The 54,700-nt window shown below is 63.4% G+C and carries 61 protein-coding genes, 2 tRNA genes and 2 pseudogenes (1 of these 65 only partly in view); 36 read left to right on the forward strand and 29 right to left on the reverse strand.

Annotated elements, in window-relative coordinates:
- Positions 1 to 29: 29 nt before the first annotated feature.
- The 10 genes from HZR14_RS12750 to HZR14_RS12795 form a co-directional block, all read right to left on the reverse strand.
- Positions 30 to 1,103, reverse strand: a complete 1,074-nt coding sequence (locus tag HZR14_RS12750; RefSeq protein WP_181693259.1) for a tyrosine-type recombinase/integrase — start codon at positions 1,101 to 1,103, stop codon at positions 30 to 32.
- Positions 1,100 to 1,252 carry a hypothetical protein gene (locus HZR14_RS12755; protein WP_181693260.1) on the reverse strand — a complete coding sequence of 51 codons (153 nt, stop codon included), beginning with the start codon at positions 1,250 to 1,252 and terminating at the stop codon, positions 1,100 to 1,102. The genes HZR14_RS12750 and HZR14_RS12755 overlap by 4 nt, the downstream gene beginning before the upstream one ends.
- A complete protein-coding gene (locus HZR14_RS12760) occupies positions 1,252 to 1,437 on the reverse strand; it encodes a hypothetical protein (RefSeq protein WP_181693261.1) in 186 nt (61 codons plus the stop codon). Before HZR14_RS12760 ends, HZR14_RS12755 begins: the two co-directional genes overlap by 1 nt.
- Entirely contained in the window at positions 1,437 to 1,688 is a 252-nt protein-coding gene (locus HZR14_RS12765; protein WP_181693262.1) for a DUF7389 domain-containing protein, read from the reverse strand. Before HZR14_RS12765 ends, HZR14_RS12760 begins: the two co-directional genes overlap by 1 nt.
- Complete coding sequence (locus HZR14_RS12770; protein ID WP_181693263.1) at positions 1,685 to 2,110, reverse strand: hypothetical protein; 426 nt, start codon at positions 2,108 to 2,110, stop codon at positions 1,685 to 1,687. Before HZR14_RS12770 ends, HZR14_RS12765 begins: the two co-directional genes overlap by 4 nt.
- Complete coding sequence (locus HZR14_RS12775; protein WP_181693264.1) at positions 2,107 to 2,850, reverse strand: hypothetical protein; 744 nt, start codon at positions 2,848 to 2,850, stop codon at positions 2,107 to 2,109. Before HZR14_RS12775 ends, HZR14_RS12770 begins: the two co-directional genes overlap by 4 nt.
- A 189-nt stretch (positions 2,851 to 3,039) precedes the next feature.
- Positions 3,040 to 3,192: a hypothetical protein gene (locus tag HZR14_RS12780; RefSeq protein ID WP_181693265.1), complete on the reverse strand. Its 153-nt coding sequence runs from the start codon at positions 3,190 to 3,192 to the stop codon at positions 3,040 to 3,042.
- Positions 3,192 to 3,392 (reverse strand): hypothetical protein, encoded by a 201-nt coding sequence (locus HZR14_RS12785; RefSeq protein ID WP_181693266.1) that lies wholly within the window; start codon positions 3,390 to 3,392, stop codon positions 3,192 to 3,194. Before HZR14_RS12785 ends, HZR14_RS12780 begins: the two co-directional genes overlap by 1 nt.
- Complete coding sequence (locus HZR14_RS12790; RefSeq protein WP_181693267.1) at positions 3,389 to 3,553, reverse strand: hypothetical protein; 165 nt, start codon at positions 3,551 to 3,553, stop codon at positions 3,389 to 3,391. Before HZR14_RS12790 ends, HZR14_RS12785 begins: the two co-directional genes overlap by 4 nt.
- Positions 3,550 to 3,903 (reverse strand): hypothetical protein, encoded by a 354-nt coding sequence (locus HZR14_RS12795; RefSeq protein WP_181693268.1) that lies wholly within the window; start codon positions 3,901 to 3,903, stop codon positions 3,550 to 3,552. The genes HZR14_RS12790 and HZR14_RS12795 overlap by 4 nt, the downstream gene beginning before the upstream one ends.
- Positions 3,904 to 4,301: 398 nt before the next feature.
- Here HZR14_RS12795 and HZR14_RS12800 point away from each other — a divergent pair, with 398 nt between their 5' ends.
- On the forward strand, positions 4,302 to 4,601 hold the full coding sequence (locus tag HZR14_RS12800; protein WP_181693269.1) for an IclR family transcriptional regulator: 300 nt from the start codon (positions 4,302 to 4,304) through the stop codon (positions 4,599 to 4,601).
- A 2-nt stretch (positions 4,602 to 4,603) separates the two neighbouring features.
- Here HZR14_RS12800 and HZR14_RS12805 read toward each other — a convergent pair whose 3' ends face one another.
- From HZR14_RS12805 to HZR14_RS12820, 4 genes are read right to left on the reverse strand one after another with little or no spacing between them, the layout of a single operon-like run.
- Positions 4,604 to 4,852, reverse strand: coding sequence for a hypothetical protein (locus tag HZR14_RS12805; protein WP_181693270.1), 249 nt, complete (start codon positions 4,850 to 4,852; stop codon positions 4,604 to 4,606).
- Positions 4,852 to 5,184: a hypothetical protein gene (locus HZR14_RS12810; RefSeq protein ID WP_181693271.1), complete on the reverse strand. Its 333-nt coding sequence runs from the start codon at positions 5,182 to 5,184 to the stop codon at positions 4,852 to 4,854. Before HZR14_RS12810 ends, HZR14_RS12805 begins: the two co-directional genes overlap by 1 nt.
- Positions 5,184 to 5,549: a hypothetical protein gene (locus HZR14_RS12815; RefSeq protein ID WP_181693272.1), complete on the reverse strand. Its 366-nt coding sequence runs from the start codon at positions 5,547 to 5,549 to the stop codon at positions 5,184 to 5,186. Before HZR14_RS12815 ends, HZR14_RS12810 begins: the two co-directional genes overlap by 1 nt.
- A 60-nt stretch (positions 5,550 to 5,609) precedes the next feature.
- Positions 5,610 to 6,620 (reverse strand): Cdc6/Cdc18 family protein, encoded by a 1,011-nt coding sequence (locus tag HZR14_RS12820; protein ID WP_181693273.1) that lies wholly within the window; start codon positions 6,618 to 6,620, stop codon positions 5,610 to 5,612.
- A gap of 120 nt (positions 6,621 to 6,740) precedes the next feature.
- On the opposite strand from HZR14_RS12820, the gene HZR14_RS12825 reads away from it, so the two are divergent.
- The 6 genes from HZR14_RS12825 to HZR14_RS12850 all read left to right on the forward strand — a co-directional run bounded on the left by HZR14_RS12825 (position 6,741) and on the right by HZR14_RS12850 (position 9,778).
- The gene (locus HZR14_RS12825) at positions 6,741 to 7,082 is read left to right on the forward strand and encodes a hypothetical protein (RefSeq protein WP_181693274.1); all 342 of its coding nucleotides are present in this window, start codon (positions 6,741 to 6,743) and stop codon (positions 7,080 to 7,082) included.
- Entirely contained in the window at positions 7,079 to 7,402 is a 324-nt protein-coding gene (locus HZR14_RS12830) for a sigma factor-like helix-turn-helix DNA-binding protein (RefSeq protein WP_181693275.1), read from the forward strand. Before HZR14_RS12825 ends, HZR14_RS12830 begins: the two co-directional genes overlap by 4 nt.
- Entirely contained in the window at positions 7,383 to 7,607 is a 225-nt protein-coding gene (locus HZR14_RS12835; protein WP_181693276.1) for a helix-turn-helix transcriptional regulator, read from the forward strand. The genes HZR14_RS12830 and HZR14_RS12835 overlap by 20 nt, the downstream gene beginning before the upstream one ends.
- A gap of 82 nt (positions 7,608 to 7,689) precedes the next feature.
- The gene (locus HZR14_RS12840; RefSeq protein ID WP_181693277.1) at positions 7,690 to 8,745 is read left to right on the forward strand and encodes a restriction endonuclease; all 1,056 of its coding nucleotides are present in this window, start codon (positions 7,690 to 7,692) and stop codon (positions 8,743 to 8,745) included.
- Positions 8,746 to 8,837: 92 nt separating this feature from the next.
- Positions 8,838 to 9,506 (forward strand): recombinase family protein, encoded by a 669-nt coding sequence (locus tag HZR14_RS12845; RefSeq protein ID WP_181693278.1) that lies wholly within the window; start codon positions 8,838 to 8,840, stop codon positions 9,504 to 9,506.
- A gap of 2 nt (positions 9,507 to 9,508) precedes the next feature.
- Complete coding sequence (locus tag HZR14_RS12850; RefSeq protein WP_181693279.1) at positions 9,509 to 9,778, forward strand: hypothetical protein; 270 nt, start codon at positions 9,509 to 9,511, stop codon at positions 9,776 to 9,778.
- A gap of 27 nt (positions 9,779 to 9,805) precedes the next feature.
- On the opposite strand, the gene HZR14_RS12855 is transcribed toward HZR14_RS12850, so the two are convergent.
- A complete protein-coding gene (locus tag HZR14_RS12855; RefSeq protein WP_181693280.1) occupies positions 9,806 to 9,970 on the reverse strand; it encodes an AbrB/MazE/SpoVT family DNA-binding domain-containing protein in 165 nt (54 codons plus the stop codon).
- Between the two features lie 482 nt (positions 9,971 to 10,452).
- Here HZR14_RS12855 and HZR14_RS12860 point away from each other — a divergent pair, with 482 nt between their 5' ends.
- The 12 genes from HZR14_RS12860 to HZR14_RS12915 all read left to right on the forward strand — a co-directional run bounded on the left by HZR14_RS12860 (position 10,453) and on the right by HZR14_RS12915 (position 22,043).
- Complete coding sequence (locus tag HZR14_RS12860) at positions 10,453 to 11,946, forward strand: hypothetical protein (protein WP_181693281.1); 1,494 nt, start codon at positions 10,453 to 10,455, stop codon at positions 11,944 to 11,946.
- Positions 11,947 to 11,950: 4 nt separating this feature from the next.
- Positions 11,951 to 12,385, forward strand: coding sequence for a hypothetical protein (locus tag HZR14_RS12865; protein ID WP_181693282.1), 435 nt, complete (start codon positions 11,951 to 11,953; stop codon positions 12,383 to 12,385).
- A gap of 50 nt (positions 12,386 to 12,435) precedes the next feature.
- Positions 12,436 to 12,783, forward strand: a complete 348-nt coding sequence (locus HZR14_RS12870) for a hypothetical protein (protein ID WP_181693283.1) — start codon at positions 12,436 to 12,438, stop codon at positions 12,781 to 12,783.
- A complete protein-coding gene (locus tag HZR14_RS12875; protein ID WP_181693284.1) occupies positions 12,780 to 13,286 on the forward strand; it encodes a hypothetical protein in 507 nt (168 codons plus the stop codon). Before HZR14_RS12870 ends, HZR14_RS12875 begins: the two co-directional genes overlap by 4 nt.
- Positions 13,283 to 13,573 carry a hypothetical protein gene (locus HZR14_RS12880; protein WP_181693285.1) on the forward strand — a complete coding sequence of 97 codons (291 nt, stop codon included), beginning with the start codon at positions 13,283 to 13,285 and terminating at the stop codon, positions 13,571 to 13,573. The genes HZR14_RS12875 and HZR14_RS12880 overlap by 4 nt, the downstream gene beginning before the upstream one ends.
- Before the next feature lie 55 nt (positions 13,574 to 13,628).
- Complete coding sequence (locus HZR14_RS12885) at positions 13,629 to 14,033, forward strand: hypothetical protein (protein WP_181693286.1); 405 nt, start codon at positions 13,629 to 13,631, stop codon at positions 14,031 to 14,033.
- A 1-nt stretch (position 14,034) separates the two neighbouring features.
- Positions 14,035 to 15,690, forward strand: a complete 1,656-nt coding sequence (locus HZR14_RS12890) for a hypothetical protein (RefSeq protein WP_181693287.1) — start codon at positions 14,035 to 14,037, stop codon at positions 15,688 to 15,690.
- Positions 15,677 to 16,519 carry a hypothetical protein gene (locus tag HZR14_RS12895; RefSeq protein WP_181693288.1) on the forward strand — a complete coding sequence of 281 codons (843 nt, stop codon included), beginning with the start codon at positions 15,677 to 15,679 and terminating at the stop codon, positions 16,517 to 16,519. Before HZR14_RS12890 ends, HZR14_RS12895 begins: the two co-directional genes overlap by 14 nt.
- Before the next feature lie 2 nt (positions 16,520 to 16,521).
- Positions 16,522 to 17,847, forward strand: coding sequence for a hypothetical protein (locus HZR14_RS12900; protein ID WP_181693289.1), 1,326 nt, complete (start codon positions 16,522 to 16,524; stop codon positions 17,845 to 17,847).
- 227 nt (positions 17,848 to 18,074) lie between these two features.
- Positions 18,075 to 21,470, forward strand: coding sequence for a hypothetical protein (locus HZR14_RS12905; RefSeq protein ID WP_181693290.1), 3,396 nt, complete (start codon positions 18,075 to 18,077; stop codon positions 21,468 to 21,470).
- Positions 21,471 to 21,477: 7 nt separating this feature from the next.
- Positions 21,478 to 21,777, forward strand: coding sequence for a hypothetical protein (locus HZR14_RS12910; RefSeq protein ID WP_181693291.1), 300 nt, complete (start codon positions 21,478 to 21,480; stop codon positions 21,775 to 21,777).
- Positions 21,774 to 22,043 carry a hypothetical protein gene (locus HZR14_RS12915; RefSeq protein WP_181693292.1) on the forward strand — a complete coding sequence of 90 codons (270 nt, stop codon included), beginning with the start codon at positions 21,774 to 21,776 and terminating at the stop codon, positions 22,041 to 22,043. Before HZR14_RS12910 ends, HZR14_RS12915 begins: the two co-directional genes overlap by 4 nt.
- Before the next feature lie 267 nt (positions 22,044 to 22,310).
- Here HZR14_RS12915 and HZR14_RS12920 read toward each other — a convergent pair whose 3' ends face one another.
- From HZR14_RS12920 to HZR14_RS12950, 8 genes are all read right to left on the reverse strand, one after another.
- On the reverse strand, positions 22,311 to 24,011 hold the full coding sequence (locus HZR14_RS12920; protein ID WP_181693293.1) for a DUF7845 domain-containing protein: 1,701 nt from the start codon (positions 24,009 to 24,011) through the stop codon (positions 22,311 to 22,313).
- Positions 24,008 to 24,376, reverse strand: a complete 369-nt coding sequence (locus HZR14_RS12925) for a DUF8129 domain-containing protein (RefSeq protein ID WP_181693294.1) — start codon at positions 24,374 to 24,376, stop codon at positions 24,008 to 24,010. Before HZR14_RS12925 ends, HZR14_RS12920 begins: the two co-directional genes overlap by 4 nt.
- Positions 24,376 to 24,990, reverse strand: coding sequence for a DUF6884 domain-containing protein (locus HZR14_RS12930; RefSeq protein WP_181693295.1), 615 nt, complete (start codon positions 24,988 to 24,990; stop codon positions 24,376 to 24,378). Before HZR14_RS12930 ends, HZR14_RS12925 begins: the two co-directional genes overlap by 1 nt.
- On the reverse strand, positions 24,987 to 25,490 hold the full coding sequence (locus HZR14_RS12935) for a hypothetical protein (RefSeq protein ID WP_181693296.1): 504 nt from the start codon (positions 25,488 to 25,490) through the stop codon (positions 24,987 to 24,989). Before HZR14_RS12935 ends, HZR14_RS12930 begins: the two co-directional genes overlap by 4 nt.
- A complete protein-coding gene (locus HZR14_RS12940; protein ID WP_181693297.1) occupies positions 25,490 to 25,804 on the reverse strand; it encodes a hypothetical protein in 315 nt (104 codons plus the stop codon). The genes HZR14_RS12935 and HZR14_RS12940 overlap by 1 nt, the downstream gene beginning before the upstream one ends.
- On the reverse strand, positions 25,801 to 26,232 hold the full coding sequence (locus HZR14_RS12945) for a hypothetical protein (RefSeq protein WP_181693298.1): 432 nt from the start codon (positions 26,230 to 26,232) through the stop codon (positions 25,801 to 25,803). Before HZR14_RS12945 ends, HZR14_RS12940 begins: the two co-directional genes overlap by 4 nt.
- Complete coding sequence (locus HZR14_RS14505) at positions 26,229 to 26,357, reverse strand: hypothetical protein (RefSeq protein WP_255479269.1); 129 nt, start codon at positions 26,355 to 26,357, stop codon at positions 26,229 to 26,231. Before HZR14_RS14505 ends, HZR14_RS12945 begins: the two co-directional genes overlap by 4 nt.
- A 66-nt stretch (positions 26,358 to 26,423) precedes the next feature.
- Positions 26,424 to 26,498, reverse strand: a tRNA-Val gene (locus HZR14_RS12950).
- A gap of 204 nt (positions 26,499 to 26,702) precedes the next feature.
- On the opposite strand from HZR14_RS12950, the gene trpD reads away from it, so the two are divergent.
- The 8 genes and pseudogenes from trpD (at position 26,703) to HZR14_RS14510 (ending at position 36,552) form a co-directional block, all read left to right on the forward strand.
- The gene (gene trpD, locus HZR14_RS12955) at positions 26,703 to 27,704 is read left to right on the forward strand and encodes an anthranilate phosphoribosyltransferase (protein ID WP_181693299.1); all 1,002 of its coding nucleotides are present in this window, start codon (positions 26,703 to 26,705) and stop codon (positions 27,702 to 27,704) included.
- Positions 27,701 to 28,327, forward strand: coding sequence for a phosphoribosylanthranilate isomerase (locus HZR14_RS12960; RefSeq protein WP_181693300.1), 627 nt, complete (start codon positions 27,701 to 27,703; stop codon positions 28,325 to 28,327). Before trpD ends, HZR14_RS12960 begins: the two co-directional genes overlap by 4 nt.
- Positions 28,324 to 29,961 carry an anthranilate synthase component I gene (gene trpE / locus HZR14_RS12965; protein ID WP_181693301.1) on the forward strand — a complete coding sequence of 546 codons (1,638 nt, stop codon included), beginning with the start codon at positions 28,324 to 28,326 and terminating at the stop codon, positions 29,959 to 29,961. The genes HZR14_RS12960 and trpE overlap by 4 nt, the downstream gene beginning before the upstream one ends.
- On the forward strand, positions 29,958 to 30,545 hold the full coding sequence (trpG, locus tag HZR14_RS12970) for an anthranilate synthase component II (protein WP_181693302.1): 588 nt from the start codon (positions 29,958 to 29,960) through the stop codon (positions 30,543 to 30,545). The genes trpE and trpG overlap by 4 nt, the downstream gene beginning before the upstream one ends.
- Positions 30,546 to 31,337: 792 nt before the next feature.
- Positions 31,338 to 31,940: pseudogene (locus HZR14_RS14660) on the forward strand (ribonucleotide reductase N-terminal alpha domain-containing protein); the annotation flags it as partial.
- Positions 31,932 to 33,305, forward strand: a pseudogene (locus HZR14_RS14665) (LAGLIDADG family homing endonuclease); the annotation flags it as partial. The pseudogenes HZR14_RS14660 and HZR14_RS14665, both read left to right, overlap by 9 nt.
- A 39-nt stretch (positions 33,306 to 33,344) precedes the next feature.
- The gene (locus HZR14_RS14670) at positions 33,345 to 36,305 is read left to right on the forward strand and encodes a TSCPD domain-containing protein (protein WP_370464989.1); all 2,961 of its coding nucleotides are present in this window, start codon (positions 33,345 to 33,347) and stop codon (positions 36,303 to 36,305) included.
- A 121-nt stretch (positions 36,306 to 36,426) separates the two neighbouring features.
- Positions 36,427 to 36,552 (forward strand): HVO_2523 family zinc finger protein, encoded by a 126-nt coding sequence (locus tag HZR14_RS14510; RefSeq protein WP_255479270.1) that lies wholly within the window; start codon positions 36,427 to 36,429, stop codon positions 36,550 to 36,552.
- Between the two features lie 81 nt (positions 36,553 to 36,633).
- On the opposite strand, the gene HZR14_RS12980 is transcribed toward HZR14_RS14510, so the two are convergent.
- The gene (locus tag HZR14_RS12980; protein ID WP_181693304.1) at positions 36,634 to 37,290 is read right to left on the reverse strand and encodes a TVP38/TMEM64 family protein; all 657 of its coding nucleotides are present in this window, start codon (positions 37,288 to 37,290) and stop codon (positions 36,634 to 36,636) included.
- An 88-nt stretch (positions 37,291 to 37,378) separates the two neighbouring features.
- Between HZR14_RS12980 and HZR14_RS12985 the strand changes: the two genes are divergently transcribed.
- Positions 37,379 to 37,741, forward strand: coding sequence for a DUF5830 family protein (locus tag HZR14_RS12985; RefSeq protein ID WP_181693305.1), 363 nt, complete (start codon positions 37,379 to 37,381; stop codon positions 37,739 to 37,741).
- A 17-nt stretch (positions 37,742 to 37,758) separates the two neighbouring features.
- On the opposite strand, the gene HZR14_RS12990 is transcribed toward HZR14_RS12985, so the two are convergent.
- Positions 37,759 to 38,787, reverse strand: coding sequence for a DUF7115 domain-containing protein (locus tag HZR14_RS12990; RefSeq protein ID WP_181693306.1), 1,029 nt, complete (start codon positions 38,785 to 38,787; stop codon positions 37,759 to 37,761).
- A 118-nt stretch (positions 38,788 to 38,905) separates the two neighbouring features.
- Here HZR14_RS12990 and HZR14_RS12995 point away from each other — a divergent pair.
- A tRNA-Met gene (locus HZR14_RS12995) sits at positions 38,906 to 39,037 on the forward strand.
- Between the two features lie 146 nt (positions 39,038 to 39,183).
- Positions 39,184 to 40,230: a PAS domain-containing sensor histidine kinase gene (locus tag HZR14_RS13000; protein ID WP_181693307.1), complete on the forward strand. Its 1,047-nt coding sequence runs from the start codon at positions 39,184 to 39,186 to the stop codon at positions 40,228 to 40,230.
- A 141-nt stretch (positions 40,231 to 40,371) separates the two neighbouring features.
- Here HZR14_RS13000 and HZR14_RS13005 read toward each other — a convergent pair whose 3' ends face one another.
- Positions 40,372 to 42,048 carry a potassium channel family protein gene (locus HZR14_RS13005; protein WP_255479271.1) on the reverse strand — a complete coding sequence of 559 codons (1,677 nt, stop codon included), beginning with the start codon at positions 42,046 to 42,048 and terminating at the stop codon, positions 40,372 to 40,374.
- Positions 42,049 to 42,164: 116 nt separating this feature from the next.
- Positions 42,165 to 43,379, reverse strand: a complete 1,215-nt coding sequence (gene pan1, locus HZR14_RS13010) for a proteasome-activating nucleotidase Pan1 (RefSeq protein ID WP_181693308.1) — start codon at positions 43,377 to 43,379, stop codon at positions 42,165 to 42,167.
- A 241-nt stretch (positions 43,380 to 43,620) separates the two neighbouring features.
- Between pan1 and HZR14_RS13015 the strand changes: the two genes are divergently transcribed.
- From HZR14_RS13015 to rad50, 4 genes are all read left to right on the forward strand, one after another.
- Positions 43,621 to 43,887, forward strand: coding sequence for a MarR family transcriptional regulator (locus HZR14_RS13015; protein ID WP_181693309.1), 267 nt, complete (start codon positions 43,621 to 43,623; stop codon positions 43,885 to 43,887).
- Positions 43,888 to 44,024: 137 nt separating this feature from the next.
- Complete coding sequence (locus HZR14_RS13020) at positions 44,025 to 44,357, forward strand: DUF7966 family protein (RefSeq protein WP_181693310.1); 333 nt, start codon at positions 44,025 to 44,027, stop codon at positions 44,355 to 44,357.
- Positions 44,354 to 45,583, forward strand: coding sequence for a DNA double-strand break repair protein Mre11 (gene mre11 / locus HZR14_RS13025; protein WP_181693311.1), 1,230 nt, complete (start codon positions 44,354 to 44,356; stop codon positions 45,581 to 45,583). The genes HZR14_RS13020 and mre11 overlap by 4 nt, the downstream gene beginning before the upstream one ends.
- The gene (gene rad50 / locus HZR14_RS13030) at positions 45,580 to 48,243 is read left to right on the forward strand and encodes a DNA double-strand break repair ATPase Rad50 (RefSeq protein WP_181693312.1); all 2,664 of its coding nucleotides are present in this window, start codon (positions 45,580 to 45,582) and stop codon (positions 48,241 to 48,243) included. Before mre11 ends, rad50 begins: the two co-directional genes overlap by 4 nt.
- On the opposite strand, the gene HZR14_RS13035 is transcribed toward rad50, so the two are convergent.
- Both HZR14_RS13035 and HZR14_RS13040 read right to left on the reverse strand, forming a co-directional pair.
- Positions 48,235 to 48,648 (reverse strand): DUF7346 family protein, encoded by a 414-nt coding sequence (locus HZR14_RS13035; RefSeq protein ID WP_181693313.1) that lies wholly within the window; start codon positions 48,646 to 48,648, stop codon positions 48,235 to 48,237. The genes rad50 and HZR14_RS13035 overlap by 9 nt on opposite strands.
- On the reverse strand, positions 48,645 to 49,079 hold the full coding sequence (locus HZR14_RS13040; protein WP_181693314.1) for a DUF7322 domain-containing protein: 435 nt from the start codon (positions 49,077 to 49,079) through the stop codon (positions 48,645 to 48,647). The genes HZR14_RS13035 and HZR14_RS13040 overlap by 4 nt, the downstream gene beginning before the upstream one ends.
- Positions 49,080 to 49,333: 254 nt before the next feature.
- Between HZR14_RS13040 and HZR14_RS13045 the strand changes: the two genes are divergently transcribed.
- A complete protein-coding gene (locus tag HZR14_RS13045) occupies positions 49,334 to 54,433 on the forward strand; it encodes a DNA polymerase domain-containing protein (RefSeq protein ID WP_181693315.1) in 5,100 nt (1,699 codons plus the stop codon).
- 124 nt (positions 54,434 to 54,557) lie between these two features.
- A protein-coding gene (locus HZR14_RS13050; RefSeq protein ID WP_181693316.1) for an ABC transporter ATP-binding protein crosses the window boundary here: on the forward strand, positions 54,558 to 54,700 show its 5' portion. It continues 769 nt past the right edge of the window; 143 of the gene's 912 nt are visible here — the first part of the coding sequence; it begins with the start codon at positions 54,558 to 54,560; the stop codon falls past the right edge of the window.

Below are 54,700 nucleotides of genomic sequence, written 5' to 3' on the forward strand. Positions count from 1 at the left end.
CCTTGATCTGTCGCGCGATACAGCTGGTCTCAGTCGTGGTCTGAAGCATCATCGTCGAGTGAAAGTTTGTCGAGTTGCGGTCGGCGTCGATTCTCCATTTTCTGCCGGCGCTCGGCCTTGTCGTAGTGCTTCTCGATCGTCCGCATCGAGGCGTTGACCCGCTCGGAGGTATCCTGGGGATCGAAGCCGCGATCGCGATGGAAAGTGATCGCACCCGTCCGAACAGCGTGCGGCGGCCTCGAGGACGGACACTGGCTCGCGGACTCCGAGGACGTCCACCCGCAGGTCTCTCGACGCTTGTCGTGCGGGCAGGGCTCATCGGTGTGCCAGCAGGGCTGGGTGGCCTGGTACATCCACGAGCGGAACGTGCCCGGGGACGGACGGCCCTGCGTCGAGCGCGTCGTGAACAGCGGCGCACGCCCCTCCTCGTCGTGGCGGTCCCAACGATGCTCCTGGAGGTAGCGATCGAGCGCCTCGGCGACCTCCGGCAGGATCGCGACGTCTCGCTCCCCGTCGAGCTTGTTCTTGAGCGGCGTCCCCTGTCGCGGCCGATGCCTGAACTCGAGGATCTGAAACTCACTGTCGTAATCGCCGAGGTCGAGCGCACGAACGCCCCCGATTCGAGCGCCCGTATGCCAGATGACCTCGAGGACGGCGTGCCACTTCGTCCCGAAGAGGCCGTTCGACTCGTCGCGAAAGTGCAACAACAGGTCGGTCGCGGCCTCCGTCGTGAGCTTCTCATCGCGAGACTGCTCGTCGGGAGTCGCCCGCGGGACGTGGATCGTCTCGTGGAGGTCCTCGCGAACCGCCCCGATGTCCTCGCAGAACTCGATGAAGCGCTTGAGCAAGCCCATCTGGTTCTCGAGGCTGCTGGGGCTGATCTCCGCCGCCCGGTCGTCTTGGTACAGCTCGAAGTCGAGCCCGGAGAGCTCCGAAACCTGCTCGATCTCCTCGGCATCGCACCACTGGACGAACTGCCGGAGGTCGAGTCGGTAGGTCTGGACCGTCGAGTCGGCCCTGTCGCGGCGGATCCGCCGGAGGTAGCGTTTGACGGCGTCGGCGACGCTGAGGTCCTCCGCAGCGGAACGACGGTCATCGCTCACCGCTCACCTCCGTCGGTCGCGACCGCCGCCTGGTCGGCGACCGGCTCGATCGGCGCGCACTCCAGACACAGCCACTCGCCCTCGAACGGGCGCGTCGGTCGGAGGAAGCCGCACTCGGCGCAGCGCCGGACGGGCTGTCCCGGCGGCATCAGTCCTCTCCCTCCGGTTCGTAAAGTGTGATCTCGCGAACCTCTGCCCGGATTCTCGGGTAGTCGTCTCGCCACTCATCGCGAAGAGCCTCTGCATCGGCCTTGCGCTCGTAGGCGACCTGCGGCTGACCCGCTTCTCCCACGACGACGTAGATCTCTCCGGCAGGGCTGACGGAGTCGGCCATCAATCTTCAGCCTCCTGCTCGGCGAGGGTCGTCTGATCGTCCGTGAGCCGATCGACCGTCGTGTCGTCGGGCTGGATCGCCCGGATCTGCGCAGCCTGCTCCTCGAGGCGCTTCGTCATCGCTTCGCGGCGCGCGTCGAGAGTCTGCAGGTCGTCCGCCTGGACGGTCGCCTTCAGCGTGTCTCGGTCGTCGGTCCCGTTCCCGCGCTGGATCTTGACGTCCATCGAGAACGTCGGATCGTCCTCGGTCATCGCCCGATCAACTCCCGAGCGACATCGGGGCCGAACGTCTCTGTGCAACCGTCGTTCGAGCAGGTATAGCGCTCCCTGGGTTCGAGACAGCGAACGCCCGTCGAATAGCAGTCCTCGCCGGGACACTCCGGCGCGTCGTCGAAGTAGTCCTCGATCCAGGCGGCGACGCGGTCGACCGTTTGCCAGCGCCAGCGCCGGTAGGTCACGCCCGTCTCACAAACGGAGCGTTCACGCTCAACGCGATCGATCGCGCCGGCCTGATGCAGTTTCTGCAGTTCGCTCTTCGAGAGGTTGGTCTCCTGAAGCGCGAACGTCCGCTCGGCATCGGGCAACTTCATCGCCATCTCGCGGTTGTACCGGAGCATGTTCGCGAAGTCCTGCTCGATATGCCTGCCGGGCTCTGTGGAGGTCGTGCTGCTCATTCCGACTCCCCCCGCTTGACCGCGACGAGTTCCTCAAACGTTGCAGCGAGATCGGACGAGTAGACGTCGGTGAGCAGCTCTCGAAGCTCTGCCTCGAACTGGAAACTGAACGATGTGTCGTCTGCGACGCCCTCGGCGAGCTCATCGATGAACGCCGACCGGAGCCACATCTGGATGCCGCCCGCGTGCTCGGTCGCGTTCTCGACGGGGTACCGAAGCAGGCGGCTCTCGGGGTAGGCGTACGTCTTGGTCGGCGGCGTCAGCTTCTCGCCGTCGGGCAGGAACACGCACTGGTAGACCGGCTCGTCGGGCTCCGCGCCGAACATCTCCGCCGTCGCGTCCGAGCGCGTCTGTCGATGCTCGCCGACGGTCTTCGCGGACTTACCGACGACCTGGAGCGCCTTCCCACTGGAGAGGTCGACGACAATCGCGCCGGTGCAGATCTCGCCCTCGGCGGCCTCGAGGCGCGGGATCTCTTGGCCGCCATCTGTTTCGATACTGTCTCCGCGATCGGCACCCTCGGACCGTTCGGTATCCGGCTGTAGTTCGCAGTAGTCCAGCGGGTCCTCTTGGTGAATGAAAAGCACGTCGCCGGCTAGCGTTGTGTCCGTCCCGACGTACTCCTCGCCGCACTCAGGGCAGGTGTCGTGCTTCTCCTCCGCTTCAGCGGTCAACTTCAGGGACTCGGCGAGACTCCGAGTTGATGCGGGAGAGCGGCGCTCAGTACCGTCCTCAGGCATCGCGACCGCCTCCGTGCTCGCATCCGCTGATACCGCAGCCGGTCAGTCCACAGTCGGGGCACTCCCAACAGTCGTTTCCTGCCGGGATCGGCTCCCCTCCGCAGGTGATACACTCGTCGGGAATCTGGTCAGTGGCGCCCGTAGACTGATCAAAACCGCCGTCGGCGACGTGCGTGGAGCCATCGTCCGTCATCGTCGGAGCCTCCAGCCACAGCCGGGGCAGTGTGTCAGTTCGGCGTCGGTGTCGACGTGGAACTCGGCCTCTTGCTTCGCGCAGGTGATCGTGACCGGGTCGTCGCGCTCGGCGCCGTCGACCGTGATCGTCTCGGGGGCGGCGCTCATCACGAATCGGCCTCCTGGAGCTTCCTCGCGAGACACGGGTCTCGCTCGTAGAGGCCGACCTCTTCGGCCGCCCTGGCGGCGGTCGTCCAGCCGACGTCGAGCTCCCGTGCGCAAGCAGAGATGTTCCCATCAGTGCGATCGAAGACGTCGGCGAGCGCCTCGCGGTCGACGCCGCCTGGGAGGATCTTCTCGGCGCTCATCGGGAATCACCATCGGTTGGGATTTCGCCACTCTGAGCCAGATCGTCGAGGTAACTGATGTCCTCGAGGACGAGCACATCGCCGGGGTAGTGAGCCTCTTCGATGGCCTCGTCGAGCGTTTCGTAGAGATCGCTTCCGACAGCGTACCAGCGCTGGCTCATCGGAGCACCCCGCTGTCGGCGATCTCGAAGCCGACGTAGGCGATGATCGCGGGCATCCAGCCGGGGACGCACTGCGGTTGGTCATCGTCGTCCGGATCGAAGCGCGAGCGGACGACCTCCACGTAGGCGACCTCGGCGGTCTCGTGGGGATCGTCGACGAACTCGAAGCGGAACTGTCGGGTCGGCGTGCGGACGTGCAGTTCGACGGGGAGCCGCAGGTCGACGGCGACGCGCTCGGGCGCGTCGGCCATCGCGACGCCGAGCTCGCGCGGGTAGATCGCGAAGCTGGTCGCGTTCGAGGGGCTCGTGCCGATCGGGGCATCGGATCGACGGGTCGGTTGCGTTGCCATACTCGTGGCGTGTGCTGTTGCTGTCATAGGTCTCTGAGGGGTCTGTCCAGAATGTCCAGTTCTCGCGATTCGCGTCGCGAAGCCACTCTGGGGCTGTTCTTCGACCGAATCTGGGGTGTCCAGTTCGGTGTCCAGTTCCGCGGTCGCGTCCGGAGTCTTATGCCGGTGGGAGTCGTTCGGGTTCATGTCTGGCGCAACGACACCCGGCCGGTGTGCCACCACCGCGCCGGAACCTTTTCCGAAGCCCACGACGCCGAGAGGGCCGGGTGCTGTTGCATTTAGCACAGTTCTATGGAGAACACTTATAATTTTGTGTTGTATAGCACAGATATGAGCCGAATACTGCCAACACCGTGCAGCACCGTTGAAACTAACAAATTGGCCGTTAATTCGAGGGTATGCGCCCTCGGGTGTCGGGTATGAACGAAGTCGATAACATCGTCTTGGAGTTCTTCGAGAAGCAGGACGATGGGGTATTTTTTAGCCCGGCGCTTGTACACTGGAACCTCACGGAGGTTTACGAAGCAACCGATAAAAGCAAAGAAACGGTCGCTCGACGTATGAGGAGTGGTTTAGTCGATCGAGGCCTATTAAAAAAAGAGAGCGATGCGGGTTACTATCGGATCACTGAGAAGGGCCGAAAGTACCTCTCGGGCGATCTGGCCGCTGAGGATCTGAAGCTGCCGGACGACGAGTAGATCTACTCTTCGTCTTCCTTGCCGAGGGTGAAGTGTTCTGGCTCACCAGACTTCACCAACAGAATATCCCAATAGGTGTTGCCGCTCTCCTCTTCTTTTAGATGAACGTATAGGTACTTTTTGTTGAACGGAAGTCGGCTGATGACACGTTCGTTGATGTTACAGATCTCGAACTCAGAACGCTCGCTCTTGACTTTCTTCACTTCGCGCCGATAAGGAGACTCCCCGAGTGGAAAGTTGATATCGGCCATTACTCAACGACAACGTAGCTATTGAACCCGGTTTCCGTTCGCTCGATGATAAGCTCTGGAGAAACCTTGACGAGCTCACCCACAGAGAGGTCAAGATCAACTGGCTCGCTCTCAGCCATCAACTGCTCGGCTTCCTCTAATCGCTCTTCTTTCGCCAGAGGCCCACTGCGGTCTGGCTCAGACTCGCCAAGTTCTTCAAGTATCTCCTGTATTCGAGCTTCCTGATCTTTGCTGCGAGGCTCTGGTTGCTTCTGCTCCGATAGCCGATCAACGTCTATCTTTTGGACACTACTCTCGCCGTCTTTTTCCGGTGGTTTGCTGGTTTGACTCATTATTGTTCAGTCTCCTCAGCGAGTTGCGTAATCACATCATCGACGTCCTGCTGTGTAACATTTTCCCCCAGAATGCGTGTGAGTATCCACAGCGCAGTCTCGTAGGCCTCCCTCTGTTCCATCGTCACACCAACCTGATGCTCACGTTCTAAGTGACCATCCATTCGTATTTCGCTCAGCTTACCAGAATCTGGATTGTAGTACTCGGTGTTCGTCTTGTAGTTATGATCGTATGTGAACTCCATCTTTAGTTCACCCTGTGGCTGGATGCCACCGCTGACGCCGTTTGCAGGGATAAGACGGTAGTTATCCGATTTCGTGTGCTTCACTTCGATTTCTTCAGTCTCTGACGAAGCATCACTCATACTACTATCTTCTCGCTATCAGGTGTTTAAGCCTGTGGTCAGCACACCTACTTCACTAATTCACGTCTTCGCCCAGTACTCACGGCCGCGCGCCTCACCCTCGAAGCCGACGGCCTCGTAGTGGGCCATCTTCTTCAGGTAGCGTTTGACGGTCTTCTTGGTGCGCGGGTTGTCGACCTCGTCGGCGTAGACGTCGTGCAACTCGCTGATGGACCAGCGCTCCTGGTCGCCGTCGCGCATCGCGTAGTACAGCACGCGCTGGTGGCGGGTGAGCTTCGAGATGACGACCTGGAGCAGCGAGTCGAGCGCGTCGACGTTGGCCTGCTCGACGTCGTCGGATCGGATCTGCCGACTCTCCCGATCGGCGCACTTCGCCGCCTCCGCCAAAGTCCGGATCGCGACGCGGGCATCCCCGGCCGCTACTTCGGCGATCTCCTCGAGGACGCCCGCCTCCAGGGAGCCGCGTTCGAGGGCGATCTCCGCGCGGCGCTGGAGGATTTCGACGAGGACGTCGCGCGAGTAACTATCGAACTCGATGCGCTGGCAGCCCGACAGCCGGGAGACGACCCGGCGATCGAGGCCGTCCAGGAGGTCGCGCTCGCGATTGCAGATCAGGATCGTGTAGACGTGGTGCAGCCTGGTGAGCTCGTAGAGGATGTCCTCGCGACAGTCCAACTGGTCGGCCTCGTCGAGGATCACGACGTAGGGGCGGCCGTCGGCGTCACGGATCCGACGGAGGAGCTCGTCGTGCGGCGTCGAGTGCTGCTGGACGTCCATCGACTGGCCGATGCCTTCGACCAGCTTCAGCAGCGTCGCGAAGCGACTGGAGTGCTGCCAGCAGTCGATGTACTGGGTGCGGACGTCGACGAGCGACCGACGGAGCTGCCCGACGGCGTAGCGCGCGCAGGCGGTCTTGCCGGAGCCGGGCGGCCCGACGACCATCGCGTGATCGCCGCGATAGCCGTCGAGGAGTGGTTCGAGCCCGCTGGAGAGGGCGTTCAGTTCGTTGTTGCGACGGAGGATCTCGGAGGGGACGGCTTCGACGTCCAGCGCTCGCGCGTCGACGATCATCTACGGGGGCCGTCTCGGCGGGTGCTTAAGAAGGCCGGGAGCGCGTGGTGGAAGTGGAATCCCTCTTTTGCATACTATTCTATGCAAAGAGTTAAGTGCATAGCTTTCTATGCACTAAGTATGATGGAAGCAACTGAGTCCACCACGGCCGCCGCACAGTTCGAAACCCTCGACGAGCGCACGCAGGCCGACCTCGAACACGAGGCTTGGTCCGAGGCTGTCGAGGAACTCCGAGCCGAGCAGCCCGACGTCTACGAGCGCCTCGAGGCCGGCGACGCCTGGGACGACATGGAACTCGAGGTCTACGAAGACGAGCACGGTCGACGCTACTTCCACAAGGTCACGGGCGTCCACTACAGCCCCGGCGACGAGGCCGGCCAGCGACTCTCCGAGGCCGCTCACGAGTTCCTCAACCAGTTCCGCGACGAACTCGAGAGCCAGGTCCAGTCCCACGAGGAATGAGCGAGACAGATATCGTCCAGCGACTGATCGACCAGCGCGAGGGTGATCTCGATTCGGACCTGCTCGAGTACGACCTTCCGCTGTTGACGGATCGGCAGGCCGAGGTCCTGCTCCGGTATCATCTGACGACCGACTCGGTCTCGGAGATCGCCGAGAAGCTGGATATCTCGACGTCGCGCGTCTACAACGCGCGTCAGGACGCTGAAGCGAACCTGCGAGATGCGGACACGACGATCCGGTCGCTACGGACCGCGATGCAGGTCCTCGATGAGATCGAACTCGACGGGCAGGAGCGAGCCGATGGATCCGAACGAGCCTGACGTCCCGCTCGGTCGCGAGCTGAAGCGCGCTCGTGAACGCGCTGGGCTGACCCAAGCCGAGCTCGGCGAGCGGGTCGGCGTCTCGCAGGGGACGATTTGGGGCTGGGAACACGTCCACGTTCCGAATCGGGAGCGGCGACGCGACCTCCGGGAGACGCTCGACGACTTGGGCGTGCTCGAGGCGGATCGCGAAGACGGGCGTTGAGGGGTTCCGGGAATGGTCGAGTACGGTGCTTCCACGACCGGGAGAGGGGTTTTATTATTCAAAGCTCCGACCAGCCGTTCACATGAGCAAAGGAGCGACGGAGGACGAAATCCGTAGGAGGTTACAGAACATCGATCCTTACGATTTCGAGTACTTCGTTTCTGACCTATGGGAGTCTCAGGGGTGGGAAACGGAGGTTTCGCAGGCATCGAACGATATGGGTGTCGATATCATCGGTGAGAAATCCGACGGGCTTGTCGATCAGAAGGTTGCGATTCAGGCGAAGCGCTACACCGACGGGAATTCTATCGGACGACCGGATATCCAGCAGTATCTCTCGCTGAGGCAGCAGGATTCAAAGACTGACGCCGTCGTAGTCGTCACGACCTCGTCGTTCGCCAGTACCGCTGAGGAGTACGCCTCGAATCACAACGTGAATCTGGTTGATGGGGATGATCTCGTCGAGCTGATCCAGGAAGGCCGCGAGCACCTCCTGGATGAATACGCTCCAGTTCTTGGTGGGGGAGATACCACAGACGATACTATCGACACCAATGAACCGACATCGAACCAGATCGTCCCTGATACGAGACGCGATGCGGAAACAGAGTTACCGGGGCCGTTCAATGATGAAGAGAACCGACGGCGAGCTGCGATCGGGTCCAGCGCGATCGGGTTATTCCTGATCATCAACCCAACTAACATCGGTGGTCCGATCGGATCGCTCGGTACGATATTCTTAGTTCTTGGTGCGATCGTCTACTTTTATCCCGAGGAGGCGTGGGAAAAGATCTCCCCGACAGAAGTGCTGATAAAAGAGTTCAGAGAGGGGAAAGTGGTTGAGAAGGGTGGAACGGTGAAATACAAAGGCGATGATGGGGAGAAGGTATTCGACAATTTCGAGGATAATCAGCGCAATACACAACAGGCGGTGCTATATGGAGAACTGGTTCGGCAGAACGGTCGTCCGCCAGAGGTTGAGAAAGGAAGGCTGCCGACTAAAATCGTCTCGTCAGGAGAAACAGAAACGGCTGCCTATCGATTTGCGGTACAGAATGAGCCACCTGAAGAAATCGCTGCTGACATGGATATGAGCCAACAGGAGATCGTCAACCGGTTGTCCGGATATACTTCCTGAGCCAATTCGTAATTGCTTCACCTGTTCGGGAACGCCAGTTCTCGTACACCCTGTTCGTAAATGTTTTATTTATATACTTTGATCCCCTGTACGTGAGCGTAGCCAATTACGTCCGGGTCTCGACAGAGGACCAGTCCCTCAAGCGGCAGCTGCACGCGACAATCGAATACGCCGAAGACCTCGGCGTCGATCGATCAGCAATCGAAACGTTCCGCGACAAGTCGACAGGGACGGACACGAACCGTCAGGAGTTTACTGAATTGCTTGAGCGCGCTGAGGAGTTTGACGCGATCGTAGTCCATTCAGTTTCGAGAATCGCGCGATCTATCCGTGACTTTGAGGACACTGTCGACCGGGTCGTCGATGACGCTGGCACAGAGCTGCATATAATCAGCGAAGGATTCGAACTGATACCGGGTGAGAATGATCCATATCAAAAAGCAATGCTACAGATGCTTGCTGTCTTCGCGGAGCTCGAAGCCGAGATGGCACAAAATCGAACGCGTGAGGGGCTTCGGACGCGAATGCAAAATGACGAGTACCACCACGGCCCAGCACCGCTGGGCTTTGAGAAGAACGACGGCCGTTTAATAGAGGGAGCGAATTACGACCACGTAGTTGTGATCCTCCAGGAGGTCGTGTCCAACAACCTGAGTAAGCGGAAGGCTGCGAGCGAACTCGACTGCGCACGGGTGACGATTAATCGAGCTCTCGAGCGGGCAGAGCTGTATGGAATAGAAGCCGAGAGCACGGCCTCATAGATATGAAAAAGCCTGACCAAGACCAAATTGAAAAGGCGAAAAAGCAGGCAGACAAGACGTACAACATCCCTGACGGTTCGATGACAAAAGCGCAGGCGGAGGCTCAGTTGATTTTCACGCAACAGCTGATTGCAGATATCCAAGACAATACTGAAGCCGTCGCGGAATTAGAATCTACGATGGATCGGTACGCTACGTGGTCACGGGCGTTGACAATCATACTCGTGATTTTATCGGCTCTCACACTGATAGAAGCTGCCGGAATACTTTAACAGACTCTTACTTCTTTCCCGAACCGCTCAGAAATGGAACGTGACGGTTCGGTCTTCGCGATCGTACTCAGCGTCGGCCGTGTCGTTGCTGTCGATGTTGAGATCCTCTCGCCATTCGACGGGGATCACGACGCCTTCGCTGTTGCCGATCTCCTGTACTTCCATGCCGATCTTTCGCGCTCCCTCGAGCATATCGAGCAGTTACCGCGGGTCGGCATAAGTCATCGGTCAGTATTTGGTTAGTATCTCGTTAGAACGCCGTTGGTACATTCCGATCTGTTTTGCCGCGAGAGCCACGTTCGGAGCCAAGCCCTCGACGGCGGGATGTCGACGGGCTGGAGGTGACATGGAAGATCGAAACGCCCGTACGAACGCGGGATCGGACGCACGTACAGTCTTCACACAGCCGCTCGCACGCGAGTTCGGAGCGCGTCCGCGGGCAGGAGTGGCGGACGGCGGGGGTGGTCTGTTTTGACACAGTGGGATCCGGACGGCATCGAACTCTCCGAAACGTTTCGAGAGTACGTCGACGAGCTGCGCGAGACGGCATCGTTTTCTGATTTCGGGTATCGCCACGAGAGCGCGACTGATTCAGTTATGAGAGCACATCGAGCAGAGACGGCAGTAGCGTTGTTTGGTAAACGACCGTACACCCGCATCCGGGGGGGTCCGTGATGCGGTCGCGGTTGTTCGCAATCTTCGGCGTGGCGCTGTTGCTGTTGGCCGGGCTGACCGGGCCGGTGGCAGCCGCGCCGGACTTCAACGAAGACGCGGAGGCGGCACAGAATCCGTATATCACGGCGGACGTGACGGTCGACGGCTTCGATCGCGGCGAAATGTCGGTCGGCGAGTACGAGGACGATAGCGGCGAGATCGTGTCGCTGCCGGCCTCCGTGGTGAAAAGCGAGGACGTCGACGACATCGGGACGGGCGAGGTGAATCCGTACACGTTCGTCGCGAGCGACATCAACTTCAGCGACGCGGGGGCGTTCCCGCGGGACAAAGACTCCGTGAGCGCACTCGATGCGTCGGAGTGGTCGACGGACACGAGCTCGTCGGCGGGCTCGATGTCGGTGTCGGACAGCGAGACGGCGCCGGGCGTTGATGCGGTGTCGATCTCGACGTCGTCGCAGACGAGCGGCGACACGGCGGTCGCGACGTTCGGGAACTTCAGCGTGACGTCGGACGTCGAGAAGCGGTATCTGCAGGCGGTCATGGACGTGAACACGCTGGATTCGGGGACGACGCTCGAGCTTCGAGCGACGGACTCGGACGGCGACTACGTCGTGGCGACGCTGGACTCGGGGGCGACGGCCTCGGATGCCGACGTGATCGGCGCGACGACGGGCGAGGGCTTCGTCTTCCAGGAGCAGGTCGGCGGGCTGTCCGTCCAGGGCAGCGGTGACGGTGCGATGGGCGAGATTCAGTCGATCGACGTTCACGTTGTCGACGGGAACGCTGACATCGACGTGTCGGCGTTGAACGTCCAGAAGACGTCGGAGTGGTCATTCGGTGCGGAGCGGGTTGATTCGGACGACGACGACGAGTTCGAGACGAACACGATTCGGGACGTTTCCGAGCCGGGAGCGATCTCGATTCACGACGTCTCGACGATGAGCGGCGAGTTCGACAGCGCGGAGATCGCAGGGATCACGATGCCGATGGAGTTCGCGGCGTCGGATCTCGATAACGACAGCGATCTCGTGGACGTGACGTTCGACGAGGCGACGAACTACCCGAGCTTCGAGTGGCGGCAGGAGGCGAACTACCGACTGCAGCTGCCGGACGCCTACGATCTGTCGTACGCGAACGCAGCACTCGAGCAGGAAGTGTCGGTCCCGGAGAACCGATACAGCGTTGTCGAGATCGCTGAAGGTGCATCCGGGACGGACTTCGAGGACATCGACTCCTGGACGGATAAGAGCGGGTCGCTGTCGTCCGAGGGGACGACGGTGGAACTCGATTCGACGATCCAGGTCGGCCAGGAGATCGTGGTTCACGAGTCGGTGCTTGTGACCGAGGACGAGAAGTCGGCGGTCCAGGCGGTCGGTGGCGTTGGTCAGTTCGGGAGCTCCGGCGGTGGGATTCTCGACATGATTCTCTCCCCGTTCGGCGCGATCGCGGGCGCCGTGGGTGCGCTGCTCGCTCGGGCTCGAGGAGTGATCTGATCGTATGTCGGCAGCCGATGGAGGTACGGACTGGATCTCGCGGCTTAACGACGTGTCCGCGATCAACGATCTCGATTCGGCGCTGACGCGGCTGCTGTTCCTCCCGATAGCGGCGTTTTTCGTCCAGTTGGCGAACGCTGTCGAGGCGTTTTCGCGGATCCTGATCGACCCGGCGTTCGCACTTGCGTCGGGCGTGGTCGGGGTTATCAACGGCCTCGTCGGTGGCGCTGGACGGATAATCGGCGCGGGAGCGGACGCATCCGCGGGCGACGTGAGTGTGTTCGGGATCGGTGCGTTTCCGATCGCGATCGGGGTTGCGTTCGTCGGGGCGTTCATCCTGGCGAACTATCTCGAGCGGCAGGAGACGTCGGACACGCTCCCGTTCACGTTCACGGATATCCCGTTCTTCGGGGTCGAGGAGGAGACGGACGACGATTAAGGCCATGATCGGGAGCACCAAACACCAGTCGGCGTTGACGGGGGTCGGAGATGGTTGACTGGCGTCGGGCGTGGTCGGAGGTCCCGTTTTTGAACGATTCGAGTTCGACGGTCGACTGGACCGACGCGGGGTTGACGGCGTTGGGAGTGGTGCTCGTGTCGATCTTCGAGGGGATCGCGGAGTTGGTCGCATCGTTTTTCGATGCGTTTCTGATCCAGCCGGCGCTGGCGGTGGCGTCGAGTCTCTCGGGGATCGTGTCGGACGGTTCGTCCGCGTTCGCGGGCGCGGTGTCTCCGGACGCGGGCTGGCTCGTCGAGACGTTCGGCTTCCCCGGCGCGATCGTCGTGATCGCGGTCGGTGCGTACATCGTCGTGTGGACGATCGGGGTGGTTCGATGAGTTCAGAGCCGGGGGAGTTCACCGGCGGCGGTGGCGGCGGCGACGACGACGGAGGCCTCCCCACCTGGATCTTCGATCTTAAGCCGCTGGTTGACTATGTGTCGCTGCTCGTCGATTTCGCGAGCAGTCCGCTGCGATTCATCCGGCGGCGGCTGATTCCGGTGCTGGTCGGCGGGATCTTCGGATTCGTGTTCGATCTGGCGTCGATAATCAGTCGTCCGTTCGGCGTGATCGGCGAGTCGCTGGGAGCGGCCGGCGGCGCGCTGTCGACGGGGCTGACGGCGATCCCGGATGCGGTGGCGTCGGGCGTCGTCTCGAGCGTGGGGTTGCTCGAGGCGGTGACGGCGCCGCTGGGACCGATCCAGCCGTTCGTCCTGGCGGCGGTCGCGATCGTCGCGGGGTACGTCGTGTTCGAGCTATCGATCCGGGTGGCGCGCGGGCTGGTTTCGGCGCTGCCGGGGCTGTCCTTCGTCGACGGATTCCTCTCGGGTGGTAGCTCATGAGCGTCCGCGAGGTGCTGACGGATCCGCTGACGGTGGCGCTATCGTCAGCAGCGGCGTTGCTGCATATGCTGGGGGTCGGCTGGATCGAGGCGGTCGTGGCGGTTGTGTGGACGCAGCTGCCGACGATCTTCACGATGCTGTCGATCTCGGGATTCACGCTCGCGCCGGAACTCGGATGGTTGCCGGAGGAACCGTTGACGGCGGCGGCGCTGGTGGTTGCAGGGCTGTACGTTGTGAAATTGAGTGATGATGTGATCGATCAGATACAGGAGCGATTAGATAGATGAACAGAGAGAATCGAGAGCGGATCGAGAGGCAACGGACGACGTCCAGGAGGCGAGCATGGTCTCAGTAGGCGGCCTACTGGGGGCGGTCAGTCTGTGGGGCTTCGGTGTGATAATCGGAGTGATCGGGCTGTTGACGCTCGTGTACTGGTCCGTCGATGAGTATCGCGAGGCGGACGACGCGAACGAGGCGGTCGAGAACATCGCGGATCGGTCGGGATCGGCGCTCGTGGTGATCACGGGCGTGATCTTGACGATCGGCGATCAGCTGGCACAGATCGGCGCTGATATCGCGGGGTTGATCGACTCGCCCGTGATCGTCGGCCACCTGCTCGGGGGCGTCCTGGGGTGGCTCGGCCTTCAGGGGACGATCTCCCAGCGGGACTTTCTGATCTTCTTCGCGATCGTGACGCTGGTCGCGGTCGTATGGAGGTCGTCACAGTCCAGCGGGAGGGGGACCTAAGATGCGTCGGGGGCTGTTGGTAGCGATCGCGCTCGTCGTGTTGCTTCCGGCGATGCTGGGGCTGCCGGCGGCCGGCCAGCAGTCCCCGGCGGACGAGTCGGAGTACTCGCTCGAGGAGCTTCGCGAGGGCGGGCGATCGCACGCAGGTGCGCCGCCGTCGATGCGGTTCCTCGGGCAGTACGGCTCGGCGACGTTGCGGCACGAGCCGGTCGGGTTCGGGACGGACGAGTGGGCGTACGTGAAGCCGGGCGGGGAGACGGTCCAGAAGAACGAGGTAACGCTTCGGACGATCCGTCTCGGCGATCCGGATTCGGCGCTGACGGTGCGTGTCGTCTCCTGGAACGAGGGCGAGCGGACGATTCAGACGGAGAACGGCACGCGGACGGAGCCGGTGGCGCGGAACGTCTCCGAGCAGGTGATCGAGGCGGAGGCGGGTCGCGGCTACGATAACAGCACGATCGCGCTGCCGGCGAGTTTCGAGGAGCAACAGCACATTACGATGTGGGTCGAGGAGTACCCGGAGGCGCGCTGGCACTTCACGCATCGGAGTGTCGGGACGACGCGACCGATCGATATCTCGTCGTGGGGAGATTTCCTCTCGGCGCTGTTTTGGAAGATCGGCGTGTGGGCGATCCCGGCGCTGTTGATCGGTGGTGCGCTGGGGCGTCGGCATCGCGAGCGCGCGATTGTGGGTCCCCAATGGGGGCTCGCGAAATGGGGGATCGCGCTGTCGATTCCGATCGGGTTGCTATCGACGTACTTCGCGTTCCAGGGGTCGATCCTGGCGACACGGATCCCGCAGGGGATCGCGTTGATCACGGGGATCCTGGGGTACGCGCTGGTGCTCGAGGCGGGCGACATGAGTCTCGAGAAGTTCCTGTTCCGTCGCCAGGAGCTCGAGTCGGCGACGACGCCGCGGGGCGAGGAGTCGCACGATTCGCGGTTCGTCGATCACGCGATCAAGAAGGGCGTTCGTCGCGAGCGGAACCAGGAGCTCGTGTTGATCGAGCCGGGGCTGTCGGCGTACATCGGCCGGTTGCGCGGGCAGGTAGCGGCGCTGGACGTGTCGGATCTGGTGACGCACAAGAAGGGCCAGGACAGTCCGTTCGCGATGGAGATAGAGCTCGATCCGGAGTTCGATTTCCGTGATGCGCTGATCCACAAGCCGCCGACGATCTCCCGGAAGCCGTTGATGTCGAAGGCGGAGCTGCCGCTGGTGGGTGAGACGGAGATCCCGAACCTGGGGGTCGTGGTGCCGCTGGGTGCGGGCGTCGGGCTGGGGTGGCTGCTCGCGGATCAGACGCTCGGGCTGCCGGGCGTGGGCGCGGTCGTGGGCGTGATCGTGGCGCTGCCGTTCATCCACGAGGCGACGGACGGCGGCGCGGAGACGGAGCCGGCGCCGTATCACTTCACGCAGGCGGAGGCGTCGTTGAGTTTCGAGGCGGAGGAGTACTCGGACTCGAAGCTTCTCGACGAGTATCGGCGGATCGCGTGGACGGAGCGGATGAAGACGCCGCTGGACGCGAAGCGGCAGTCGACGCAGTTCGACGAGACGGTCTCGCGTGAGCTGTCGGAGACGACGCTCGGCGATCTCGGGATCGAGGAGGACGTCGACGGGAGCGATCAGTCCGGAGGTGTCGCGAGTGGCGACGATTGACGATCCCGAGTCGATGCTGCCGGACAACGAGGAGGACGTCGACGATCGGCGGCCGTCGGCGACGGCGTTCCCGGTGCGGCCGGCGCTCGAGGTCCTGCAGTTGGATCAGCGCGAGTTGATCGATGTGTCGGATCCGCGCCTCGAGGAGCGGCCGACGCCGGAGTGGGATCTGCGTCGCGGGGTGCCGCATCGTCGGGCGTTGATCGAGTGGTATCAGCGGGCGACTGTGCGGACGCTGGGGCGGTTTGCTGACTCGGTGCCGCCGGAGAGCCTGCTTCGGGACGACGTCTTCGTGGCGTCGCTGACGGGCGCGAGCGAGCACGCGAAGCAGTATCGCGGGCGGCTCGAGGACGACAAGTTGATCCCAGCGACGACGGCGGCGTACGATGAGCTCCGCGGCGGTGCGGGCGAGTACATCGAGGTGTTCGAGGACGACAGCGATTTCAGTCCGATGGATTTCGACCCGGAGCGGCAGGCGAACGTGGCGATGCGGCCGGGGTTCAGTTACATCGATCGGATTCAGCAGTCGGCGCTGTCGGCGTTGTGGGGTGGCTTCGAGGATCGGGATGCGCTGCGGGACTGGTTGCACGATCTCTCGAGGGCGACGAACGGGCAGCACGAGTCGGAGCTCTCGAAGCGGGTGATGGGGGACGCGAACGCGGTCGCGTGTCTGACCAACCGCGTGTCGGACGAGCACGGGCGCGGGTTTCGCGAGCGGTTCGCGATCAAGAAGTTGCTGCCGTCGTTCGCGGCGGCCGTCGAGTCGATGGAGACGGGCGAGTTGGCGAAGCGGCGGAAGACGACAGCGCAGACCTATCAGTTTGGATAATCATGAGCACACAGGAATCCACGGACAGCGAGCAGGAGAGCAGTCCCCGCGAGGAGCTTCGGGAGACGATTCGAGCGGCGTTCGACCCGTACATGAGGAGCCGGCAGGCCCTCGATGCGAAGGGGATCCCGCCGGACGAGCGCGGGTACAACGACCGGAATCGGCACAACGACGGCGCGGAGATCTACCAGCAGGTGGGGCTCGCGCCGTTCATCAAGGAGCTCGAGCGCGCCGAGCGGCGTGATCACGAGGTGTCGTCGCATCCGCAGGCACTCGCGCATTTGGTCTGTCATATCTCGGACTGGGAGCGGCATCAACTCGGCGAGGAGGAGCCGGATTTCTCGGAGATGGGTCGGCTTCGGAAGCCGGTGCTCGAGTGGCTGGCGGACGAGGACGATCGGCTGCAGCGACTCCGTCCAGGCGGGACGGAGATCCTGATCCACGGCGAGCAGGGGACGACGAAGACGACGGCGATGTACTGGTTGATCGCGTTGATCATGCAGCTGAAGCAACGGGAGAACGTCCTTTGGTTGTCGTCGCTGGACGATACGGAGTGGACGGCGCTGGCGCCGTTCGCGACGGTCGCGCTGCCGGCGGGTGAGCGGGTGAAGGTCCAGGCGAACCCGTACACGCGGGAGCTTCGCGGCGAGATGGTGGATCTGACCATCGACGACGTCGCTCGGGACGTGATCCGGTACGAGGATCCGCGCGATCTCCTCGAGCAGCTGGACCGGCGGACGTCGGGGCAGTTCTACGTTCTGTATCCGGATCCGAACTTCCGAGCCTGCGAGGAGATCACGGGGCGATCGTACGCGGGGATCCGAGACGAGGAGGTCGACAAGCTCGGCGACGCGGCGACGATCCACCATTGGTGGTTTGCGCTCGTCGAGGAGCTCGCGCACGGGACGCAGTATCGCGAGTGGACGACGATCGTCGCTGACGAGGCGCACAAGTGGCTGAAGGCGGGGAAAAGCGACGACGAACACGACTGGTGGCACAAGATCGACGACTTCTCGTCGACGTGGGCGGACGCTCGGAAGAAGCGGCTGTCGGGGATCTTCGCGACGCACATTTGGCACGAGATCCCGGATCGCGTCCGTCGGAAGGTGCGCTGGGGAGCGACAATGAACGGCGAGCCGTTTCCGTCGAAGGCGCCGCTGGACGGTCGGAACCGGAATCAGGATCTCGGAGATACCTGTGTCTGGACGCCGCTGGCGTGGAATTTCGTCGGGTACCCGAATGTACCGCGAAAGGCCGGGACGACGGTGCCGGCGGAGATCTCGGTGTCGTTTCCTGACTGGGAGGCAGCAAAAAATGATCTCACATAGCATGAACGACGCGATTTCGAGAGGTAGCGAGTCTGAGGCGCGAATCGGGTCGAGCGTTTCCGGTGTCGATCAGACCGGGAATCTCGCGACCGGATTACACGCGCGCGTTATGAGGACGGGTGGGGGGACCCTCGCGTCCGCGATACAAGTCGGCGCGCGGGCAGTCGCGCGTGAACTACGCGAGCGAGCACGCGGTCGGACTTCACACGCGACCGCGGGGGGCGCGGATGTCTGAGCGCGAGCGAGCGGTCGGGCGAGCGGTCGCGATCGTGTTGGTGCTCGCGCTGGCGGTGGCGCCGATCGCGCCGTTCGTGATCGCGCCGAGCTCGGCGCAGTCGGCGCCGTCGGGGATGGTCGGCGTGTCGGACAGCCAGATCTCCGACATCCGAGCCGAGCAGGGCGCGGGCGGCCTTGAGGCGAGCGAGCTGACCGTCTATACCAGCGAGCACGCGGAGACGACGTCGGTGTCGATCGTGACGGCGGAGCAGGCCGACGAGATCGCCGCGGGGACGGCGCTGCCGGACGTCGCGAACCAGCGGGTGTGTTCGACGCCGGCCGGGGACAAGAACCCGAACGCGGACTGTGAGACGACCCCGTCGCTGGTGATCTCCGACGAGGAGCACTCGGCGGGGCGAGAGGTGGCGGTGCGGGCGGATCCTCTCGAGGACGCGCTGGGGTACACGCCGTCGTTTCTGACGGTTCGGAACTCCGAGTCCGGCGAGGAGTGGCAGTACCCGACGCGGATCGAGGACGGCTGGTTGATCGTCGATGTCGAGCACTTCTCGAGTAACACGGTCGAGTTCCAGGGGACGGCGGAGATCGACGCGACAGCGACGGACGGGTCGCAGTTCACATACGGGCTGGAGGCGACTGATTCGGTTGAGAACTTCACGATCGACGTGACGGGTCAGATAGCGACGCAGTCCGAGACAGCGACGTTGAGCGGTGCATCGGATGGGGATACTGTCTCGTACGACATCGGCGGGAATATCGCTCCGGGCGGGCCGTCAGCGACCGACGAGCCGACAGTGACGTTCGAGGGGAACGCTGGGGATCCGGACATGGCGTTTACCGACTCGAATTCTAATCTGAAGTTCGTGGATGCAGACGGGAATGTCGGCGATACGGGCGTCACAGCGGACGATGTCGGCGGCGTCGCGGACTTCGATGACGACGGCGATCAGGAGATCGCGTTTGTCGGATCGAACGGCGTCGAGTTTGTCGATGCGAGCGGATCAACGACGACGATGGATACAGCAGCCAACGATATTGGAGGGGTTGGAGATCCTGACGAGGACGGGGATCCAGAGGTTGCATACATGGACGGTACTAACCTGCAGTTTGTCGACGGAGCAGGGAATATCGACGATCTCGGCAGAAGTGTCAACGGCGTCGGAGGGATCGGTGATGTTGACGACGATGGGAGTCCGGAGATCGTCGCTGAAGGATATACGTATGACTATTTGACATATTATCAGCCGGATGGGACCGAGGATGCGTCTTTCGACACGACGCCGCTGTATGATGCAGGGACGGTTGGCGATATAGATGGCGACGGAGCTGTCGAAGCGATGTACAAGAACCAAAACAATAATCTCGGATATGCAGATGCGAACGGGCAAGAGGGGACGCTGGCGTCGGGAATTGATTTCGTTGGTGGGGCTGGCGATATAGATGGGGATGGTGAGGTAGAGGTGTCGTATGATGCTACGGGGCTGAAGTATGTTGATGGATCCGGATCTGTGGAATCGACAGGATTAGATATAACACGAGCAGGCGGGATTGCTGATATCGACGGTGATGTGACGACGGATCCGGCGGTCGATATCGATGGAGATGGGACAGACGAGACGTCGGTGTCGGGGGAGGTCAGCGGTGGTGAGACGGTGACGAAAGAGATCGCGTCGCTGTCGCGATCGGATAGTTCGGCGACGGTGTCGGTCAGCGGCGGCTCGGTCGACGTGTCGATCGAGTACGACGAGCGGACGGAGACGGTCGATCCAGCGGTGTCGGTGAATGGGAATACAGTTGATCACACGGGAACGCTGGCAGAGGGCGACACAGTTTCGTTATCGACGGACGCGAGTTGGTTAAGCGACAGCAACACAGTCGATGTCTCGATGTCGGCGCCCGCATCCGGGCCGGCGCCGAAGGTCGGGCTGGATTACGATCACACGGCGACTGACCAGATCTCGACGTCGTATCAGGCGACGAAATTCGAGGAGCGATACAACGTCTCCCGAACGTTCGCGGACGAGACGGCCGACGTCCAGGTGACGATCCCGTTCGACAGCTCGCGGATGGTGTCGATCGGGTCCGTCGAGTACAGCGTCGACGGGGGCTCCTGGCAGTCGGTGCCGGACGAGCACTACGCACTCGATGGAACGACGCTGACGGCGAATCTCTCGGATGCGAACGGTGGCGCGTTCCCATCGGGATCGACGATCGAGGTAAACGCCCGTGGTCGGAAGATCCAGGTCGATAACGGCGACGTGACGGTGACAGATCCGTCGGGCATCGACGAGGAACTCGATACGGAGATCCGCGTCGACGATCGCGCGCCGGACTTCCGGATGGACGTCGGGCCGACCGAATCGGGCGATCGCGTCCACTACGCGGACTCGAATGAGTATCCGACGGAGGATTACTCGATTATCAAGGGCGACGGCACGCAGTACGTCTACCTTCCGAACGCGGGCAACGGCGATCGGTTCCGGATGCGGCATCTCGAGACCCAGGTGTCGATCAACGACACGGGCGACGTCCGCCTCGAGGTGCTCGAAGCCGGCGAGGAGCCGGAGATCGACGTCTCGCCGGGACCGGGCGGCGAGGGCGACGAGGTGACGGTGCGGTACTATCAAACCGAGACGGGGCTGAAGTACGTCCTCTCGAGTATCCAGGACAAGATCGTGATCGACAGCGACGTCGCGGAGTCCCCGGCGATCTTCACGACGACGGACTCGGAGGACACCTGGACGATCCTCGAGGAGGCGGCGGGGACGGCCTCGTCGTCGACGGGCGGCGTTGCGCAGTTCTCCCAGCGCGCGAGCGGGCTCTTTAGCTCAATCCCCGGCGGCGGGCTGGGGCTGGTCGCGATCGTGGCGCTGGCGGGCGGCGGGTGGACGCTGCTCCGACGGCGGAGTCCCGACACGGCGGGGGCGGTCTCGTCGACGGCGGAGTCGACGGGCAGCGGTATCCTCGGCGTCCTCGAGCGAGTGCTCGGGTACGTCGGCTCGCTGGTGGAGACGCTGCTCGGGAACCGGAACGCGACGATCGCGCTGGCGGTCGGCGCGGCGCTCGTGGGCGCTCGGTTCGGCTTCTTCCAGCTGCCGGAAGGGACGGCGATCCTGTTGGTCGTGGCGTCGGTGCCGATCGGGTCGTACGTCGTCCTGCGTCGGACGGGCGTGGTGTCCCAGCGGGTGTGGCTGGCGTCGACGGTCGTCGCGACGATCCTGGGGCTGGAGTTCGTCGCGCCGGGGACGGTCCAGACGGCGATCGAGCAGCTGACGTCGGAGAACGTCGCGCCGCTGTTGATCCTGGCGGCGGCTGGGGCCGTCTACCTGTGGTATCGGTCGCGGCAGTCGGATCAGCCGCGGATCGTGATCGGCAGCGGGGAGGACTGATCGAGCGATGTTCGGGCTCGTGTCGGAATTGATCGGTGGGCTGGGGCTGGGCGGGCAGGTGACGACAGCGGTGATCGTGGCGGGGGCTGGGTGGTATCTGTGGCGCGTCGGGGCGGTGGCGTCGGCGCTCGCGTCGATCCTGTCGTCGGCGCAGGCGATCGGGATCTCCGTCGCGATCGCGCTGGCGGTCGCGATCGCGTTGGGGTGGATCGATCTGTCGATCGCGTCGATCACGTCGGACGTCGCGACGGCGGCCTCGAAAGTGCCAGGGGTCTTTCGAGATTTATTCGGAGGGGTGTTGCCGTGAGCATCTTTCCCGATCTGTTGCACGAGGAGTACGACGTCGAGGGTGATCTCATCCTCTTCCGCTGTCGGGAGTGCGGCCAAACGTCGATGAGTCTCGGGGCGCTTCACGGTCACTGTGAAAAGCACCGCGGCTACACACGGTGGGGAATCAGTCTCCCGTTCACAGAATCGTCACCGGGAAACTTCGATCAGCTGATGGAGTTGACCGAGGTCCTTCGTGTCGAGGAGACGGCAGAGATCGACCTCGAGGACGTCGACGGTCTGTAGAGCGGCAACCTTCGTTTCGACTGTTTCATCTCGAACGCTCGGCCGAACAGGGACCCCTTATTTTTCTGCCCCGGAGGGGCAGTGCCCTTTAGGCACACTCGCTAAGGGGATCTTTGCGGCGGCCACAAATCAGCCGGCCGAGAGATCGGCTGCTCGAAGCCGTCCAGATGAAACACACCCCGAAAACAGGACCCATCAGCGCTGGCGCGCGGACGGGTTTATAAAGAATAGAACCGAGCGATAGTGTTGCCACTCACCTGTCGCGACTCAGTGGATGATCTCAGCCTGCTCGCGAGCGTAGAGATCGTCCAAGAGCGCCTTCGCCTTCGTGGTCTCGTAGCCACCACCCGGCGTCGCGAACTCGACAGTCGCGTTGCGGAACTCGCGCTCGTTGCCACCCGAGCCGATCCAGGCGTCGAGGGCCTCGTCGATCACCTCGGGAGCCCACGGCGAACTCGAAGAGCGGTAGCGACTGAGAACAGACTCGATCTTGATTCGGACGTCGCCGGAGGCGTCGTCGACGACGTCAGCGGCGTAGCGTGAGAGCCACTTCTGCATCGCGCCGCTCATCTTCTCCAGGAGGCGCTCGTCGAGATCGAGCAGACCGGCCGTCGCCTTGAACGCGGCGTCGAGATGCTGCTCGGTCGTCCGAAGGACGTCACGGATCTCCTCAGCGACCTTCCGAGAGCGGAAGCGGATGAGGCCGTTGCTGTTCTCGAGGATGCCGTCGAGTTCGTCCAGGGCGCGGTAGATCGTCGAAATGTCGCGGCCCGAGCCGTCGGCGACGCGCTGGTAGTGCGTCTCGCCGTTGTCGGCGATCTCCTCGAGGACGTCCATGTCGGCCTCGGAGAGCTCCCGAAAGGAACGGACGATGACGGACTCCTGCTCGGCCTCGATCTCCGGCGTCGGGTCGGGATGGAGCGCGATCGAGCGCTCGGAGGTCTGAGCCTGGAAGTGATCGTCGGGGACGAACGCGACCTCGGCGTCGGTGGGCACGCCGGCGTGCTCGAGGCAGTTGATGACGGTCTCCTCGAGTTCCTGTGTCAACTCGTCGCGATCGTTCCAGGCGACGCCCTGCTGGTTGAGCGTGATCGAGTCGTTGTTCGGAGCCTGCCCCTTCTTGAACAGGGCAGCGAACTTCGGATGATAGAGCGGGTCATCGGTCTGCTGCTTGCGAGGGTGCTGGGGGTGGTAGTGTTTCAGCTGCTTCCCGAGCCGCTGGCCGGGGAGCTTCCGGGCCGTTCCCGCGGGATAGTTCAGGCGATGATTGTAGCCGACGACCTTCTCGTTGTCGACTTTGTAGGTCACCTTCCGGCCTTTCTCGGAGCCAAGCAGGTACATCAGCCGCCAGAAGTAGCCGCCCTCGTGCGTGAGCGTCTGGGCGTAGTTCCGCGTGAGGCGGACGTAGCGTTCGAACTGGCTGATACTACTGTGTTCGCCGTCGATGTGCCGCGGATCGAGATGCGCGTCGTTGAAGCGCTGGGAAGCCTCCTCGCAGATGGCGTCGACGACCGTCCGGAAGTGCTTGGGAACGGCATCGGGCTCGATGTTCGAACTGTTGACGTCGACGTCGATGCCTTCGGGATCGGCGTGGGGGTCGGCCTCGAGGTCGTCCCAGACGTCCTCCCACGGCGTCGAGATGTTCATGCCAGCGAAGCGAGGGCGGACGTGAAAGCTGAGTTTCTCGCGGCCGGGGCCGCGGCCTTTGATCCGCCACTCGTACATCGAGTCGGTCTCGAGGTCGAAGCGGCTGGCGGGCTCGATCGCACCCTGCTGGTAGTAGATCTCGAACTCGAAGATGTCGACGCCGTCGTCGCGACGGATGGGGATCTCGAGTTCGGTGCTGCCCTCGAAGGGCGGGCCGAGCAACGCGCCGGAGAGTGCCCAGTAGGGGGCGAGCGTGCCGGGGTACCAGAGTGTCGCCCGGAGTTCGTGCGGCGCCGTCGCGACGTGGTCACCCTCAGTCATCGCGACCCACCGTCGGCGGCGATCTCGGCAGCGCTCTCGTCGACCGCAGCGTCAGCGTCGGCGTCGGCCTCCTGGAGGAAGCCGTCGCGATCGTGCGTGATCGCGCGGCGTCGCTCGTCGAGCTTCCGGATGACGTGCTCGCGGTTGCGACAGCGTCGTTCGACCTGGAACCAGTAGGCGAGCTCCTCGGGATCGTCGATGCCTTTGACGATCGCCATCGCGGTCGCGAGCTCCGGTGTCTGGCCCTGGCCCGTATCGAGGCCGGACTGCGAGCGCGTGTGCAGCCAGACCGCGGGGTTGTACCCGATGGCGTCGACGACGTCCGGGAACCGCGGGTAGTCGCCGGCGTTGGTCTGCCCGCGCATCAGGCATCGCCTCCATCAGTCGCGTACTGTTTGAGATCGGACTGCCCGGGCGGCTGGTAGTCCTCGAGGCGCTGGTTGAGCACGCGCATCTGATCACCGATACCGACGGTGTCCTCGAAGGGTCGATCCACGACACGGAACCGCTCGAAGACGCCGTCATCGATGTGTTCGAGATACGCCTGGCCGGCGAGCAGAACGACCGTCCCGTAGGGATTGTAGAAGGAAAATCGCGTCTTGAGCCCGCGAGAGACTTGGACACTCCAGCGGCCAGCCTCGTAGTCACCAATGTAGACATCGCTCGAGGGATCCAGCGAAGCATCGTAGGGCTTGATCTCGTCACCGGGCGAGAGGACGCCATGTTCGGCACTGATGATCCACCAGGCGTCGCAGCGCTGTTGACAGTACTCGCGCTTCTTCCTGAAATAGGTCGAGTCGTAGAGGTCTGCAGCTGGGACTGGCTCGTCGGTATCGATTTTCGAGGAGCCACAGCCGACGACACCTAACCGAGGGGTGCCGATACAGTCGTGGCAGTACTGTCGGTCTTCGTCCGGGTCGCGTGAGTCGATCCCACCGCCCGGCGGAAGCCGTGTCTCGCAGTAGTAACAGCGGCTCAACGTCCGTCACCCCCAAAGTCACTGAAGCGATCCTCGACCTCGACCCAGCAGCGGCGGTCGTCGACGTGGTCGACCCAGCCCTCGAGGCCGACGTGGGCGGGGACGTCGTAGGCGTCGATGAACTGCAGGCGGGAGTCGACGGTGATCACGCGATCGCCGTCTCCCTCGAGGCGACCGTCGACGTAGTAGTGAGCGAGCCCGCGGTGATCGACACCGATGCGGCGGTAGGTCAGATCGCGCTCGAGCTTCGGCGGCGCAGCGTCGAGGAACAGGAAGCGATCGTCGGCAGCGAGCCGTTGGATGCCGAGCTCCTGGAGCGTTGTCCAGTCGCCTTTCGTGTCGGCCCACAGGGCGAGATGGAAGTCACAGAAGCGGAAGCCGCCGAGGACGTTGAGGACGTTCGGCGAGGGGACGGTCGCGACGGCGTCGCGCTCGCAGTGGCTGGGGTGATCGCAGTCGGCGGGCTCGTCGACCGGCCCGTAGTCGGTGACGATCGCCATCACGCATCCCCTCCGAAGTACTGCAGGCCGGTCTGGATCGGCCGATCGTTCTCAAGGTCGTCTTCGTCGTCGGCCTCCTGGTCGCGATCGCGACGGAACTTGTGGAACGCATCGCAGGCCCACGACCAACACGGTCCGTACGACCGGAGTTCGCCGCCGTAGATGCCGATCGCGGTCGACTCGCCGCAGTCGGGGCACTCGACGGTCGTCCGCTCGCCGAAGGGGATCTCGTGGACGTGGTCGACGCGTTCCTCACGACGCTGCTGAAGGAGCTCGCGGTTCGATGTGGAGCCGACGGTCGTCGGATCCGTCATCGGCGATCACCGTCCTCGGGGATCTCGAAGCCCTGCAGCCGCGCGAGGTCGGCCCGAATCTCCCCGATAGCCTCTCGCGTCCACTCGTTGTCTTCCTTTGCGAGCGCGATCTCGAGGAGATCGCCGGCTTCGTCAAGGTAGTATTCAGCAGGCCGCCCGCCGTCGGTTTCGATGCCCTCGCCGCGGTCGACGTCGTCGTCCTCGCCGAAGCACTTGGGATTCTGACAGAGCCGCCAGCGGTTAAACGGCAGATGACTCGGGATGTGAACGTCGGTGAACTCACAGCGGTTGATATCGCCCTCGCGACAGGCCGGATTCGGGTCGTCGCTGTCGTCGTCGCGATGGATCGCTTCGGCCATCCCCGAGGAGCTGCGGACGCCGTAGGTGGGGACGTCCTGTTGCTGTGGCTCCTGAAGTTCGGAGCTCACGGGCGACACCTCCCGTCAGCGAGGGCCGGACAGCGCTGGTCGGCCTCGGTGATGTAGGTGCCGCAGTACTCGCAGATTTTGGGTTCGACGGTGGCGGTGTCACCGCCCGTTTCGGGGCGGCTCATCGGGTCTCACCGCCGGAAGGTACTTCAGGCTGCTTACCTGAGGTACCGAAAGTATTAAAATTGTTATGGGTTCGGGCAGATTTGAACTGCCGGCCTCCTCCATGTCAAGGAGGTGTCATAACCAGCCTAGACCACGAACCCTCGCTGGCGTTTGTCTGCACTCATTCGTATCCGGGTAACGTAATTGAACCTTTCGGAATAGCTCCCTCCTGTGATTCGAAAACACGGCGCGGGGAGAGGGGGACGACTCCGGCGTCCGGAGTGTGCCGTCGGGCACCAACGATACGCTTATAAGCATGTACTGATTTGTACATCGTAACGCAGTATTGGTCATTAGTGATCATCATGAAAGAGTACATTCGACAGGCTACCGACGGTGAAGACCTCACACAGGCGGACGCCCGGGCGGCGGCCGAGCTCGCCTTCGAGGACGCGACGGAGGCACAGATCGGGGCGCTCCTGGCCGGGCTCCGCGCGAAAGGCGAAACCGAAGGCGAAATCGCGGGGTTCGCCGAGGGGATGCGCGATGCGGCCCGGACGATCGATCCCGGCCGGGAACCGCTGGTCGATACCTGCGGGACCGGGGGAGACGGCCACGATACGATCAACGTCTCGACGACCAGCGCGTTCGTCGCCGCCGGGGCCGGCGTTCCGGTCGCAAAGCACGGCAACTACTCCGTCTCCTCCTCGTCGGGCAGCGCCGACGTCCTGGAGGAACTCGGCGTCACGATCGACGCCGAGCCGCCGGCGGTCGAGGGCTGCATCGAATCGATCGGGATGGGGTTCATGCTCGCGCCCGTGTTCCACCCGGCGATGAAGGCCGTCATCGGCCCGCGGAAGGAACTCGGAATGCGGACGATCTTCAACGTTCTCGGCCCGTTGACGAACCCCGCGGGCGCGGACGCCCAGGTCGTCGGCGTCTACGATCCCGAGTTGGTCCCGGTGTTGGCCGACGCGCTCTCGCGGATGGCCGTCGACCGGGCGCTCGTCGTCCACGGGGCGGGGCTAGACGAGATCGGCGTCCACGGGGAATCGACGATCGCCGAGGTCCAAGGCGATACCGTCGAGGAGTATACGCTCGAACCGGCCGATATCGGCCTCGATCGCTACGACCTCCCGGCGGTCGCCGGCGGATCGCCAACGGAAAACGCGGCGGACATGCGCGGGATCCTCGAGGGATCGATCGGCGGCGCGAAACGGGCGATCATCCTCGCGAACGCGGGTGCGGCGATCTACGTCTCCGGGACGGCCGGGAGCATTGCCGAGGGCGTCGATGCGGCGCGCGAGGCGATCGACTCCGGGGCGGCGGCCGACCAGTTGGCATCGCTGCGCGAGTTCGAGCCATGACGCGCGTGAAGATCTGTGGCGTGACCGTCACCGAGGACCTCGAGACCGTCGTCGAGATGGGTGCCGACGCCGTCGGCTTGACCGTCGACGTCGCGGTCGAGACGCCACGGGCGATCGACCCGGAACGCGCAGTCGCCCTCGCGAGGGCGGCACCGCCGTTCGTCACGACGGTGCTCGTGACGATGCCCGAGACGCCCGAGAGGGCGATCGAGGTATCCGAGCGGATCGAACCGGACGCCATCCAGCTCCACGGCGGTCTGTCCCCCGACGACGTCGCCTCCGTCTCGAACGGGGTCGCCGCCGACGTGGTCGTGGCTGTCTCACCCGTCGACGCCCCACGGTACGATCGGGCTGCCGACGCGTTGCTCGTCGACTCGCTCGACGAATCCGGGGCTGGCGGGACGGGGGCGACACACGACTGGGCGCGGACGCGCGGGCTCGTCGAGGAGCTGTCCTCGCCCGTCGTCCTGGCCGGTGGATTGACGCCGACGAACGTCGCGGAGGCGGTCGAGACTGTCGATCCGTTCGCGGTCGACGTCGCGAGCGGCGTCGAGTCCCAACCGGGGCGCAAAGACCCCGAAGCCGTCGGGTCATTTATTCGGCGTGCGGGTGGTCGCCCGTGATCTCCGAGTCGAGATTCGTCGAGTTGGCAGCGGAGGGGCCGGCGGTGATCCGTACCGTCGCCGAGTTGGACACCGACGCGGAGCCACTCGGGGCGTACGCCGCCCTGACCGGGCGAACGACCGACGTCGATCCGGCCGGCCACACGTTCCTCTTGGAGAGCGCACAGAAAGTCGCCTCCAGCGACCCCGACGGTGCGTTCAGAGCCGGTGACGGGGCGGATCGACACGCCCGGTACTCGTTCGTCGGCTACGATCCGGCCGCGGTCGTGACCGTCGACGGTGACGCCAACGGTTTCGTCGACGTCCTCGACGATCGATACGAGGGACTGTTCGATCTGAACGGCGGTGACACGCTCGCGACGCTCCGGGAGGCGCTCCCGGACGTGCCGCTTCGGAACTTCCCGGAAACCGAGCGCCAGCGGCTCCAGGGCGGGCTCGTCGGATTTCTTTCCTACGATGCGGTGTACGATCTCTGGCTCGAAGAGGTCGGACTGGACCGCCCCGACTCCCGCGTGCCGAACGCCCAGTTCGTCCTCACGACGACGACGCTGGTGTTTGACGACGCCGCCGGGACGGTCTCGTTGGTATTTACGCCGCTGGTTCGCCCCGACGAGGACGCCGAACGGATCTACGCCGACATCGACGCGGAGCGCGCGCGTATCCAGTCGCTGCTCGCGGACCACGAGGCGCTCGAAACCGACGGGTTCCGCCCGATCGCAGAGCGCGCCGGGACCAAAGCGACGTACGAGGACGCCGTCCGACGGGCCAAAGAACACGTCCTCGACGGCGATATCTACCAGGGCGTCATCTCGCGGACGCGCGAACTGGACGGCGAGATCGACCCGCTGGGACTTTATAAATCCCTTCGGGAGATCAATCCCTCGCCGTACATGTACGTCCTCGATTACGACGGCCTCGCGGTGGTCGGAGCCTCGCCCGAGACGCTCGTTTCCGTCCGCGGCCAGGAGGTCATGAGCAACCCGATCGCCGGGACGTGCCCACGGGGGACGAGTCCGGTCGAGGACCGGCGTCTGGCCGGGGAGATGCTCGCCGACGGCAAGGAACGTTCCGAGCACACGATGTTGGTCGATCTCGCCCGTAACGACGTTCGCCGCGTCAGCGAAGCCGGCAGCGTCCGCGTCGAGGAGTTCATGAACGTTCTGAAATACAGCCACGTCCAGCACATCGAATCGACGGTGACCGGCGTCCTCGACGACGACTGTGACGCCTTCGACGCGACGCGTGCGTCGTTCCCGGCCGGGACGCTGTCGGGCGCGCCGAAGATCCGCGCGATGGAGATCATCGACGAACTCGAAGAGCGCCCGCGCGGCGTCTACGGCGGCGGCGTCGGCTACTACTCCTGGAGCGGCGACGCCGACTTCGCGATCGTCATCCGGACCGCGACGGTCGAACGGGGCGGGGGTACCGAGGGGTCCGACCGGGTAACCGTCCAGGCCGGTGCCGGGATCGTCGCCGATTCCGACCCCGAGGCCGAATACGACGAGACCGAACAGAAGATGGACGGGGTCATCGATGCCCTGCGCGATATCGAACTCGGAGCCGAGCGTGAGGCCGGCGTCGAATCCGGGACCGAACGGCCCGAAGACGGGACCGACACGACGGAGGCCCCATGACGACGAACGTACTCTTCGTCGACAACTTCGATTCGTTCACCTACAACCTCGTCGAGTACGTCAGCCAACACGGCGACACCGAGGTCGATGTGTTCCGAAACACCGCCGACCTGGAGACGATCCGCGCCGCCGCCCCCGACGCGATCGTCATCTCCCCGGGCCCCGGCCATCCCAAAAACGACCGCGACGTGGGTGTAACGATGGACGTACTCCGGGACGTCAGTCCCGAGACACCGACACTCGGCGTCTGTCTCGGCCTCGAGGCGGCCGTCTACGAGTACGGCGGGACAGTCGACCGAGCCCCGGAACCCATACACGGCAAGGCGTTCCCGGTCGACCACGACGGAAAGGGCGTCTACCGGGGCCTCGAACAGGGGTTTCAGGGGGGACGATACCACTCCCTCGTCGCGCTCGACGTCCCCGACTGTTTCGAGGTGACCGCGACGACGGACCACGACGGCGTCGAGTTGGTGATGGGGGTCCGCCACCGCGAGTACCCGATCGAATGTGTCCAGTTCCACCCCGAATCGGTCCTCACCGCCGTCGGACACGATGTCGTCGAGAACTTTCTTCGATCGGTCTGATGCTACCGGACGGGCCTGCGGGACGCGTCCCGCATCGGGCTACGGGGATCATACTATAGTAGACATCGCAACTATGTAGACATCGCAACTATGTAGACATCGCAACTATGTAGACATCGCAACTATGTAGACATCGCAACTATGTAGACATCGATCGCACTGCCGCCGTGCGATCGAGTGTGTATTGTCTTCCGATCTCTACTATAGGAGAGCATGGATATCCCATCGAACATCTCCGACGGCGTGACCCCTCGATCGGGGGCGGCCCGCTGCTCCGACCACCGGCGGTAGACGATCGTCCGGTTCGACCCGGTCCTCCCGCGTATACGTGATTTTTCGCTCGTATCAAATGGTTGTTAATACGTCGCGCCGATCCCGAAAGCATGTCCCATTGCTATTGCATCTCCCACCGTCGCTCGACGCGTCTCCGCCCCCGAATCGCTCGCCGGACTCGCGCTACTCCCCCTCCACATCCCCCGCTTCTTTCCGGTAGAGATCGCGCCGCAGTATGTGGGTTTCCCGGCCGAGATTTCACTTTCACTGCGGAGAGGGAACGCTTATTTGTACGCGGTTAGTTTGCTACGTTCGTACGCGTGGGGCACCCGTCTTTCAGGATCGAACACAGCGCCGCGTGCCCTCATGGAAACGTCGAAGCAACGATATATTCCCCGATGCCAAGGGTTATCCGGCATGCAACAGTACGCAGACTCCATCACACATGACCCACACAGCATACGTTGACCGCAGCGAAAAGACGAAAATACGAGCCGTACCGGCCCGGAGGGCCGAGTGATGTCCGGGGCAGACCCGTCCGCGGACGAACTCACTCTCCCGATCAAACGAACGACGGGTGAGACCATGGCGGACCGACTCACGGGAAACGCCTATCACAACATCCTCCCCGCCCGGTATCTGCGGAAGGACGCCGACGGCGAACCCATCGAACAACAGGAGGAACTCTTCGAGCGTGTCGCCCGGAACGTCGCGCTGGCCGAGGCGGTCTTCGAGGCCGGGCGACGGGGCGTCGACATCACCGTCACGCCGGACCAACTCAAGCCGGACCACCCCCGGCGTGACGCACTCGCCGCCGAGGTCTTCGGAGCGGGCGTCACGACCGACGCCGACGCGGAGACGACGCTTTCGGTATACAACGTCAACAAGTTCGCCTACGAGACGCTCGTACCGGAACTCCCCGAGGCGATCCGGTCACACGTCGAGGAGACCGCCGACGCCTTCCGCGAACAGATGGAACGGCTCTCGTTTATGCCGAACTCGCCGACGCTCATGAACGCCGGCGACGAACTCCAACAGCTCTCGGCGTGTTTCGTCGATTCGCCCGAGGACGACATCGACGACATCCACCAGACCGCCAAAGAGGCCGCGGAGGTGTTCCAGTGTCTCACGGCCGAAACGTCCGTCCACGTCGAACAAAAAGGCGTCACCTCGATCGCCGACGTCGAGCCGGGCGACGAGATCGTCCAGCGCGACGGGGGCGACCACCGGTCGCGGCGTGTCGAGGAAATCCACGCCTACGACGACGCGCCGACGATGACGATCACGACCGAGGGGGGGATCGACGTTCGCGGGACGCCGAACCACCGCCTTCTCGTCGACGGCGACTGGAAACGGCTGGACGAGATTCGGGCGGGCGATACCGTTTCGGTCCGTCTCGGGTGGCTCCCCGAGGAGGCGGGCGCGGTCGAGCTCGAACCCGTCGAAGCAGGCCCACAGTGGGCCGCGGAACGGACTGTCTCGAACGAGTCCGTCGTCGAGCTTCACGCACAGGGACTCTGCGATTACGCGATCGCCGACCGGCTCGATTCGTCGCCGTCGACGATCCAGCGCCGCCGGGCCGACGAACTCGACCTGCCGGCCAACGGGTCCGGCGGACGCGACGGCGGGCCGACGTTCGACGAAGAGCGGTTCCGCGAACTACACGCGGACGGCCACACGGATTCCGAGATCGCCGACGCCCTCGGCGTCCACAGTACGACGGTCCGGAACGCGCGGATGGCCCAGTCGCTGTCGGCGAGCGGCCAGGCCGTAAAGTCCGTCTCACAGCCGGAGACGTTGAGCACGGATCTCGCCGAGCTCCTCGGCCTCTGGATCGGTGACGGGTCGGTTCACGAGGACGGAATCCGCTTCCACGTCTCCCGCGAGGAGACGCTCGAACACGTCGACCGTCTGGCGCGCCGAAGTTTCGATACGGGTGCCGATTGGACGTGGGCCGACGGGTGCTACGAGGTCGTCATCTACAGCCACGAGATCAAACGGTTTTGGCTGCGGAACTTCGGCGACGCGAAGCCGTCCTCGAGTGAGGCGACGGTCCCGGAACCGGTTCTCGGTTCGGACCGCGATCGCGTGTACGCGTTCCTTCGTGGACTGTTTTCCGCCGACGGAACGCTCTCACAGAACCGGTATCCGCGGCTGTACAGCGCCTCCGAGGAACTCGTCGACGGCGTCCATCAGCTCCTTCTCGGCGTCGGTATCCCGTCGACGATCTGGGCGTGGGATGACGACGAGCGCGACTACTACAGCGTCGCTCCGACCGACGAACGCGGCCTCTCCGAGTTCGCCTCCCACGTCGGTTTCGTCGACGACCGTTCTGAGACGATGACCGCCTCCATCGCCGACGCCGAGTTGGAGCCGACGACGTGTGGGACGGTCCGCGACGCCGAGTGGACACAGGAAATCGTCGCCATCGAGGAGAGCGATCCGGCGACGGTGTACGACGTCACAGTCGAGGGGAACCACGAGTACGTCGCGAACTCGGTCGTCTCGCACAACAGCGGGGGCGGGATGGGGTATGCCTTCTGGCGACTCCGCCCCTACGGCGACGCTGTCGGCTCGACCGGCGGGATCGCGTCGGGGCCGATCACGTTCATGCGGACGTACGACCAGATGTGCGAGACGATCGCTCAGGGCGGCGCCCGTCGCGGCGCACAGATGGGCGTCATGCGCATCTCACACCCCGACGTCATCCAGTTCATCCACGCGAAGAACAAGGACGTCTCCCTGGCCGAGACGCTCCGTCTGAACGACCCGGACGACTTCACCCACAACTCCTTCGAGGAGGCCCTAGCGGAGGCCCGCGAACTCATCGACGACGAGGGGAAGGTCCCCGAGCACCTCCGGAACGCGGTCGAGGGCCACCTCTCGAATTTCAACATCTCCGTCGGCGTCACCGACGGGTTCATGGAGGCGCTGAAAGCCGGCGAGGAGTACACGTTCACCAACCCCCGGACGGGCGAACCACACGTCGCAACGCCCGAGACGAAGGAGCTCTACGACATGTTCGGCCTCGGCGAGCACGTCGACGTCGGCGAGACGCTGTCGGTCCCCGCCGAGAAGCTCTGGGAGCACGTCCTCGAGGGAGCCCACGAGAACGGCGAACCCGGCGTCGTCTACCTCGAACGGATCAACAAAGAACACTCCTTCGACGTGGAGGAACATCCGGACCACCGAATTTTGGCGACCAATCCCTGCTTGACAGGTGATATGGAGGTACAGTTGTCCGATGGGACGACACGGCAGATCGGCGAATTGGCCGACGAGGAGTGCCGTATCACGGTTCGTACCCTCGATGATGGCGGCGTTACCTCCAGTCCGGCAACTGCATTTAAAACAAAAAAAGACGCCGACGTTGTTCGGATCGAGACCGAATCCGGTCCTACTATCCGCACGACCCCGGATCACAAGATTAGGTCGGCAGACGGGACTTGGGTCAAGGCTCAAGATCTCGATACTGGTGACGACATTGTCGGACTCTCACAACTGCGGGCGACACCGCAGGGGCCGGTTCAAGAAACGGCGACCGAGACCGTCGTAGAGGTCGGGTTTGATGGGACCGAGGACGTGTACGACATGAGAGTCGAGGGGACGCACAACTTTTTCGCAAGCGAATCTGGCAAAAAAGGTATCAATGTTCATAACTGTGGTGAGCAACCGTTGGAAGAATACGAGGCCTGCAACCTCGGCCACATCAACCTCTCGACGCTTGCGGACCTCGACGCGCCGGACTGGCGGGTCTGGTACGACGACCACGGCGAGGCGTACGCCGACCTCGAGGCCGCCGTCGACGCCTTCCTCGAGGAGGCGCTCGACTTCGAGGCGTTCGACGAGCGCATCGAACTCGGCACGCGCTTTCTCGAGAACGTCGTCACGATGTCGGACTTCCCGGTGCCGGAGATCGAACAGAAGGTCAGAGAGATGCGGAAGATCGGCCTCGGCGTGATGGGGCTGGCGCAGTTGTACATCCAACTCGGCATCGAGTACGGCTCCGAGGAGGGCAACGAGGTGGCCCGCCAGATGATGCGCCACATCAACCACGGCTCGAAGTGGGCCTCCCACGAACTCGCCGAGGAGCGCGGCGTCTTCGAGGAGTGGGACAACTCGAAGTACGCCGATCCCACCGAGTACCGCGAGTGGTTCGAGAAACAGACCGGTCTCGACGCCGACGAGTGGGAAGACGGGTTCGCGATACGGAACCACAACACGACCACAATCGCCCCGACCGGGACGACCTCGATGATCGGCAACACGACCGGCGGCTGTGAGCCCATCTACAACGTCGCCTACTACAAGAACGTCTCCGACGACGTTCAGGGCGACGAGATGCTCGTCGAGTTCGACGACTACTTCCTCCGCGCCCTGGAGGAGAACGGCCTCGACGTCGAGGCCGTCAAACAGGAGGCCCAAGAGCAGATGGCCGCGAACGAGTTCGACGGTATCGACGGGCTCTCGACGGTCCCCGACGCGATCGGCGAGCTGTTCGTGACAACGGGCGCTCTCTCGGCGAAGGAACACGCCGGCGTCCAAGTCGCCTGTCAGGAGGGTGTCGACTCGGCGATCTCGAAGACGGTCAATGCGCCGAACGACTCGACGATCGAGGACGCAAAGGAGGTCTTCGAGTACATTTACGACCACGGCGGCAAGGGCGTTACCTACTACCGCGACGGGACCCGATCGAAGCAGGTACTCACGACGCGGGCGAAAAACACGGAGTTCGCCGACGAGGCGGAGGCCGCCGAGGCCATCGTCGAGGACATCGAGGAGATCTTCGGCGGCATCGAAGGGTTCCTCGACAGCGAGGAGGTCGCGGCGGTCCTCGACGGGGACGTCCGCGAGTTGCTCGACGTCTCGCCTCCCGAACTCGGGACGAAGCAGGCCCGCCCCGACGTGCTCCACGGCGTCACCCAACGAATCGACACCGGCTACGGAAAGCTTTACGTCAACATCAACGAGAACCCCGAGAACGGCCGTCCGTTCGAGCTGTTCGCGAACATCGGCAATTCGGGCGGGTTCACCGCCTCCTTCACCGAGGCGCTCGCGAAGACGATCTCGACGGCGCTTCGATCGGGCGTCGATCCCCGGGAGATCGCCGACGAACTCCAGGGCATCCGCTCGCCGAAGGTCGCCTGGGACAAAGGCGAACAGATCAACTCGATCCCGGACGCGATCGGGACGGCGATGCGCCGATACCTCGACGGCGAGGTCGACAAGGCGTACCCCCAACAACAGAGCCTCTCTGAGATCGCCGAGGAGGAGACGGAGCAGTCCGCGGTCCCCCCGGAGACCGACGGCGGCGCAGTCTCGGACTCGGGCATCGGATCGCCGGCATCGCCGAACGACGACACCGACGCCGCACGGTCGCTCATCGACGCGGGCGAATCCCCGGAGTGTCCCGAGTGCGGAAGCATGACGCTGTATTACTCCGAGGGCTGTAAGACGTGCGAGAGCTGCGGCTGGTCGGAGTGTTGATACCCGTCGCGGACGCACGGCCGGCGGAATGAATCGGCGGTGACGGATCGGTATCCGACCGCGCGGGAACCGAGCCCGTACGCCCCGGTGGCTTTTTGTTCGTCTCGCCCTCCCGGTCCGTATGGACGAGAAGTCGGGCGGCCGACCCTGCCCGATGTGTGGGACACAGATGTACAAACGACACTGCAAGTACGTCTGTCCGCAGCACGGGGTCGTCGTCGACTGTAGTGACCCGTTCGTCTTCTGATACTGCCGGCGATAAGATCACGGGGCCTCTCGCCCCACGGGGACGGATCGCGTACGATACGTCTGCGAGAATCCCCGCCGTTCACGCCGCGCTGACGCCGTTCGAGAACCGCCGGTAGGCCGGCCGCGACAGCGCCAACAGGAGCGCAAGCGCGAGTGTCGTCCCGATCAAAAGCGGGCTCGCCGAGAGCCCGTCGGTCGTGAGCTGTCCCATCGAAGCGCCGAACAGGACGGCCGTCCCGACCCAGGGTGTCTCGCCCAGTGCGGTCCCGAGCACGTACGGGCGGAGGGGGACGCCGGCGAGTCCGGCGGCGTAGGAGACCGGATCGGTCGGAAGCGGCGCGAGCCTGACGGCGATCACCCCCCGAAGCGTGCCGGTCGTCCGTCTGAGGGCCGCCCCGGCCTCGCCGATCCGGGACAGCACCCCGGCGTCGTGGCCGAGCGCACGCGCGAGTAGATACGCCGGCAGCGCCGTGACGACGGCACCTGCGAGCGCGAGCGGGATCGCCATCGGGCCGAACAGATACCCCAGGAGGATCGACAGCGCGCTGATCGGCCACGCGAGAAGCGGTCTGAGGAGGTACGTGAAGACGAGTGCGACCGCGAGCAACACCGGGCGGTCGGCGAGGACGTCGAAGGTGCCGAGGATCGCATCCGGGGACGTCGAGAGCGCGGCCACCGCCGCGATCGTGGCGAGGACGCCGACACCGAACAGCTGACGGACGGTCGCACGATGCACGGCCGAAGGAATCGTCCGCGGCGACAAACCTCTTGTGGTTACCGGCCCGGATCCGTGCCTCTATCGGCGACCCCCGCCTAACGCCCGTGTGGCGCGAGAGGACGATCCCGTCGAACTCGGCGTACAGCTGCTCGCCCGCCTCGAACACGCGGAGCTGTCGCTCCCGGCGGTCATAGATCGGATCGAGACCATCAGTACCCACCCGGAGACGACGCGGGCGATCCTAGAGGAGGCCGAACGCCGCGGACACGTACGCCGCGATGGAGACACGGTAAAACCCGTTTCGGGCCGGTTTCTCAGCTTCGAAAGCGAGGTCGTCTCCCGGGAGGGCGACTTCGAGTGTCGCCGCTGTGGTACGTCGATCTCGACGGGCTATTTCATGAAGCTCGATGCCGGTGAGCACGGCCCGTTCGGCTCTTCGTGTATCCGAAAGGTGACGGGTCGGGAGTGAGCGCTTTCGCGCCCCGATCACCGGCCGCGCCGGAGTTCGTCGACGAGTTGCTCGAGGAGTTCCTGTTGGGATTCGATGCGTTCGGTCTGTCGTTCGATTCGCTCGGAGAGGGCGTCGACGCGCTCCTCGAGCGTCCCGATATCCTCGCTCAGAGCGGCTGCCGGTTCGTCCGTCCGTCCGGCCCCCTCGGCGTCGCCGTCCGATCCGGAGGCAGCCGGCGTTTGGGAGCCCCCCGTTCCCTGCTGGTACACCGATCCGGCCGGATCGCGGTCCGCCGGGGGTGACCAGCCGGCAGCGGCGTCGTCTCCGCCGGTCGGGTCGCGTTCGGTATCGGAGCTGTCCGCCCCGGATCGTCCGTCGCGGTCGCCCTTCGTCCGGGAGGCGGCTTGGTCGCCGTCCTCGTCTGCGTCGGCGTGTTCGGCCCGGAACGCTTCGATCGACGCGACGTCGTGAAACTCGAGGATGGCTGTTTGGATCCTCCGGCGGACCGTCCCGGCGTGCTCGTTCGGCACCTTGACCCGACGCCGTCGGTCGCCGGTCTCGAGAACGACCTGCGTCGCGACGCTGCCGCGCTCGAAATCGAGACCGACCAGGTCCGCGTAGTCGACGGTCTCGAACTCCCCGCCCCAGACCGCGCTGCCGACGTGTTCGAAGAGACGCCGATCGGTGACGACGACCGTGAGTTCGCTGAACCGAAACAGCGCCAACAGCTCCTCGTCAGGGGCGACGACGCCGGTCGTCAGGAGGACGCCTTCCATCATCGCTTCGACGACGGTATCGACGATGTCCGACGGGACGGTGAACGCCGCCTCGCTGTCCATCGTCTCGAGTTCGATCGAGCTCTTTCGGCGTTTCGTCCGGACCGAGAGCCGATCGACCGCGTGATCGAACGTTTCGACGGACTCGTCTCTCAACAGCCCCTCCGAACGGTAGAGATAGGTCGCTTCGGTCGTCACGGCGATCGCATCGCCACCGCCGACGTCGACGGTGTCGATGACCGTCCCCTCACCGACAGCGTCCGAGAGTAGCGCTGGGAGTTCGCTCATACCTGTGGTGTACCCGCACCGCGGCATAAAATGGGGTGATCGTGCGGGGCGGTGACACCTCGAATCGACCGAGGGAGATAGGAACCTTGAAGGGCGACAGCGAGTAATCTGGAAACGAGCCCGGGTGGCTTAGCTGGACATAGCGCCGCACTCATAGGGTACGAGGCGGTAGCCGTCATGTCCTGAGACGTTGCCTGCGTCTCGTTCCTGGGACATGCGGAGATCGAGGGTTCGGAGCCCTCCCCGGGCACTCTTCAAGAAGGGTTCGACACCCTTTCGCGGTCTGATCGGATCCGGAGAGGTATTCCTGTCCAAATCAGAATCACTGCGGCGTTTGGGGCCCGTGCGTGGGAGTGGGGACCGGTATTTATCGGCGGTCAAGGCGGATACCCCGATATGAGTAACAGTTCGCTCGGGCAACGGCGCGATTTCCGGGCTTTGTTCGACCAACTTGATGATGTTGCGCTGTGGACAGCCACAGAGCCCGGTAAGTTCGACTATATCAGTGCCGGCTTCGAGGACATCTGGGGGTTCCCCCCCGAAGAGGTCAAAGGTGATATCTCCCGGCTGATCGACGCCATCCACCCCGAGGACCGCGACCGTGTACGGGCGAACATCGAAGCATCCGCCCAGGGGCTCCGTGACGAAGCGTACGAGGGCCGCGTCGTGCAGCCGGATGGATCGGTTCGGTGGGTGCTCACGCGGCAAGTCCTCCTTCGGGACGACGACGGCGAGGTGTCCGAGGTCGTCGGTATCTGTACGGATATTACGGAACAAAAACGCCGCGAACGAGAGCTCGAACTGCTGAACCGGGTCGTCCGCCACGACATTCGCAACGACATGGCAGTCGTGCTCGGCTGGGTAGAGATGCTCGACGAACACGTCGACGCCGAAGGGAGAGCGTACGTACAACAGATCCTCACTAGCGGCGAACATATCGTCGAACTGACCGAGGCGGCACGCGACTACGTCGAGGTGGCCGTATCGGACGAAGAGCCCACCGTGGAGCCGACGCCACTTCGCCCGGTTCTCGAGGCTGAGCTGTCGCTTCGCGAGGAATCCTTCCCGGAGGCGGCGTTCGTTGTCGAGGGCTCCCTCCCGGACGTGGCGGTGACCGCCGACAGCATGCTCACGTCGGTGTTTCGGAATCTCCTGAACAACGCCGTCCAACACAACGACAGGGATACGCCTGTCGTCGAGGTTTCCTGTGAGGTCCGAGACGACGATGTCGAAGTTCGGATTGCCGACAACGGGCCGGGGATTCCGGACGAGCAAAAAGAGCGGATCTTCGGGAAGGGCGAGATCGGCCTGGAGAGTTCCGGTTCCGGAATCGGCCTGTATCTGGTCCACACCTTGACCGACCAGTTCGGGGGCGAGATACGGGTCGAGGACAACGATCCGAGGGGGTCCGTCTTTATTATCGAACTTCCGAAGGCGGATTGAAACAGTCGCTGGAGCGCGACCGACCGCTGTGAAACGGTGGCCTCGGTGTCCGCGTCGATACTCGAGCCCGTACAGGATACGGCACAACCGATCCAACACGCGAGGACCAACGAAACCGAACGGCTCGACGCCGGCACTCGCTCAGCTAGTAAGCGCGTCGATGTCCTCGTCACTTCCTACGACGAGGATACGGTCACCGTCCCGGATCCCGAAGTTCGACGCGACGTCGGTGATGAGCGCTCCCCCGCGTTCGACCGCGACGACGGCACAGTCCGACTCCCCCAGGTCCGTCTCCCCAAGCGCCCGTCCCGCGAACGGTTCGGCGTCTATCCGGATCGCCTTGAGCTGTCGGCTATACGAGAGGACGTCCTCGTGTAGTACCTCCTGTGCGAGCACCCGTCCGCTCATCTCCGGGAGGCTAAGGACGTAATCGGCCCCGGCGCGTCGGGCTTTCATCTCGTTCGTATCGTGGTTCAACCGGACGATGATATCCGTATCCGCCGCGAGTTCGTTGGCCAGAAGCGTCGAGAGGATCGCCTCGTCGTCGTCACTTATCGTCACGACGAACACGGTCGACTCGTCGATGGACACCCGCTCTAGCGTCCCCTCTTCGGTTACGTCCCCCACGACGGTCACGTTCTCGCCGGCCTCGATGTCGACGACGAGACAGTCGGCCGTCGACCGTTCGAGGCCTTGTCTCACCGTCGAACCGACGACGCCGTCGCCGGCGATCACCACGGTGGGTTCGATCTCGCGCCCCCGGTACGTCTCCGTCTCCAGCCGTCGTACCTCCTGTTCCCGCCCGGCGGCGAGCAACACCGTATCCTCGTCCACGGTCGTCTCCCCGGGGGGCGATTCGAGGAACCGCCCGTCCTTCCACAGTCCGATGACGGTGACTGTCTGCCCGGCCGTCGCCTCGATTTCCCCGAGCGATTCGCCGTGGATCGGACTCTCCTCGAAGACGGTCAATTCGACGATCGAGAGGTCCTCACCCAGGCGGACGCTATCGCTGCGCGTCGGTGTGATCTCCGTGGAGATGCGTTCGGCGATCCGCCGGCCGAGTAGGTGACGCGGCGTCAGGACCCGATCGGCACCGGCGTATCGCAAGTGGCGTTCGCGTTCTAAGTTGTCGACCAACACGACGGTCCGAACGGTCTCATCGATCGCTCTGATGGCGAGGAGCGCGCTCACCGACTGGCTGTCCTCCGTATCGATGACGACCGCCCGCGCGTCGTCGATGCACGCCTGCCGATGTGTCTCGGCCGACGTCGGATCGCCGTAGATGACGGGGACGTCCGCCTCCATCAGGTCGATGGTCTCGTCTTCGGTCTCCGCGACGACGACGTAGTCTACGTCCTGGGATTCGAACTCCTCGATGAGCCGCGTTCCCTGTTGGGCGATGCCACAGACGATCACGTGATCCGATCTGTCGATCGAGGTGGGGACCACCGGCGACAGCGCGCTCTCGAGGACGGGACGGAACACGTACGGAACGACGATGAAAAGCACCAGAAACGTCGAGAGGTCCATAATCGAGACGAACGTGTTCGCGATGGAGGACTCCCAGGGGGCGTCCGATCCGTATCCGGTTCCCGTGTACGTCTCGATCACCACCTGCAGGGAGTGGCTGTACGTCGGTGACCGCCCCTCGAAGGTGATCATCACGTAGTGATAGAGGACGGACGAAGCGAGGAGCAAGGCAGTAACAGCGAGGATCGTGTTGAGGGCTCGCCGCTGCCACAGCGCCAGTTGTGACCACGCAGACGTCACACGGGAGGGGGCAATCCACCGTCCGAGTTCGGCCAGAGAGCGTCCCATCTACTCGGAGGCAACGTTTCGGCCGGACGTATTAGTATACCCCGGTTCACGTCATTCCGTGACGCGTCCCCGCCCCCGTGATACGGGGAATTTCGGTAGCGGTCGATCCGACAGCGTCAGGCGAACGTCTTCGAGACTTCGTCGGCGTCCTCTTCGGTCTGTTTGATCTTCCGCCAGGCCCCTTCGAAGTCCTCGGTGGTGACCTCGACTCGGTCGTCGCGGATCGCGTACATGCCGGCTTCCGTACAGATCGCCTTGATGTCGGCACCGGAAGCGCCGGCTGCGAGGTCTGCAAGCTCCGCGAAGTCGACGTCGTCGTCGACGTTCATTCCGCGGGTATGGATCTCGAAGATCATCTCCCTGCCCTCGAAGTCGGGCTTTGGGACCTCGATGAGTCGGTCGAAGCGCCCTGGACGGAGGATGGCGCGGTCGAGCATGTCAAAGCGGTTCGTCGCCGCGATGATCGAGATCTGTCCGCGGTCCTCGAAGCCGTCCATCTCCGCGAGCAACTGCATCATCGTCCGCTGGACTTCGGCGTCGCCGGAGGTCTTCGACTCGGTCCGCTTGGCCGCGATGGCGTCGATCTCGTCGATGAAGACGACGGCGGGTTCCTGCTGGCGGGCGAGTTCGAACAGATCCCGGACGAGTTTCGCGCCCTCGCCGATGAACTTATGAACGAGTTCGGAGCCGGCCATCTTGATGAACGTCGCGTTCGTCTGGTTGGCGACGGCCTTCGCGAGCATCGTTTTGCCCGTTCCGGGCGGACCGTGTAACAGCACGCCCGAGGGCGGATCGATACCGACTTCGTCGAACATCTCCGGGCTCTCGATCGGCATCTCGACGGTCTCTCGGACCTCCTCCATCTGCTCGTCGATGCCACCGATGTCCCCGTAGGAGACCTCTGGCGATTGGTCGACCTGCATCACCCGTGCACGGACGTCAGTCTCGCTGTCGAGCTGTTTGACGATCGAGAGGGAGTTGTTCACCGCGACACGGGCGTCGGGTGAGAGCTCCTCGCGCATCTCGTCGGTGACCTCGGTGAGCGCCTCCTGGTTGTTCCCGTGTTGTTTGATAATGACGCCCTCGTCGGTGAGCTCTTGGACCGTAGCGACGAAAAGCGGCGACTGCTTGAGCTTTTTGTTCTCGTGGGTCAGCCGCTCGAGCTTCTGTTGGTATTTGTTGTTCTCCGCGTTGGCGTCGAGGAGTTTGTCCCGCATCTCGTCGTTCTGCTGTTCGAGAATCTCCAGACGCTCCTCGAGCGTCTCCAGTTTTTGCTGCTGTGACGCGCCGTCCTCGTACGGAAGGTCGACGTCGTCAACAGTATCGGTCATTACCGGGTTTGTAGCGCCTGTACTCATAAGAGGTTTCGGGTCATACCACGCGTTGTGCGGCTTCGAGCCGAGCCGATCATGCGGTACAGCGCCGGCTTCGTTTCGATCTATCGGGCCTTCGAGCGTCGCCCCACGGGATGTCGGCTTCCCCGGTACGTCGCATCGGCAGCAGGTTTTATGATCTGGGGTAATCGTACTGTATAGCAACTATTATTACCTGTCATGAGGTATGTCAGGTACGATGAGCGCAACCGAACTCGATGGGGAGTCCCCTGCCCCCGGCTGGGACGCCGTTACTGACCTTCCGCCGAGCGCCAAACTGGTCGCAAAGGTACTCGAGTACAACGATCGGCTTACACAGAGCCAACTGGCAGCCGAAACGATGCTGCCGTCCCGAACGGTCCGATACGCGATCACCCGGCTCGAGGAAGTCGACGTAGTCGAGTCACGCTTTTCGTTCACCGACGCCCGAAAGCGCGTGTACGCACTCAGTATCGGCCAGGAGTGACTGTCCGGACCAGGGGTGCCCGTCCAAGCCAGGAGTGACTGTCCGGACCAGGGGTGCCCGTCCACCGAATCGGATCGACGTTACGCTGCCCCAACGGCACGGATTTTTATATCATGAGGGTGGCATCCGTCGTTGTGGTGGCCGAACCGACCCCGGAACCGGAACGGGTGAAGGCGTCACTGAGACGCCTCGCCGGACCGAGCGAGGCGACCGTGATCGGGAGAGCGTCCGAAGCGACCGGGAGTATCGACGCCGCGTCCCGGTTCGTCGAATCGGTCGGGCTCGACCGCCTCGAGACGGCAATCGCCGTGACCGACGATCCGGACCTCGAAACGCGGGGGCGGGACGCCCTCGGGGCGTTCCGCCGGTTCCGACGCGCGGCGGCCGGTGAGCCCCACCCGGACGGCGATCACTTTCACCGCGGTCACGGAACCGATTTAAGACGCGACGGCGAACGGTTCTCCCAATGACACGGGTGCTTCACACCGCGGACACCCACCTCGGGTACCGGCAGTATCACAGCCCGAAGCGGCGGAGTGACTTCCTCGAGGCGTTCCGTCGGGTGATTACCGATGCGGTCGACGACGATGTCGACGCGGTCATCCATGCCGGCGATCTCTTTCACGACCGCAGACCCGGACTTTCCGACCTCCTCGGGACGCGAGATGTACTCGAAACGCTCTCGGACGCCGGAATCCCGTTTCTCGCCGTCGTCGGGAACCACGAAGCGAAACGGTCCGCACAGTGGCTCGACCTCTTCGAGGCGATGGGACTCGCGAGGCGACTCGATGACGATCCGACCGTGATCGGAGACACCGCCTTTTACGGACTCGATTTCGTCCCCAGCGCCCAGCGCGACGATCTCGAGTACGAATTTACCCCACACGACGCCGACCACGCGGCGCTCGTCTCACACGGCCGTTTCGAGCCACTCGTCCCCGATTACGGCAACGTCGAGTGGGACCTCGAATCGGTGTTGGCGTCCGCCTCTATCGGGTTCGACGCCGTGCTGTTGGGCGACGAGCACGCCCCGACAACACGGGAGGTCGGAGACACGTGGGCGACCTATCCCGGATCGACCGAGCGAGCGAGCGCGAGCGAGCGCGAGGACCGCGGCTACAACCTCGTCGAGTTCGACGGCGACGTCCGGATCTCCCGCCGGGGGATCGAGACGCGGCCGTTCGTCTTCGTCGACCTCGATCTCGGCGAACACGAGGGGGTCGAACGCGTCCGCGATCGGCTCCGCGAGTACGACCTCGACGGCGCGGTCGTCCACGTCACGCTCGACGGCGACGGGGCGTCCGTCTCGCCGGCCCGGATCGAGTCGTTTGCGACGGAGGAAGGGGCGTTGGTCGCACGGGTGAAAGACCGCCGGGAGATCGACGACGACGGGGGAGACCTCGACGTCTCGTTCGGCGACCCCGACGAGGCCGTGGAGGAACGCGTCCGCGACCTCGGTCTCAGCGAGGCGGCTCGCGACCTCGATGAGACGATCCGGGCGAGTGCGGTCGCGGATTCGAACGTGACCGACGAGGTCGAACGCCGCGTCGGCGAGTTTCTCGAGCGGCCCGACGTCTTCGGCCCCACTACGGACTCGGAGGCGGCGGACGGTCCCGAGTCCGGAACGACGGACCCCGCCGGATCCGAAGCCGCGACCGACGGCGACGGGCAAGCGTCCATGGAGGAGTATCTGTGAAGTTCGAGCGCGTCCGTCTCCGGAACTTCAAGTGCTATGCCGACAGCGAGTTGACCCTCCGGTCGGGCGTTACGGTCATCCACGGCGTCAACGGTAGCGGTAAGTCGTCGCTCCTCGAGGCATGTTTCTTCGCGCTCTACGGGTCGGACGCGATCGACGGAACGCTGGACGACGCCATCTCGAACGATGCGGAGGCGATGACTGTCGAACTCTGGTTTAGCCACAACGGGGCGGACTACCACGTCGAGCGGGAAGTCAAGATACGCGGGGAGACCGCTCAGACGACCACCTGTGTGATGGACACGCCGGACGGAACCGTAGAACAGGTGACCGACGTCGAGGCATGCATCGAGCGGCTGCTCCGGATGGACGCCTCGGCGTTCGTCAACTGCGCGTACGTGCGCCAAGGGGAGGTAAACAAGCTCATCAACGCCTCCCCGGAGGAGCGCCAGGACATGATAGACGACCTCCTGCAGTTGGGGAAACTCGAAGCCTACCGCGAGCGGGCGAGCAAGGCCCGTCTCGGCGTCAAACACGTCCTGGACGACAAGCGGGGCGCTCTCTCGCAGATCGACGAACAGATCGACGAGAAGGAGACGAAAGACCTCCACGGCCGGCTCAACGCGATGGAGGACGATCTCGCCGACGTCAACGCCGACATCGAAAAAAAAGAGACGGCCCGCGAGGAGGCCCGCGAGACGCTCCAGTCGGCGCGAAGCGTCATCGAGGAGTACGAAGAGAAACGCGAGGAGATCTCCGACCTCGCGGACGAGATCGAGGATCTCACATCGAGCATCTCCGAGACGGAACGCGAACGCGAAACGCTCGGCGATCGGATCCGCGACCTTCGAGAAAACACGGAAACAGTACGCGATCGGATCGACGAGACGCTCGCGGAGACCGATCTCGGGTCGGCCGATCGGGACACCGTCGAGGAACGACTCGAAGCGCTGGACGAGAAGGCCGAGGAGGTGCGCGACGGGATCGAAGAGCGGCGACTCGACGCACAGGAACACGCGGCGGCGGCCGAGACGAAACGCGAGCGGGCCGCGGAACTCCGTGAGGCGGCCGCCGATGCCCACGAGCGGGCTACCGAACTCGACGCCGAGATCGAGGACGACCGTACCCGACTGGACGAACGGCGCACGCAACTCGAGGCGCTGGCCGACGAGTCGGAGGCGACCCGGGAGACGCTCGCGGAGGCCCCGGTGGACCCCGAGGCAGTCGATGCCCACCGCCAGTCGGTCGCAGACGAGTTGACCACGGCGCGGGAGACGGTCGCCGAACTGCGTGCGGATCTGAAGAACGCCCGCGAGACCGTCGCGGAAGCGGAGACACTCCTGGAGGAGGGAAAGTGTCCGGAGTGTGGACAGCCTGTCGACGGGTCGCCACACGTCGAGGGGATCGACGAGGACAGAGCGCGCGTCGAAACGCTCCGATCGGAGCTCGAGACGGCAACGGCCCGCGTCGAGCAACTGCAATCGAAACACGAACGCGCCGAGACCTTCGTCGACGCGGCCGCGAAGCTCGAACGCCTCGAGGACCGCCGTGCGAACCTCGAATCGCTCCTCGACGAAAAGACGGAGGCGATCGAGGCGAAAGCCGATCGGGCGGAAACACTCCGCGAGGAGGCCGAAGCGGCTCGGGCGGACGCCGAAGCGGCGGCGAAGGATGCCGAGAGCGCCGAGGAAGACGCCGAAACGGCCCGAAACGCTATCGGCGAGCTGAACGGAAAGAAGGCCCGTATCGACGAGCGCCGTCGTCGGCTCGAGCGGATCGAGACGCTGTTGGACGACGCCGAGGAGAACGAACGCGACGTCGAGCGACTCCGGGAGCGTCGATCGAACAAGGCCGATCAAAACGACCTCCGGCGCGAACGGCTCGAGGACAAACGCGAACGGAGGCGCGAACTCGAGGCGACGTTCGATGAGAAAGCGCTGAAAGAGGCCAACGCCGACGAGCGGAAGGCACGAAAGTACCTCGAAGACGTCGAGGCGTATCTCGAACAGCGACGCGAGAGACGCGATGAGCTCCAGAACGCCATCGGGGCCATCGAGAACGAACTGGACGAACTCGACCGGCTGCGTGCGCGTCGCGGGACGCTGCGCGAGACGGTCGACCGATTGGAGTCGCTGTACGAGGAGGCGTTCGACCTCCAAGAGATGTACGTCGACCTCCGGGCGGAACTCCGGCAACGGAACGTCGCTCGGCTCGAGACGATGCTCAACGAGACGTTCGATCTCGTCTATCAGAACGACGCCTACGCACGGATCGAACTCGACGGTGCGTACGAACTGACGGTGTATCAAAAGGACGGTACACCGCTCGATCCGGACCAACTCTCCGGCGGTGAGCGGGCGCTTTTCAACCTCTCGCTCCGATGTGCGATCTACCGGCTGCTCTCCGCGGGGATCGACGGGCAAGCGCCGACGCCGCCGCTCATCCTCGACGAGCCGACGGTGTTTCTCGACTCCGGGCACGTTTCGAAGCTGGTCGAGTTGATCGAATCGATGACCGACCACGGTGTTGCCCAGATCGTCGTCGTGAGCCACGACGAGGAGCTAGTCGGCGCCGCCGACGACCTGATCGCGGTCCGAAAGGACCCGACGACGAACCGATCGAGCGTCGAGCGTTCAGCGGGTACCGAGGCGCTACCGTAGTGCGGTAAGTCCCCGGCCCGCGAGTTCAGTCGTCGCGTAGCCCCGTTCGCCGCCGGTGTCGGCCTCGCGGACGAGCCCCGCCGCCCGAAGCTCCCCGATCCGTCCGTGGAGATCGGACTCACAGAGATCGTACCGTCCGAGAATGTCACGGACCGAAAGCGGCCCGCGGTCCTCCAACTCGACCAGGAGTCCCAGCATCCGTTCGGAGTGGACAGCAGTGAGTATCCGACGCTGTGGCTCGGGAACGGCTCCCGCGGCGACGGCTAGCGGCGAGTCGCCGGTCACGTCCAACTCGTCGTTCGGGAGATAGCGCTCGTCGCCGGTTTCGGGATCCCGCACGAGACTCGAATCGCCGGACCGTTTCACGAGGAGATAGCGGTCGCCGTGGTGCTCTACGGTTCTCATCGAGTGCCCCCGTCGGCCGAACGGCCGTTTCCGCCGGCCTCGTCCCCGGCTTCGCCCGTTCGGTCTTCGCTTTTTTCCCCGCTTCCCGTGGGGCTATCGTCGGCGTATTGGCCGGTCTTGAACCGCCAGTAGTACCGCGCCGTCGCCAGCGCGGCGACGGCTCCGATGAACAGCGCGGGGCCGCCGCCCGCGTAGTTGCCGCGGAAGTAAACGAGCATCGCTCCGATCGAGAGGGCCGCCAGTGCGACGTTCAACAGGAGGACGGACGCCCAAAAGGCACGGAAAAGGTCCTCGGAGACGTCTTCGGTCGCCCCCAGTGATTCACGGAGCGTCCGTGTCGAATCGGGCGGATCGGGGCCGAGACTGTCGGGCTCGAACTCGTCGGGCTCGTCCGGCCACGCTTCCTCCTCCTCCTCTTCGATCGGGTTCACGGTCGGAGCGACGGCCCCCGGGAGCAAAAATCACGCGACTATAGTAGAGATCGGAAGACAAGACACACTCGACCGCACGGCTGCAGTGCGATCGATGTGTACACCGTTCCGATGTCAATATAGCCCGAGCGCAACGGCGCGGTCGGTCCGCACCCACGGGGACGTGATCACGGACGCTTTCGTGTGGCACCGGGCGGCGTACGTTCGACGGGGAACGCCGGGGTTTTTATCGCCGAGAGCCAAGGAACGAATCCATGGAGCAGGGAACCCTCGGGGAGTTCGCCAGTCCGGAAGCCGCAAGCGGCGATCGTCCGAAAGCGGAGGCCGCCGCCATCGCCGGGGGCGACGACAGCGGCAGCGGCGAGGTCACGGTCGTCGAACTCTCAGAGCAGGCGTTCCCCGATGCGGACGGCCACGTCGAATTCGCCGTCACGCAGGTAAACTATACCATCGAAGGCCGTGGCGACGACGAGCACGCCGTGTTGCACGTCTTCGGTCGGGTTCCCACCGACGACGAGAACGAGGCCGATCGCGTCGCACACGCCCGCGTCCACGGCTTCCGTCCGTATTTTTATACCCCGCTCTCGGATCTCGATCTCGCCGCCGAGGCGGAGGCCCCGCTCACCGAGGCCGACGTCGTCGATTCGCGGCTCGACCACGACCGGCTGACCGGGGTCGAAACCCACGGCGACCGGACGGCGGCGGGCACCGACGTCGGCGATCACGCCGACGCGGAACTGGTCGTCTACGAATCGATTCGGGGTGAATCCCTGGTCAAAGTATTCGGCCAGACGCCACGCGACGTGGGGCAGCTACGCGACCGGTTCGACCACTACGAGGCCGACATCCTGTTTCCGAACCGATTACTCATCGACAAGGACGTCACCAGCGGCGTCCGGGTACCGACCCGGCGACTCGACGACGGGAGCCTGAAGATCCACCACACCGAAATCGAACCGGTCGACGTGGAGGCCGAAAGCCGCGTACACACGCTGGATATCGAGGTCGAAGACCGGCACGGGTTCCCGGAGGACGGCGAACAGCCGATCATTTCGTTGACCGCCCACGACTCCTATCGCGACGAGTACGTCATCTGGCTCTACGAGGACTCGGATGGCGCTGCCGCACCCGACGCCGTGCCGGGCTACGATCCCATCGGCGAGAGCGCCCTCGACGTCGGCGTTCGAGCCTTCGCCGAGGAGGCGGAGATGCTCGTCGACTACCTGGAGTACCTCGAGGAGACCGACGCCGATTACCTGACTGGCTGGAACTTCGACGACTTCGACGCGCCGTATCTCATCGACCGGATCGACCGCCTCTCTGGCCGACACGACCGGCTGGATTCGGATCGGCTCTCGCGGATAGACGAGGTCTGGGACTCCGGGTGGGGCGGTCCGAACATCAAAGGACGGGTCGTCTTCGATCTCCTCTATGCCTACCAGCGGACGCAGTTCTCCGAACTCGACTCCTACCGGCTCGATGCCGTCGGCGAGGAGGAGTTAGGCATCGGCAAGGAGCGCTATCCGGGCGACATCGGGGACCTGTGGGGCGACGACCCCGAACGGCTGCTCGAGTACAACCTCCGGGACGTCGAACTGTGCGTCGAGTTGGACCGCAAACAGGAGATCATCCCCTTCTGGGAGGAGGTCGCCTCCTTCGTCGGCTGCAAACTGGAGGACGCGACGACCCCCGGTGACGCGGTCGACATGTACGTCCTCCACGAGATCCACGGCGAGTTCGCGCTGCCGTCGAAGGGCCACCAGGAGAGCGAGGAGTACGAGGGCGGGGCCGTCTTCGACCCGATCTCGGGGGTCAAAGAGATGGTAAGTGTACTCGATTTGAAGTGCTTCAGCGGCGATACCGACGTGGCGACGCCGGACGGGGTGCGAAACATCGAGGACGTCGAGGTCGGCGATCCGGTGTACACGCTGAACCCGGAGACGTTCGAGTGCGAAATAAAGCCGGTCATCGACACGCAGTCGTATCAAAACCGGTACGGGGAGCTACACCACGTGGCCGGAAACACGCACGATCTCAAAGTGACGGAAAACCACCAGTTTCTGCTCTCGAAGACGCGGGGATGGGACGGCCTCGATTCCTCGGAGTACGAGTTCGACGCGTACCGGGATATCCCCGACGCGGAGCGGTTTGCGTTCCCGAACCACGAGCCGATGTCAGGAGCGACTCGCGAACGATTCAGCCCCGTGGACGACCTCGACGACGGGCACGTCGTCGTCTACGCACACGAAGGGCTGACCTCGTTCCGTGCTGCGATGCCCGAGGGTATCGAATCGGAGCTCGATTGGGCGAACGGGACTTCGAAGCTAGCAGCGACGGAAGACAAGTGTGGGAAGTATCTGATACCGATAGATGTCTACCTCGACCACCGCTCGACGATCGAAGACGAAGCCGACGAGGTCTTGTTGAAATACGATCGAGGCCACGCCGAAATGCCGACAGCGTTCGACATGGACGACTGGCTCGAACTAGTCGGCTGGTTCGTCACCGAGGGAAGCTTCATCAGGGAATCACCCGGAATCGTGTTGCACCAACAGGATGCGGACGGACGCGAGTCGATCCGTGCACTGTTAGAGCGGATGGACGTACAGTACAACGCCAAAACCAACCGTTTCAACGTCTCGAATCGTCACCTGCACGATTGGTTTATAAATCACTGCGGCGATGGATACGCCGAAAAACACCTCCCCGAGTGGGTGTTCGGGCTTGATTCGAGTCATCTGCGTGTGCTTTTGGAGACGCTTATCGACGGCGACGGAAGCCGTACCGAAAGCGGGCTCCGGAAGTTCTGGACGAAGAGCGACCGACTGAAGGAGGACATCGTTCGGCTCGCAGTCCGATGCGGCGAGAAGCCGACCGTCTCGAAACAGTCGGACGGAACGTGGTATGTCTCGATCGGGAAACGAGGGTCGATGAAGAAGGCGAACGCGTCAGTCGAGGAACACGACGGACGGGTTCACTGTCTCACCGCGAAGGACAACCACGTCGTCCTCGCGGGGCGTAACGGTCGCTTCCAGTGGGTCGGACAGTCGCTCTATCCGATGTGCATGGTGACTGTTAACGCATCTCCCGAGACAAAAGTCGATCCCGACGCCTACGGCGGCGAGACCTACGTCGCGCCCAACGGGACGCACTTTCGGAAGGAGCCCGACGGGATGATTCGGGAGATGGTCGACGAGCTGCTCGAAGAGCGCGAACAAAAAAAGTCACTACGGAACGAAAACGCTCCCGGCACCGACGCCTACGAGACCTACGACCGACAGCAGGCGGCCGTCAAGGTGATCATGAACTGTTTCACCCCGGACACCGACGTGTTGACGCCGGGCGGCGTCCGTGGAATCCGGGAGCTATCGGTCGGCGACGAGGTGTACTCGCTGGACCCCGAAACGATGGAGATGGAGATCAAGCCGGTCGTCGAGACCCACGAGTACCCCGACTACCGCGGCGAGTTGGTCGACATCGAGACGAGCAAGATCGACTTCAGCGTGACCCCGAACCACCGGATGCTCGTCAGGAAGAACGACAAAAACGGGATTACTGAGGACGGGTGGGACTTCGTCGAGGCGGGAGAACTGTATGACTATTGCCATTATGAGCTGCCTCATGGGTGGACGTTTGATCACGAAGATAGCCTCCCCAACTTCGTCGATATTACCGAAATGCTCGAAGAATACACCGACGTCCAGTATACTGTTACGGACGGAAGTGGGAAAGTTGCCGCTAAATATGGAGTACCGAACGTACAACGTCGGGTTCCTGTGAACGATTTTCTCGAACTATTGGCCTGGTATATAACTGAAGGCAACGTCTATGAAGCAAAGACGGGAAATCACCGAGTGAAAATAGCACAGGAACCGTCCGAAGAACGAGCGGATATAGAGGACCTGGTTGACCCGATAGCCGACTACTATTATGTTAACGAACAGAGTGTGAGCTTCTCGAGTCGTCCAATCGGAACACTACTGGAGGAGTTGTGTGGACGTGGTAGCGGAAACAAACGGATACCGGAATTGGTATTTGAAGGATCGAGGGAACAAAAAGAGCTGTTTCTCGAGATACTTATCGCGGGTGACGGGGACGGACAGACGAACTCTTGGAGATACAGTACCACAAGCGAGCAACTCAGAGACGATGTGTTACGATTATGTACACACCTCGGACTGACAGCCACATATAATTCCGATAGCACAGACAGCGATGTCTGGCGGATCTACTGCACTGAAGATGGGGAAAATTCGTTCAGGATGTACCGCGACGGCTCACAGCGTACCGCAGAAAACGGTGTGTATTGTGTCACAGTTCAAGACAATAATACACTCATCGCTGGTCGAAATGGGAAGATGCATAACGTGTCAAACTCCTTATATGGAGTTCTTGGGTGGGACCGATTCCGGCTGTACGACGAGGAAATGGGCGCTGCAGTGACTGCGACTGGACGGGACGTGATCGAGTTCACCGAGGGTGCTGCGAACGAAATTGATAAAGAAGTTATATACGGAGATACGGACTCCATCATGTTAGATCTCGGACACGATGTCGACAAGGACGAAGCCATAGAGCAGTCCTTCGAGATCGAGTCCCACATCAACGACGCCTACGACGAGTTCGCAGAGCGGTTGAACGCCACCACACACCGCTTTGAGATCGAGTTCGAGAAGCTCTACCGGCGGTTCTTCCAGGCGGGCAAGAAAAAGCGCTACGCCGGTCACATAATCTGGAGCGAGGGAAAGGACGTCGACGACATCGACATCACGGGCTTCGAGTACAAGCGCTCGGACATCGCGCCGATCACGAAGGAGGTGCAAAAGGAGGTCCTCGAGATGATCGTCACGGGTACCGAGCGCGAGGAGATCAAATCCTACGTCGGCGACGTCATAGAGCGCGTACAGGCGGGCGAGGTGAGCCTCGATGAGATCGGGATCCCGGGTGGCATCGGAAAGAAACTCGACAACTACGAGACGGACACCGCCCAGGTCCGAGGGGCGAAGTACGCGAACCTCCTCTTCGGGACGAACTTCTCGAGCGGCTCGAAGCCCAAGCGACTCTACATCGAAAAGGTCCACCCGTCGTTCTTCAGGGAGGTCGAAGCCGAAAAGGACCTCGACCCGTCGGTCGACCAACTGTACGGGGAGTTCAAACGCGAAGCCGAGAGCGGCGAGACGGTCATCTGCTTCGAGTTCGAAGACCAGGTACCCGACGCGTTCAACGTCGATTACGAGAAGATGCTCGATAAGACGCTCAAGGGCCCGATCGCTCGGATCCTCGAGGCGCTCGATATCTCCTGGGACGAGGTCGAGAGCGGACAAGAGCAGACGGGACTCGGGAGCTTCATGTAACCGATACCCGAGTGTCGTGTTAGCTTCCAGCAAAGAAAAATATTTTTTCGAATCAAGAAGGCAAATCACGCTGAACCCGAAACTATTATGCGCATCACGATACCACGTTAGGGTAGACGACATCATGGCTACGTTAGAGATCAAAGACCTGCACGCGTCAGTTGCCGAGGACGGCGGCGAAACCATCCTTCGCGGTGTCGACCTCGAAGTCAACTCCGGAGAGATTCACGCCCTCATGGGTCCGAACGGCTCCGGGAAGTCGACGAC

The sequence above is a fragment of the Natronomonas salinimetallica genome (assembly GCF_013839515.1).
GTDB lineage: Archaea > Halobacteriota > Halobacteria > Halobacteriales > Haloarculaceae > Natronomonas.

What these genes read in the sequence shown, in the direction of transcription:
- HZR14_RS12755 (WP_181693260.1), bottom strand. Translation starts at nt 1,252, where the DNA reads ATGCCGCCGGGACAGCCCGTCCGGCGCTGCGCCGAGTGCGGCTTCCTC.
- HZR14_RS12760 (WP_181693261.1), bottom strand. Translation starts at nt 1,437, where the DNA reads ATGGCCGACTCCGTCAGCCCTGCCGGAGAGATCTACGTCGTCGTGGGA.
- HZR14_RS12765 (WP_181693262.1), bottom strand. Translation starts at nt 1,688, where the DNA reads ATGACCGAGGACGATCCGACGTTCTCGATGGACGTCAAGATCCAGCGC.
- HZR14_RS12770 (WP_181693263.1), bottom strand. Translation starts at nt 2,110, where the DNA reads ATGAGCAGCACGACCTCCACAGAGCCCGGCAGGCATATCGAGCAGGAC.
- HZR14_RS12775 (WP_181693264.1), bottom strand. Translation starts at nt 2,850, where the DNA reads ATGCCTGAGGACGGTACTGAGCGCCGCTCTCCCGCATCAACTCGGAGT.
- HZR14_RS12780 (WP_181693265.1), bottom strand. Translation starts at nt 3,192, where the DNA reads ATGAGCGCCGCCCCCGAGACGATCACGGTCGACGGCGCCGAGCGCGAC.
- HZR14_RS12785 (WP_181693266.1), bottom strand. Translation starts at nt 3,392, where the DNA reads ATGAGCGCCGAGAAGATCCTCCCAGGCGGCGTCGACCGCGAGGCGCTC.
- HZR14_RS12790 (WP_181693267.1), bottom strand. Translation starts at nt 3,553, where the DNA reads ATGAGCCAGCGCTGGTACGCTGTCGGAAGCGATCTCTACGAAACGCTC.
- HZR14_RS12795 (WP_181693268.1), bottom strand. Translation starts at nt 3,903, where the DNA reads ATGGCAACGCAACCGACCCGTCGATCCGATGCCCCGATCGGCACGAGC.
- HZR14_RS12800 (WP_181693269.1), top strand. Translation starts at nt 4,302, where the DNA reads ATGCGCCCTCGGGTGTCGGGTATGAACGAAGTCGATAACATCGTCTTG.
- HZR14_RS12805 (WP_181693270.1), bottom strand. Translation starts at nt 4,852, where the DNA reads ATGGCCGATATCAACTTTCCACTCGGGGAGTCTCCTTATCGGCGCGAA.
- HZR14_RS12810 (WP_181693271.1), bottom strand. Translation starts at nt 5,184, where the DNA reads ATGAGTCAAACCAGCAAACCACCGGAAAAAGACGGCGAGAGTAGTGTC.
- HZR14_RS12815 (WP_181693272.1), bottom strand. Translation starts at nt 5,549, where the DNA reads ATGAGTGATGCTTCGTCAGAGACTGAAGAAATCGAAGTGAAGCACACG.
- HZR14_RS12820 (WP_181693273.1), bottom strand. Translation starts at nt 6,620, where the DNA reads ATGATCGTCGACGCGCGAGCGCTGGACGTCGAAGCCGTCCCCTCCGAG.
- HZR14_RS12825 (WP_181693274.1), top strand. Translation starts at nt 6,741, where the DNA reads ATGATGGAAGCAACTGAGTCCACCACGGCCGCCGCACAGTTCGAAACC.
- HZR14_RS12830 (WP_181693275.1), top strand. Translation starts at nt 7,079, where the DNA reads ATGAGCGAGACAGATATCGTCCAGCGACTGATCGACCAGCGCGAGGGT.
- HZR14_RS12835 (WP_181693276.1), top strand. Translation starts at nt 7,383, where the DNA reads ATGGATCCGAACGAGCCTGACGTCCCGCTCGGTCGCGAGCTGAAGCGC.
- HZR14_RS12840 (WP_181693277.1), top strand. Translation starts at nt 7,690, where the DNA reads ATGAGCAAAGGAGCGACGGAGGACGAAATCCGTAGGAGGTTACAGAAC.
- HZR14_RS12850 (WP_181693279.1), top strand. Translation starts at nt 9,509, where the DNA reads ATGAAAAAGCCTGACCAAGACCAAATTGAAAAGGCGAAAAAGCAGGCA.
- HZR14_RS12855 (WP_181693280.1), bottom strand. Translation starts at nt 9,970, where the DNA reads ATGCTCGAGGGAGCGCGAAAGATCGGCATGGAAGTACAGGAGATCGGC.
- HZR14_RS12860 (WP_181693281.1), top strand. Translation starts at nt 10,453, where the DNA reads ATGCGGTCGCGGTTGTTCGCAATCTTCGGCGTGGCGCTGTTGCTGTTG.
- HZR14_RS12865 (WP_181693282.1), top strand. Translation starts at nt 11,951, where the DNA reads ATGTCGGCAGCCGATGGAGGTACGGACTGGATCTCGCGGCTTAACGAC.
- HZR14_RS12870 (WP_181693283.1), top strand. Translation starts at nt 12,436, where the DNA reads ATGGTTGACTGGCGTCGGGCGTGGTCGGAGGTCCCGTTTTTGAACGAT.
- HZR14_RS12875 (WP_181693284.1), top strand. Translation starts at nt 12,780, where the DNA reads ATGAGTTCAGAGCCGGGGGAGTTCACCGGCGGCGGTGGCGGCGGCGAC.
- HZR14_RS12880 (WP_181693285.1), top strand. Translation starts at nt 13,283, where the DNA reads ATGAGCGTCCGCGAGGTGCTGACGGATCCGCTGACGGTGGCGCTATCG.
- HZR14_RS12885 (WP_181693286.1), top strand. Translation starts at nt 13,629, where the DNA reads ATGGTCTCAGTAGGCGGCCTACTGGGGGCGGTCAGTCTGTGGGGCTTC.
- HZR14_RS12890 (WP_181693287.1), top strand. Translation starts at nt 14,035, where the DNA reads ATGCGTCGGGGGCTGTTGGTAGCGATCGCGCTCGTCGTGTTGCTTCCG.
- HZR14_RS12900 (WP_181693289.1), top strand. Translation starts at nt 16,522, where the DNA reads ATGAGCACACAGGAATCCACGGACAGCGAGCAGGAGAGCAGTCCCCGC.
- HZR14_RS12905 (WP_181693290.1), top strand. Translation starts at nt 18,075, where the DNA reads ATGTCTGAGCGCGAGCGAGCGGTCGGGCGAGCGGTCGCGATCGTGTTG.
- HZR14_RS12910 (WP_181693291.1), top strand. Translation starts at nt 21,478, where the DNA reads ATGTTCGGGCTCGTGTCGGAATTGATCGGTGGGCTGGGGCTGGGCGGG.
- HZR14_RS12920 (WP_181693293.1), bottom strand. Translation starts at nt 24,011, where the DNA reads ATGACTGAGGGTGACCACGTCGCGACGGCGCCGCACGAACTCCGGGCG.
- HZR14_RS12925 (WP_181693294.1), bottom strand. Translation starts at nt 24,376, where the DNA reads ATGCGCGGGCAGACCAACGCCGGCGACTACCCGCGGTTCCCGGACGTC.
- HZR14_RS12935 (WP_181693296.1), bottom strand. Translation starts at nt 25,490, where the DNA reads ATGGCGATCGTCACCGACTACGGGCCGGTCGACGAGCCCGCCGACTGC.
- HZR14_RS12940 (WP_181693297.1), bottom strand. Translation starts at nt 25,804, where the DNA reads ATGACGGATCCGACGACCGTCGGCTCCACATCGAACCGCGAGCTCCTT.
- HZR14_RS14505 (WP_255479269.1), bottom strand. Translation starts at nt 26,357, where the DNA reads ATGAGCCGCCCCGAAACGGGCGGTGACACCGCCACCGTCGAACCCAAA.
- trpD (WP_181693299.1), top strand. Translation starts at nt 26,703, where the DNA reads ATGAAAGAGTACATTCGACAGGCTACCGACGGTGAAGACCTCACACAG.
- HZR14_RS12960 (WP_181693300.1), top strand. Translation starts at nt 27,701, where the DNA reads ATGACGCGCGTGAAGATCTGTGGCGTGACCGTCACCGAGGACCTCGAG.
- trpG (WP_181693302.1), top strand. Translation starts at nt 29,958, where the DNA reads ATGACGACGAACGTACTCTTCGTCGACAACTTCGATTCGTTCACCTAC.
- HZR14_RS14670 (WP_370464989.1), top strand. Translation starts at nt 33,345, where the DNA reads ATGGGGTATGCCTTCTGGCGACTCCGCCCCTACGGCGACGCTGTCGGC.
- HZR14_RS14510 (WP_255479270.1), top strand. Translation starts at nt 36,427, where the DNA reads ATGGACGAGAAGTCGGGCGGCCGACCCTGCCCGATGTGTGGGACACAG.
- HZR14_RS12990 (WP_181693306.1), bottom strand. Translation starts at nt 38,787, where the DNA reads ATGAGCGAACTCCCAGCGCTACTCTCGGACGCTGTCGGTGAGGGGACG.
- HZR14_RS13000 (WP_181693307.1), top strand. Translation starts at nt 39,184, where the DNA reads ATGAGTAACAGTTCGCTCGGGCAACGGCGCGATTTCCGGGCTTTGTTC.
- HZR14_RS13005 (WP_255479271.1), bottom strand. Translation starts at nt 42,048, where the DNA reads ATGGGACGCTCTCTGGCCGAACTCGGACGGTGGATTGCCCCCTCCCGT.
- pan1 (WP_181693308.1), bottom strand. Translation starts at nt 43,379, where the DNA reads ATGACCGATACTGTTGACGACGTCGACCTTCCGTACGAGGACGGCGCG.
- HZR14_RS13015 (WP_181693309.1), top strand. Translation starts at nt 43,621, where the DNA reads ATGAGCGCAACCGAACTCGATGGGGAGTCCCCTGCCCCCGGCTGGGAC.
- mre11 (WP_181693311.1), top strand. Translation starts at nt 44,354, where the DNA reads ATGACACGGGTGCTTCACACCGCGGACACCCACCTCGGGTACCGGCAG.
- HZR14_RS13035 (WP_181693313.1), bottom strand. Translation starts at nt 48,648, where the DNA reads ATGAGAACCGTAGAGCACCACGGCGACCGCTATCTCCTCGTGAAACGG.
- HZR14_RS13045 (WP_181693315.1), top strand. Translation starts at nt 49,334, where the DNA reads ATGGAGCAGGGAACCCTCGGGGAGTTCGCCAGTCCGGAAGCCGCAAGC.